Consider the following 56,027-nt stretch of genomic DNA (forward strand, 5'->3'; position numbering starts at 1 on the left):
TGATATACCCCTGAAACTCACGGGCTTGAATCACGCAGCAGAGACGGCTGCAATCAAATTAATGGGTCCAGTGCCTAGGAAAACTTGCGGTATGCCCTGGTAATCGGGAATTTCCTTTGGGTATTTTGCCCAAAAAGGCAGAATGCCAAACTCAATCTCGCCGTGCGTAGGAAGCTCGGGCCGGTAATGTGGCGGCTTAAGGTAAGGTACAATTGCCTTGAGCATGGCGTCGGACTCTTTCAGAAGTTCGTAAAAATCCTCAAGGTCTTTGATGATTTTTTCTGGATCAAGCGCGACGTCAATCTGGTCTGAAGGGGGTCTATTTTCAGGTTTTTGGAGGAGTACAGTAATTTTATCTAAAACGTCTGCTTCGGTCTGGGTCATGGCCGTCATGGCTTGCTCCCTGAAGTTAGATTTAAAATGGTTTTCTGCAATCTTTGGCCCTGGGAAACACCCGATGCTTCCGTTTGACCGATATCGTTAAACCGACGTTCCAAAAACTGAACGCCACTCTATGGATGTTGCCGCTGTTTTAGGTCTGGATCAAGCTTCTTGGACAAGCCGCCAGCGCGGGTCAATGCTCGCAGTTCCGCACCCATATTGGCAGGCGTATAGCCGATGGTCACGTTGTCCGCGACCCGCTAGCTCGACGGGCGTTGCATTTTGCGCTTGCGGCGAATGGCTGCAAAGCGGGCTGCGTCCGCAGAAAATCGGGTGGCCAGCCAAGCGTGCTGCACGATCAGCTTCGTCAGCCCGTCGATCCGAGCATTGAGGCCGTTCAGCGGGTGGCGCATAACGCCAAGAATGCAGTCCGCGATCTCTGGCATTTCCAACTGTTCCTCTGTGCAGTGTTCCCAGGCGAACTTGGACACAGCCTCGATGCCCGTTGGCAATATGTGCCCGAACTCACGCAGGATGCTGCGGATCATGTTCACGACCTGGGTGCGCTGACGGACAACCAGATCCCGGGCGCGGTGTATGGCCAGAACGGCCTGCTGATCTTCGGATTTAATCTCGACGAAGCGCATGGTCGGACGACGCACGGCTTGACAGATCGCTGCACGATCAGCTGCATCCGTCTTCCCGCGCTTCACATAGGGTTTGACATATGCGGCTGGCATGAGGCGAACATCATGACCCAACTTGCGCAACTGACGGCCCCAGTAATGAGCTGAGCCGCCTGCTTCCATGCCAACTACGCAACGCGGAAGCTTCTCAAAGAATGCCAACAGACCTGCGCGCCTGATCTTCTTGTTGATGATCTTGCGCCCAGTTGCGGAAACGCAGTGCACTTGAAAAACGTCCTTGGCCAAATCAAGGCCCACGGTCTTTAATGTCATTGGGTACCGCAGCAACCTCCAAATACTTGAATCGACGGATTCTGCATCGCAATCGCGGCAATCTGCTTGCCAAGTTCAATTGGATCGCCTTCGTCCAGCGCATCTGCTTCGTCAAGTTCCGCATGCGAGCAACTCGAAGCGTTCGCCACCACGCCTCTCAGTCGCGGGTGGTTGCCAAGCGCTCCAGCGAAATGGGTCGGATGAGCGCAGTTGACCATAAAAAACAGTGCCGCCGAGTCGGTTGCCCCGTCGATCTGGTCAATTCCGTCCACAAGTCTGGTTCCGTCCGCCAGGCACCCGTCTGTCTCAACAACCAGAGACATGATGATCGGCAGATCAGCGTCTCGGGCGGCGAGGATGCATCCCGCTGCCTCGCTTGGACGGTTGAATGTATAAGCGGTGACCAGGTCGACGCTTGTGTCTTTCAGGCTTTGCATTTGAGCGGCGTGGTATTGACGTGCTTCTTCGACGGGTACCGGCGGGATGTCGGCGTAAGGATCATAGCGCGGGCCGATGCAGGCCGACACCAGTACATCATCGCGAGCGGACGTTTGGCGTACGTCCTCCATTAGACTGACCGCATCTTTGTTCACTTCAACGAGCCGTTCTGCATCGTACCCCAAGGGCGCTGCCCGGTCGGCGTTCGCCATCCATGTGGGCGCATCAAGGATGCATCCGACACTCATTTCACGGGCAAGATCGACAAGTGCCTGCATTTGACCGGCTAGTAATGCTCTGGTGCCAGGTTCTTCCAGCAATGGAAACGATGCGAAACCGGGTAACTCAACTCCATGATTGAATATCAGGTCGGTGCCAGTCCCGGCATAAACCAGAAAGGTCTTGTCACCTTCGAGTGGGAACTGTCGCGCCATTCTGAACCACGCCTATTGCCGTTACGTTTTCACAAGAAACCTACATTGTCTCTGATCTCCTGTGAACCTTAGGGCGGCGACAGGGTGTCTTCCCGAAGCAAGACCTCATCTTCCCGGGCAACTCTCAACCGCGGCGAAAGTCTCCTTCGGCGGGCTGCACCGCAGCGTCATCAAGCCATAGCCAATGTCCTGTGTGGATGGCTCCTGCATTGCAAGAGATTTCTGAGGCCGTACGAACTCACCCATCACGCGAGAAGTTAGCATTCGCTGCAAGCGCACGGGGGTCTGCTACCGCAAAGCGTCTTGCTTATCTTGCTGGTAATCTATCGCCGCGTGCCACAGGACCGCCGACAGGATCACTGTGCCGCCAATGATCGCAACCACAGGCGGAAACTCACTCAGGATGATCCACGCAAGCAGCGCTGCGAAGGGTATTTCGACCGTCCCCAATAGAGCTGATTGTGCTGAGGGAATGAGACGTGTTCCTTCTGTCCAGAGGATTACGGCGCCAGCAAAAGCTAACCCGAACAGGATCAACAAGACGGTATCTTGTGCAGTGACGTTCAGAGGTGCTCCCATAAATCCGCCTACAATGAAGAGCTGCAAGGCAGATGCTCCACCCGCCCAGACGACTGGCACATCCGCGAACTTTCGGATCAGAACAATGTAAGCTGCGTTTCCAAATGTCATGGCGACCGCAAGCAGGTCACCCATCAGCTTGCCAGTGCCCAGCCCACCAGACACGATGATCGTGACACCGGCCAGTGAAAGAGTACCGGCAACTAGGGTGCGGCCCTTCGCGGTCTCACGCATGGTCAGCCACGCTAAGCCAGCGGCAAAAAAAGGGGCGGTGGCGTAGATCACCGCGACATTTGCGATGTATGTGAGTTTGAACGCATAGATGAACGCGATGCTGGAGACACTGCCGACGCTCGCAAGTATCCATCCGCGTTGTCCGAGCCGAAACGCCTGCCCTCGTGACGTCGTCCCCCGGCGGCGGAACTCAACGTAGGCAATGACAGCCAGTCCACCAATCAAACCGCGCCAACACACGATGGTCCACCCATCCGCTTCAATGATCTTGGTCAGTACGCCAGACATGCTGAAAACGACGGCCGAGAGCGCTACGAGGACGATTCCTTTCATATGCTGCGACTGCTGCACTCTCCCGACCCTCGACTATTTGTTTTGAAGTTCTACCATGCCACTGCTGCCAACTGAGTGTCAGCTGTCTTTGATTGGATCACCAGATCAAAGGTTCAAATGGCAAAAACCAACTTCTTTGTGAGGGCTGCGGAGCTCAGGTGGCATTGGTCGCTTGGCGCGGTTCAAATAGAAGAAGCGGCCACGAATGATTTGGTCGTTCTTCTCTTCCACGGGTTGGCCGCGGTTGGCTTTCATGATCGCCCGATCAAAGACGTTAGGCATCGTTTACGCTTCTGGTGTGGCGTGTTTGCGACTGTTTTTTCTGAAACTTGTAAACTTGAGGTCGCAGATGCAGACCACCACGACAGCCAGCGCAACGATTTGATAGGGTAGAATTGCGTCGCCGAGATTCGGGACGGCAGAAACCATTGTCAGGGCAGGCCAGGGTGTTGTGATCGAGCTAGCCAACACAAAATTGACTTTGCGCTCGAAAACCTCCCTATTGCCAATGCAACAGATTGGGCGCTGAGCGCGGTCCTGGATAGGACAACCGCAGCGCTTCGGCCCTTTCGTGTTTGTGTTGCCAAGATATCTACAGGGTCGATTTCAGGAGCCCTGCTATGAAAACCATCTTTGAGCCCTTCCGCATCAAATCCGTAGAACCCATCCGAATGACCACTCGGGAGGAGCGGTGCGCGTTGCTTGAGAAAGCCAACTACAATCTCGTTGCTTTGCGTTCTGAGGATGTGCTGATCGATCTTTTGACCGATTCAGGCACCGGCGCAATGAGTTCCGCCCAATGGTCCGCAATGATACGAGGCGACGAAAGCTACGCCGGGTCGCCTTCGTTCTATCGGTTCGGAGCTGCCGTCAAAAACCTTGTACGCAAAGCCACGCCGATTACATCATCGAAGTGTTCGCCGATCTCGCTAAAACAAAGGACAAGTCTGCAGGGTACCGCACTAAGAAGCAGCCAAAACCGATGCGGCATTTCACTTGTAGCTTCGAGAAGCTCTCAGCATAGGTCAGTCAGGGAAACCAAGTCAAATATGGCGAAGGCGAATCATCTGCCTTGGCTGTATCTCCAAGAGGGCGCGAAGATACGCCAGCGTGCAATTACGTTCGGGGCCTTCCGCATTCCTGCACAAGGCGAGGGCGGCCCGTACCGGACGTTCAGCACCCAGCCTGGTTGCCGCATCCCGCTTTGCGGACATTCGCTGCACCAGCAAAACATGAACTAGAATTGATCCTAAGATCGGTGACAAAATGGGCATGGCCGGAACTTGTTCAAAAGCACCCTGCCCGCCTCAACCCAACTTCCTCTGAGAAGACCCTCGCAGAAACTGTCATCTACCGGTTATGAATCCTAACCTTAGTTGGCAGGCTTTGGAATGAGACCCGTAAACTCGTTCAACGGAGCGCTGATGGGGTTGGTCTGGAATACCTCCCGGTTCTCCAACAAGCGTGAAAACAGTTGCTGAAGATGGGTTGGCCTGGCAGCAGGGTCTGCAAGCTGTTCCTGAGTACGGGCCAGGAAACCACGGACTCTGGTGTCCAGTTCGGTCACCGGATCTGGGTTTTTCAGCAACGTCAAAAAGTCATCTTCCGCCGCAGAACGATTTGCTTCTGCTTCAAGGCTGGCGATCACCACTGCACGAAGCGTATCCGGCAATTGCGACAGTGATGGAGACCTCACTTCCTGTGGAACATGTCGCAATAGGGAAGCCCGCTCTTGGGAGAAGAGCGGTGTTTCGACATCAATGGCAAGCACGGCGGCAATGAAAGCATCATCGACAACCCCGCGTCTGTTGAGGCGTTCAACCATTCGGCGGTCGAATTCCGAAGGTTCTGGCCCGAACCAAGGGAACAGAGTATCGCGACCCGGCATACAATCTGTGCCGATACTGTTGTCGGAAAGCAGTTCCTCATACTCTTCGAGCGAAAGGCCGAGGTTGCCGGGTGTGAATACGTTGGTGACAAGACCCAACCCGCCAAACACCGGCAGATCAATGTCGCGCATCTGAAAGATGTTCACGAAGAAACTGTCGGGAATGTTTAGTGCGCCCGTCGCACGATCGGTGAGGCCACCTTCGTCCAGCCCGGATGTTTTGTTGGAGCTTCCCAGATTTAGTTCGGTAGGCCTAAACAGGCTATCGATCAAGTTTGGCAGGTCAGAGACGCGCACGCTTCCGTCTGAGGCGGTGTCAATGTGATCGCGTATGTCCGCGTCCGTGAACCGTTGCAGCGAAGACTGTATGGAGACCTCGAGAATTTGCGCACCGGTCAAGCGGTTACCCAAAAAGTTGGTATTGGCAATCGGCCAGCTTTGCCCACCGGGAAACAGGTAGAGAGCTTCAAAGGTGTTGGGCAGGCTGTGCCAGTGGTTCCAGGGGAAAGTGAACTCTTTCATCACTGGCCCACCGTTCACGTGGCAGGATAGGCAGCCCTGCGAAAGGTGACTTGAAGAGGCCGTGTCAAGCTCGCTGGAACTGTTGCGGAAACGCCAGGTTCCTCCTTCAAGTTTGTAGTAGTTATAGGTGCCATGCGTAGCATCCCAGGCGACGACTTCGATATCTCCTACCGGGTTGTTGGGGGTCATGAAGACCGAAAAGAACACATTGTTGTCCAGAACGATGCCGCTCGGTGCGTGGGTGCCGTTAAATGAAATCACCATTCGCCGATTAGATGGCCCGCATTCGGTCGACAAGGCACTGCGGCCAATCTGTTCTCCCACCACAAAACTCTGGAAGTCTGATCTGCCACCCTCCAGCAATGTGTTTATGACTGCAGTAAGTGACCGAGGTTGAGGTGCGGACTGAATGGCGATTCTAAAAAACGGGTCGTCAATCTCGTTAAGCAGCGGTGCTGGAATTGTTGTGGGAGGGCTGGCGTCAGTTGGCTGATGCAACAGTTGTTGGGCCTGCAACGGTGCTGCAATGGCAATGATGAGCGCTGTCAATTTGAGTTTCATCTTCACCTCCATCAACCAATACGCGCATCGGGGCGCTGAAGGTTTTCTTTGCCCGTGCGTGCCCATTCCGGAAGGTTTGCGTCATCCGCAATTGCAACCGTTGCCGCCACGAACAGCTTGTCCGCTACCTGAGAGCCGCTTGTGATCGGATCTCCGTCCAGCTCTAGCTCACCCGCTCCGCTGACCAGCAGGGTCCCTCGCCGCCCGTTTCGGCTCACAACCCAGCGGGGATCTACGGCTGATTGATCGTTTATGTCGATCTGGGTACCATCAATCGTCCAGTTGCCTTCGAGGCGCTGGATAAAGATGCCAATCGGATCGGCCAAAGAAAAAGATCGGGATGCGCGAACTTGCTGCTGGCAAGCAGTACAAATCTGGGGATCGGATTGTCGCCCCGGTACACATGCTCCACCAACATTCGCGCAAACTTCAGACGCCGGAAGCCCCGTTCGCTCGATACCGCAGAAAGCAGCGAGGCCAAAAAGCGCAGGTATGGAATTCACCGGAGTGGTAAGCGCAAGAATACCCTTCTGCCCGTTATTCCATGGGTTATTGCGCAGATGGTTTAGAAACAGAATCTCGCGTTGTCGGACCGTTGTTCCTGCCAGGTTGCTGCGGCCGTACAGCTCCGAGTTGGTCGGGGTTGCGCCTTGATTCATGGACTCAACCGCAGTCTTGATTCCGGTCGGTGACACCCCTGCCAGCACGCCAAAGTACTCACGAAACTCAGTTGTAAAGGATATGCGATCTATGTTTCCGCCCGGAGTACGGAAAACGGACCACTCAACGTACTCCTCCTGAAAGTTGCGGTCGGCATCGATCTGAGCAGCCGTTCCTCCGACACGAATTGGAAAAGCTTTCCATGGAATTGTAGCCTCTGCGCGATCAGCTGTGTCGACGTCAAGAATAGCGTCAATCCAGGTAAACGCGCTGTCAGGTCGCTTGGCCGCGCTTCTATACTCCGCCTCGACAAGACCTCGCCATTCGCTGATTGCGCGAAAACGAGACAGGTGATCTGATCCAGACGGATCTGAATAATTGAACATGGGAAACCCCTAAAATAGAATAACTGAAACAAACCCAGTCTAGCATAGCTGTGACTTCGCTCAAAATAACCGTGGGCTCACAATTCAGATTGCACTGCAGCGCTATGCTACTTGCCAGATCCATGGCAGCCCCTTCGGGGGCAAGCGGTATCGGATAGTTTGTTTACTAACGCGGCATTAGCCTCGATTCCCAAGTCAAGCTGGCACCATGGTCAAAGTTTCCGCCGTCGTTAGGGTACTCTGTCCATTCTTTATATCATTCTTGGCCACAAGTTTCTGAGGGCGGCGCGTTGCGCCGAGTGGAACGTTTGGGTTCGGAAATAACCGAAGAGTTCATTTTCGTCATGCCCGACGCGCTCTTTTCAGGCCTCGAAGCATTTGGTGCGCCTCTTTGGGCTCACCGCCGACCTGGGAAGCGGTACGGAGTCTCGCTGAAGCTGCTACGTCACTCGGCTCGGGACGGCCCACTCCGGACTCTCAGCATTGGTGCAAGATCCTGTATTTGCAACCCATCGCTGCTTACGCGGATCCTGGACCCGCTCGAGCTCACAGTCTGCAGGACGGAGCCGACTTTCATCGACATCGAGTCAACATCCGCTTTGCTCACATCAGCACAGTTCTGGAGCACGTCAAGGCGGAACAAGACGAGGGTCCCCAAAGCCATGGGTGCGGACGAATTCAGAGAAGATGGGCTGTCAGCCAAAAAATCGTCTGCGTCAGGACTGTCCCTCAGGGGCACAAGCCAAGAACACAAATTGCAGCCTGCAGAATGAGCCCAATATAGCACAATGAACAAACGCGACTTTAGGCTGCTATTCCCTAGACCGGCGAGACCTGCCAATCGTGCTTCAAACGCTTGGAAGACGACGGCCATGAACAAACCCCCTCAATCTTCGATCATGGTTGAGCTGCCCTGTGGGAAGGTCACAGCTTCAAATTCGGGGTACGCTAGGCGCAGTGTCTGCAAAGGCGGCCCCTCGGCTACACGCCGATCACGCGTAGCTTCCGTCCAGTCTTGCAACTCATCAGATGCAAGAAGCGCCGCGCCAACTCCAGTCAGAGCGCGCAAGCCGCCTATCGCATCAGTTGGGGCGAGAGCATGGACACAATTTGCCGCGGGTGCAAAATCAGCGAGCACCACATTGCTCTGTACTCCCGGCAAAACAGGTTCGGCATAGCACCGACAATTGTGTGCCTCGCCCGGATGACCGCCTTCTGGGGGATTGTCCCATTGGAAAACATCATCATCATATGCAGCGTGGTTATCACGTATCTTGGCATCATCTTGCGAGCGCCAGAAATATTACTCAATCCCGAGGTTTTCCTCCCGGAGCTGATTGATTAGTCCTGCAAATGCCCGCACGAGACGTTCTTCCATTGCTGTTCGCAATGGCCGAAATCGCTGCGGATGATTTTGGTATTCGTTGAAAATACTCTCTAGATGCGCATCCCACGCGCCAAATGCTTCCGCCCTTGCGTCTGACACATCCTTCAGATCGGATGCAGACACAGTTGGTACTGTGTCAGGCGGTGTAACGGCGTTCAGAAGCATCCGGGTGTTTTCGGAAATACCCGGGTAGCTTGCCCTTAATACGTGTCTTCATACAAACGGCAGCGAGCATCCGTGTCCAATTCTGCAGTTTTTGTAATCTCCGACTGTTTATGTGCGCGATAGACCTGCGCAAAGCCGTCCGGGAACCAGCCTGTCACCACCGGGTTGCTCACGAACCGGTCCAGCGCCTCTTCCAATGTTTGCGGGAGTCTCGCGATGTCCCTTTTGGCCAACTCAGAGGCATCCAACAACGACAAATCATCTTCGGTCGGGGTCGGGGCGGCGAGACCCTCTTCGATCCCTTGCGCTCCCGCGAAAACGACGGCCGCGAGCGCAAGATGGGGCGAGGCCGCCGCGTCTGCCGCGCGGTATTCGATGTTGAATTGCCGAGCGATTGAGGTCGGATCCTTGGCGGTCACGGGACAAATCCGTAAAGAGGCCTCACGGTCACGGAAACCGAGGTTGTTGAACGCCGCCGACCACCGGTGCGGTGTTAGACGTTCATAAGAAATCACCGACGGTGCGGTAAGCGCCAGTATCGCGTCCAGATATTTGAGAACCCCCGCAGCGAAGGAGGCGGTCAGCGCGGACATGCCGCAAGACCCGTTTACGTCATAGGTCAATGGTGTGCCCTCGTCGTCCACGAAACTCATGTGGATATGAACTCCGTTGCCGACGCTCGCGACATCGCGGATGGGGGTATAGGTGGCCTGTTCGCCATAGGCGCGTGCGGTGGCGTAGGTCAATTCGCGCACCATGATGGCAGCGTCGGCGGCCCGCACACCTTGTTCCGGACCGATGACCACTTCGTACTGGTTGGGGCCGTATTCCTTCATGATGGAATCCGGCTTCAAACCGATCTGAGCAATAACGTCGACCAAGGTCTCACAAAAGTCGCGTTGCTGGCTAAAGCCACCATGACCATAGGCCTGGCCGACCGGTTGTGGTGCGCCTTTTAGTTGGAACTCGTGTTCGAACGCGGCCACCAGATGCGCGCCTGCAACCGAGTGCAGCCGGTTTAGCGCCGCGCTGAGCAAACCGCGCGTGCAAAAGTCCCAAGGCTCACCTTCTAGCGTGACGATGTTCCCCATGATGAAATGAAGGCCCGAATCTTCGCCAAATTCAGCCTTCGCCTCAGCCCGCGCATCCGGGATCAGCAGCAGATCGCCCAAGGCGCCAAAGGGGCTTTCGGCGATCTCATCGAAGCAATTGATTTGCACGTTGGTCGGCGTCCACCCAACGCCGCGTTGCAAACGCTTATTGAGCTGCTCGGCTGGAAATGCCTTACCCCGCAGTTTACCGGCAAGGTCGGATGTGGCGACAAAAATCAGTGGCGTCTTAGGTATCGTCATGTCGGATCCTGATTGTGGGATCGCAGGGCATCCCAGGCTTCGATACGGGATTTTGTCTGGTCCCAATTGTCTTCGGCAATACGGGTTACCAGCGCTTCGGTTACGGCCAATGCCGCTGTGTAAGTGTCCCAGAGTGTGCCGCTTTCGATGGGCACTGGCAAGATTTCTGCAGCATGGCGTGATATGGGCGAAAGCCATTTGTCTGTCATCAACACGACACGCACCCCGCGGTCCTGCGCTGCGGAGGCTGCCAGCTGCGCCAGTGCCGGTTGGTAGCGACGAAAATCAATCAAAAACAAGATATCCGCGGACTTCATCCGAAGCAGGTATTCAGGCCAGACCTCATGGTTTGCAGGCAGATGGTACACGCCTCTGCGGGTTTGACGCAGGTGAAAAGACAGATGCTGCGCGATGGTGTCGCTGATCCGCCCACCAAGCGTGTAGACATCGCTTTTGGGCTGGCTCAGCAGGGTGCAGATGCGCTGAAACTGCGCCTCGGTGATGCCTTCTGCGGACAACGCCATCTGGGACGAGGCGCGCGCTATGAAATCCCGCAGAAACCCGCCATCGACGCTGCGCCCCTCACCGTGCAGATCGGTAGGCGAGCGTTCCCCTTCTTTCAGTTCGCACAGCAAGGCGCGCTGGAACTGCTGATAGCCGCTCAATCCTATCTTGATCACAAACCGCGAGATGGATGGGGCCGAAACCTCGGCCCGGCGGGCCAATTCCTGGATCGATACCAGACCCGCATAGGGATAATCGCTCAGCAAGGCAGCGGCCAACTTGCGTTCACTCGCAGTCATGCTTTCAGCCTTCGCCTCAATTCTTTGCCTAATAAGCACACAGACACCTCCTGATCAAAACGGATCGCATGGAAAGAAAATTTCAGTCAATACATTTTTTATTGACTCTGAAAAAACTTGTTCTCTAACGTGGGACGCATGACCACAACACTCGCATTCGAGAACCTGCTGACCACGGCGGACCCTGCCCCGGTGGAATGGGTTAATCGCGACAGCGCCGCGCCGGTCGTGTTGTTGTGCGAGCATGCCGGGCAGGCGATCCCGCAAAAGCTGGGCAATCTGGGTGTATCGAAAGAGGTGCGGGCCAGTCACCGCGGCTGGGACATTGGCGCCGAGGCCGTGGCGCGGCAACTGGCCGACCGGCTGCAGGCCCCGCTGATTTTGCAGCGTTATTCCCGGCTTGTTATTGACTGCAACCGGCCCTTAGCTGCCCCGGATTCTATTCCGCCGCACAGCTTCGGAGAACAGATTCCGGCAAATCTGAACCTGACCGCCCCCGAACGGATCGCACGCCAGAAAGAGATTGTGGCGCCGCTAAACGCCGCCATCGAAAACATGCTCGACCAGGTTCCGCGGAGATTGGCCGTGTCGATCCATTCCTTCACCCCGCAAGTCGCAGAAGACACCCGGCCCTGGCACGCAGGGTTCCTGACACGTGCGGACCAGGCAACGGGTCAGGCGGCCATCGACCATATCTTAACCAACCGCCCGGATCTGCAGCTGGCACTGAACCAGCCCTACCAGATCGAAAGCGACAGCGACTGGTTCATTCCGCATTTCGTCGAACCACGCGGCCTGTCGCATTCTCTGGTCGAGATCCGCAACGACCTGATCCGCAATGAGAAGGGCGCGGCGGACTGGGCACAGCTTCTGGCGGATGCCTTCACCAGGATTTTGGAGACCAAGCCATGACCCTGACTCGCGACGTGCCGCTGATACCATCCCAATCCGCGCTTGTGTTCATCGATGTGCAGAACTTCTCGGCCCACCGGAACGGGGCAGAGTTCAAGGACCTGTCAGAGGCCGAGTTTCAGCAGAAATATGGCTGGTATTTTGATCAGCTGGACACCCGTGTGATCCCCAATATGCAGGCCATTCAGGCCGCCTGCCGCACTGCCGGGATCGAGGTCATGTATACCAATATCGAAAGCCTAACACTGGACGGGCGCGACCGGTCGCTGGACTACAAGATCACAGGCTTTCTTGTTCCCAAAGGCAGTTGGGACGGAAAAGTGATCGATCAGATTGCGCCCGTGGGGGATGAGATCGTACTGCCGAAATCGTCATCCTCGGTCTTTGTGTCCACGCATATCGATTACATCCTGCGCAATCTGGGCGTCCGGCAGGTGGTTCTGGCCGGGTTGATCACCGATCAATGCGTCGAAAGTGCGATCCGGGATGCCTGCGATCTGGGTTATCTCGTGACGCAGGTCACCGATGCGTGCCTGACTTACACTCCGGAGCGCCACGAAAACTCCCTGCGCACAATCAAGGGCTATTGCCGGCAGGTCACCGCAGCCGAACTGGTCGAGGAGCTGTCGCGTGCTTGACCTGAACGGCATCACCAAGACCTTTGGCGGGATTCACGCGGTCGAGGATGTGACGATGTCAGTCGCCTCGGGCGAGGTGCGCGGCCTGATCGGCCCAAACGGGGCGGGCAAGACGACGCTGGTGAACCTGATTTCAGGCTTGCTGGCCCATTCGGCGGGCAACCTGTCGTTGGATGGCGAACCTCTGGACCGGCTGCGCGCGCATCAACGCGCCGCGCTGGGAGTGGCGCGAACCTTTCAGAACCTTCGGGTCTTTCCCAGCCTCAGCGTGGCCCAGAATATCGACGTGGCCCGCTATTCCGGGCGAGGTTCTGCAATGGTAGACGCGGCAATCGCAGAGTTCGGCCTGTCGGACAAACTGAACCAAAGCGCAGGCTCGCTGGCCTACGGGCAGCTGCGGCGTCTTGAGATCGTGCGTGCACTGGCTCTGAATCCGCGCGTCCTGATGCTGGATGAACCCGCCGCCGGAATGAACGAACAGGAAACCGACGCTCTGGGCCGGTCGTTGAGCTGGGTTCGGTCGCATTCGGACTGCGCGATCCTGGTCATCGACCACGACCTGAAATTTATCATGTCGCTGTGCGACAGGATCACAGTTTTGAACATGGGCACCGTTATCGCCGAAGGCGCGCCCAAAGACATAACCAAGAACCAAGAGGTTATTGACGCTTATCTTGGCGAAGCCGATGAACGGGCCGCGTGACGCAGGCGGCTTTCAACAGGAGAGAGAGTATGAAGAAGCTGACCCTTACCACTCTGACCGCCATGAGCCTGGCGCTTCCGGCCGTTGCCGAAGACACGATCAAGATCGGGCTGGGTGTGCCGATGACCGGCGATCTAGCGATTTACTCCGAATATCTGGGCGCGCGCTGCATGGCCGACATCATAAACGCCGAAGGCGGTGCAGGCGGCAAGAAGATCGAAGTGCTGGTGCAGGATTCTGCGGGCGATACGCAAGCGGCAATCTCGCTGGCGCAGAAGTTTCTGGACGAAGGAGTCGTGATGCTGGGCACCACACCGTTCTCGGATACGATGATCCCGGTAGCGCAGATCGCCCAGCCTTACGGCGTGTCGATCTTTCAGCCGCAATCCACGCAGGTCGAGATGCACGCGGGTATCGTCGACAACTTCTTTACCGGCGTATCACCCGATCCGTTCACCGCAACGGCTGCCGCAAACTATGCGCTGAGCCAGGGCGTCAAGAACGTGGTCTTGCTGACTTCGGACGAAGGCGGTTCGTGGTCCGCGCGCACCCCCTTGTGGTTCGGCGATGTGATCGAAGAAGGCGGTGGCAAAGTGCTTGCCAAGATGAATTTCAGCTTCGGAACATCTGACTGGTCTCCGCAGATCGCGGATATGAAAGCGCTGGGAGAAGGAATTGACGCGGTCTATATCTCTTCGATCATGCCGGATATCGGTGTTCTGGTGCGTCAGCTGCGCAGCGCAGGTATTGATGCCTGGGTCGTGGGGTCGGATGGGTTTGATGACCCATCATTGGATGCTGTGGCCGCGGATGATCCATCGATCCTGGACAAGGTGTTTTTCGCAACGCTGGCCCCCAGCCACGACGAAAGCGCGGTGGTAAAGTTTATGTCTGATTGCAAGGAAATCGGCCACGACGTGCCCGGCCTGTTCCCCGCAACCGGCGCTGACACGGTGAAGGCCGTTGCCTGGGCGGTCGAAACCTCAGGCAGCTCGGACCCGGCGGTCATTGCAGAAACGATCCGCAATGCCGAGTCCATCCCGGTCATGACGGTCGATAGTATTTCGTTCAAGGATACCAAGACCTATGCCCAACGCACGATCCCGGTGATTGGCTTCAAGGATGGCAAGCGGGTTCTGATCTCGAACGAGATCCCGGAAAACACGCCGCAGGATTGGAACTGAGCACACAGCCGGGTGCGTTTCCCGCGCCCGGCCCCGAACCGATGCTGAAAGTAGAAAACCTAATCGTCTCACACGGTCCGATCGAGGCCGTGCACGGCATCTCTTTTGCCGTGGACCAGGGCCGCTGTGTGTCCTTGCTGGGCCCGAACGGGGCGGGCAAGACCTCGACCATCTCGGCGCTGATGGGCGTGGCCCGATCGTCGGGGCAGATTGCGTTCGACGGGGCCGACATTTCGGACCTGCCGGTGGAATCACGCGTGCAGGCAGGCATGTCCGTGGCGCCCGAAGGGCGGCGGATCTTCTCAAACCTCAGTGTCGAAGAAAATCTGGTTCTGGGCGGTGCAACCCGCCCTGACCGCGATGGCAAGGACGCCGACATAAGCCGCTGGCTTGAGACCTTTCCGATCCTGGGTGAGCGTCGCGACCAGTTGGCGGGCACCTTGTCAGGCGGTGAACAGCAGATGCTGGCCATTTCCCGTGCGCTGATGACCCGACCCAAGATCCTGCTGCTGGACGAACCCAGCCTCGGGCTGGCCCCCAAGATCGTCACCCAGATCTTTCAGATGATCGAACAACTGAAGGCTGACGGCATGACAATCCTGCTGGTGGAACAGAACGCCACGCAGGCGCTGCGATTGTCGGATTACGCCTATCTTCTGAACAACGGGCGGATCGTGGCAGAAGGAACAAAAGAGACACTGGGCCAAAGCAGCGCGCTGATGGCAGAACTCACGGGGATCGCCTGATATGGAGTATGTGGCCCAGCAGGTTATGAACGCCCTTGCCTTTGGGGCGGAATACGCGCTGATCGCCCTGGGTCTGGCGATTGTCTTTTCGATCATGGGATTGGTGAATTTCGCCCATGGCGAAGTGATCGCGGTTGGCGGCTACACAATGGTGGCCTTTGCCGCGCTGGCGCTGAGCAACCCTTTCATCGTCATCGGCGGCGCGATTGCTGCGGCAGTCCTGATGTCGCTGACGCTGGAACGGGTGGCGTTCAGGCCCGTGCGCTATGCGGACCCAACCACGGGTTTGCTGACCGCCTTCGGCGTTTCGATCATCCTGCAAAACGTGTTTCTTTTGGTAGTGTCGCCCCGGCCGGTGGCTGTCACCTCACTTTATTTTCTGGACTGGCCGGTGCGGCTCATGGGCGTGCAGGTGTCCTCGCTTCAGGTGTTCGAGGCGGTGACGACCGTTCTGGTGATTATCGGCCTAATGCTGTTTCTGAAGCGCACGACGCTGGGTCTGGCAATGCGCGCCGCCTCGCTGGATTTTGAGATGGTCCGCATGGTCGGCGTCAGATCGAACCGGGTCTTTGCCATGGCCTTCATGGTGTCGGGCCTTCTGGCCGGTCTGGCGTGTATCTTTATCATGGCGCGACGTGGGTCGGTTGATCCGCATCTGGGATTCAACCCGGTGCTCAAGGCCTTTGTAGCCTGCGTGGTTGGTGGTTTTGGCAGCCTGCCCGGCGCGGTGCTGGGCGGCTTTCTTCTTGGCGCGATCGAGGTCGCCATGCTGGTCCTGCTGCCTCAGGAATACGGCGGCATGAAAGATGCCTTTGTCTTTGGCATCATCGCTTTAGTTCTTGTCTGGAGACCGGACGGCATCCTGTCCCCCCGAACCGAGAAGGGGGACAAGATATGATCCTGAACCCCAGTCAGAAACGCGGGCTGGTCGGAGCCGCGATCCTTGCCGCCGTGCTGATCGCCATTGGCCTGATCGTGACCTATTTCGGCTCGCGTTATCAGTTGCGGTTGGTCTACAGCGCCTTTGTGAACCTGCTGGTCGTGCTGGCGATGCAGGTCTTCATGGGCAATGCGCGTCTGACCAATCTCAGCCACAGCGCGTTCATGGGCATCGGTGCCTATGTTGCCGCGATCTGTGTGACCCCAGTGACGGTCAAAGCCATTTCCCTGCCCGATGCGCCCTGGGGGCTGAATACCTTTTCACTGGATCCGGTGAGCTCGGCTGTTCTGGCTATCGTGATCACGGCGGTGCTGGCCCTGATCATAGGGTTGTTCGTGGTGCGCTTGACAGGGTCGGGTGTGACCATCTTTTCCCTCGCCGTTCTGGTCATCGTGCATTCGGTTTTTTTGTACCGCACCGATATATTCAAGGGAAATCAGGCGTTTTTCGGCATCCCGCAGGTGTTTTCACTGACCTCCATCGTGGTCCTTTCGGTGATTGTTGTCTTCTTGGTCCGCCTGTTCCGAGAAAGCCGTTGGGGCATCCAGCTGCGCGCCTGCGCCGATGATGAAGTCGGAGCTGCAGCGATGGGCGTGAACATCCGCAGGCTGCGCCTGATCGCCTGGGTCCTGTCGGCGGTCCTGCTGGCGGTAGCCGGGATTGCCTATGCGTTTTTCCTCGGCACGATCAGCGCGCGGCCATTCTATTTCAACCACGTCTTCCTGACCCTCGCCATGCTGATCCTTGGGGGCATGCGGACGGTCACAGGGGCGGTGCTGGGTACTTTGCTGATATCCTTCGGTTTGGAATGCGTACGCTGGCTAGAAACCGGTCCGGTTCTGCTGGGCGTTGACCTGCCCGAGGTGTTGGGCCTGTCGGGCATCGCCCTTGGAGTTGTGATCGTGCTGACAATGGCGCTGCGCCCTGGCGGCATCATGGGCGACTACGAAATCGAAGATTTCTTACTGAAAGGACAGGAGTGAGTCATGGGCTGCAACCACACCATCCACAAACACAGTCACCATTTCGGCTGGGACAATTCGATCGACCCGGTGTTGAGTGTCGATCCCGGCGAAACGGTTGAGGTCGAGACCATCGACAGCTCTGGCGGTCAGCTGAACGCGTCCTCGACTCTGGCTGATCTGGGCAAGCTGTCTTTTGACGAGGTGAATCCAGTCACCGGACCGATCCACATCAAAGGGGCCGAGCCTGGTGACACGGTCGCTGTTTCGTTCCTGGACTTCAAGCCGTCGGGCTGGGGTTGGACCGCCAACATTCCCGGATTTGGCCTGCTAACCGATCAGTTTCCCGATGCCGCGCTTCATATCTGGAAATATGATGCTTTGGCGATGGACCCAGCCCTGTTCGGCCCCGGTGGCAAGGTACCGCTCAAGCCGTTTGTGGGTACAATCGGGTTGGCACTGGCGGAACCTGGCCTGCATTCGGTTGTGCCTCCGCGACGGGTCGGTGGCAATCTGGATATCCGCGACAATAGCGTGGGCACAACGCTTTACCTGCCGGTCGAGGTTGCAGGCGGGATGCTGTCTTTGGGAGATACCCATGCTGCGCAGGGTGATGGAGAGATTTGCGGTACTGCCATCGAAAGCCCAATGGACGTGGCCATCAAGATCGACCTGATCAAAGGTGAAAACCTGCCCTTCCCGAGGTTCGAAACCAACGGCCCGGTCACCCGCCATTTCGACGCCGCCGGGTACAAGGCCACGACCGGCATCGGCGAGGACCTGATGCAGGCTGCCCGCGATGCGGTCTCGGGCATGGTTGATTGGATATCATTGACAACAGGCATGACCGCGCTTGAAGCTTATATGCTATGTTCGGTCTGCGGCGATCTGCGGATCAGTGAAATCGTGGATATGCCGAATTGGACCGTGTCGTTCTACTTTCCGAAATCCGTGCTGGACTAGAGAAAGAAACAGCGGCCGTATCCTGCTCCAGATCCATACTTGTACCAAATAGGTGCATGGAAAAACGGTTTCGGTGAAAGCCTTGGCGTGCATGTTTCGATCGAGGATCGCGGTAACTGTCCTGACCATATGGTTGATGACCTGGCTGAATTTGAGAGATCATAGCGACAATTGGAGTTTTGGGTTTAGAGGTATTGCCCAGAACTGCTGGGGCGAAAATGGTTGTCTTTTTCATCGGACGCTCGGTCACCGAAATTGTCAAAAGATTCCGTCCCACAAACCGCCAACACAACCCAGTCTGATTTTGGCCTCTTTTGTGCGTTCGAATCCGGCAACGTACGAAGCTTCGCATCAGTTGATGATGGGCGCTGAGCGATCTTGCAACGACGCGCCGACATAATCCCAGCCAGCAGATTCTTAAGCCCCGCTTTGGGCAGTGTGTAATTGTAATATCGCTACTGCAGCGAACTTCCGCTTCCCACCCATGTTTTGAAAAACACTAGACGCGATCAAGCTGGTCAGCGCTCCAAATCACAAGCGTGACCTCGCAATCATGAAAGCATGTCGGGCATTCAACGAGAGATCGCTGCACATAACACCCGCACCGCGATGTGCAGAGGCTTTCCGCTATTGTCTTGTTTCCGAGAAATCAAAACCGGCCCCTTGTGCAGCGTGCGGCGAAGGTTTCAAAGGAGCTCAACTCTTCCATGTTCTGCATTGCCGTGAATGTCGGCTTCACAATTCGCCAGTTTAAGCTAAAGCCTCACGAATTCTTGCCGTTGCAAATTCGAAGAAGGCATGAACTCGGGCGTTCCTGCGGATATCAGGATGTGCCAGCATCCAGAGATTTGAATTGAACTTTTCGTCGGGATCGTGGGCGCGAACAAGATCAGGGTGAGCTTCGCCCAAATAGCATGGTAGTGCTCCGAATCCGAGGCCGCCGCGAACCAGATCGAAGACACCCATCAGAGAACTGGATACAGTCATCGGCGCTCCCTCGGCTTGGTGTTGTAAGGTGATCTGGCTCATCGGCGATTGGTTGAGACTGTCATTCAATCTGATCCATCGGTGCTCGTTTGTGGGCTGATCCCGCATTGTATCGAGGTAATCTCTGCTCGCATAAACAGCATAAGCGAGATTGGCTAGATTGCGACCGATCCAGTGTTCCGGCGGGGCGACAGTTGGGCGCAATGCAATGTCTGCGTCACGCTGCATAAGATCGAGTGGGCGCGTGCCAGACAAGAGCCGCAATTCTATGTCGGGGTATTTTCGTTGAAAATCCGAAAATACTGGGGTTAGGCAATGGAGTAGTGTATCCGTTGTCGTCACCGTCAACGCGCCTGCCAATCGCAGGTCCTGACCACCCAACTCCCGTTCGATACTGTTCATACCATCGCGCAGCTGAAGCCCGTTTCGGAAGAAATGTTCCCCTGCCGCTGTCATGACGTAGCCGTGACTCAACCGTTCAAACAGCGTGACGCCTAACCGGGCTTCAACTCCTTCAATCCTGCGAAAGACGGTCGAATGGTTAACCCCCAACTGCCGCGCAGCTCCAGACAGGCTGCCAGCCTCACACACGGCAAGGACAAAAGGGACATCGCTCCAGTCTAGTTTCTGTGCATTCATGCAAGATCTCCTTGCTAAAACTGTGAGTTATTTTGCGTGTTAGAACAAGCTATCTGTTGTTCAAGCGAACAATGGAGACACGAGATGCATACTTCCCTGAACCTGCCTGAGCGTGTTGGTCCCAAGCCGGAAACCACACATGGCCTGCCGCACGCCCAAGTTACTCAGCACGGCCCCGACGACATCGTTGATCAAATGCGCGACTGGGCGTTTTCCTTGCCCGGTGTCGATGAGGCGCACAGCCTTGTGTCGGTTCCCGGCGCTCGCGCGATGGTCATGCACGACGGTGCCGCCTGCAACCATGATGCATTTATGATCGGTCGCGAGTTCGCTCACATACACCCCAAACCCGACAATGGCAGCATGCATGTACAACTGCCCAAAGCTGACGCACTGGAAGTGGTCAAAAAAGGCTGGGGTGAACATCACACTCTGGTCGATCTGGGTCGCCGTCCTGTCGGGTTGGTCATGGTCTATTCGCCACGTGACGAGGTCGAATTGGCCATCATCAAGTCCATACTTGGCCGGTCCTACGAATACGGCACCGGCAAAGAAACCGCAGCGTAGCCCCCCCAACCCATCGAAAGGAGACTCCAATGAAGCACGTGCTCATGAGTGCTGTTGCGGGATTGCTTTTCGCAAGCTCTGCGCTTGCAACAGAAATCGAAACTAAGTCGCTCGAAGAGCTTTATGCGGAAGCCGTAGCCGAGGGTGGCGAGCTTGTCATCCGAGCAGGTGGCGATAAAGACGATCAAGCCGATTATTATCTGGACATGTTCAAAGAACGCTTTCCAGAAATCAAAGTCACACACAGCGTTGATCTGAGCTTTTATCATGCGTCCGCTATGACAATGCGCGGGAAGACGCCAGCAAGGCGAACGTGCCGGATATCATTCAGTTTCAAACCCTTCACGACTACGACTACTATGCCGAGCGCGGGTTGCTGGAGCGATACAAGCCCAAGAACTGGGAGCAGGTCTACCCAGATTATAAAGACCCTCACGGGCGTTGGATCGGCCTGTTCGGCGTGGCTTTCACCAATGTGTTCAATTCCGACCTCATCAATGAAGCTGATGCTCCGCGCGATGCGCTGGACTATCTGGACCCGGCGTTGAAGGGCAAAGCCATCCTGACCTACCCGCACACCGATGACGCCGTACTGTATCAGTTCTGGAATCTGAAAGAGAAATACGGTTGGGAGTATCTGGAAAAACTCGTCGCGACAGAGCCGGTCTGGGCCCGTGGCACGTCAATGCCATATGTTGCGATTGACAACGGATGGTATGGCGCAAGCTTCACGACTTCTTGGGCATTTGTGCCATTTGAAGGCAGCGATACACGGCTCGTTTTGCCTGAAGAAGACTACTTCCTGACCTGGTTTCAGACTGCAGCCATCCCGACCGATGCCAAGAACAAGGCGGCAGCCAAGCTCTACCTGAACTGGATGCTCTCTGAGGAATTCCAGGGTAAGCGGCTGCAATTCCCGGTGCGCATGGATGTTGAATCGCCCGATGGCTACAAATCTCACCTGCACTACAACACCTCTCCTGCAGACTTCCACCGGTTCATGCTGAAACGCGATCAGGTCGAGCGTTTCCGCCTGCAGATCGAACAGCTCGTCGGCCCGGCTGAAGGTCCAGCCCCTCTAGAACTGGACTACAGCGTCAAACCGTAACCCCGCTTACGGCTTCGCGTTGCGACTAAAACGCGGCAACGCGAAGCCCTTCAATATCGGAGATATACCCATGAAAATCCTTATCGTAGGCGCAACCGGCCTCATCGGCGGCGCAGTCGCAAATGCTCTGTCCGCAAACCATGAAATCATCAGCGCCGGATACAGCGACGGTGATATGAAGGTTGATCTCGGTTCCAAAGCCTCCATCGAGGCGATGTTCCAGGCCGTCGGCACCGTTGACGCCGTGATCAGCACCGCCGGGCTTGCCGGTTTTGCGCCCTTCAACGAGCTGGACGACGCGGCTTACGACCTTGCGCTTGGCAACAAGCTGATGGGCCAAATCAACCTTGTCCGCGTTGGACAGAGACATATCAGCGATGGTGGATCGTTCACGCTCACTGCTGGTACACTGTCACGAGAACCGATGCCGGGCTCGGTGGTGATCAGCATCGCCAACGGCGCACTGGAATCCTTTGCCAAGGCAGCAGCACTCGAACTTGACCGCGACCTACGGGTAAACACCGTTAGCCCCGTCTTCGTCAAGGAAACGATGGAGATGATGGACATGGATTCAAGCACGGGCTTGTCGGCGGCAGACACTGCAAAGGCTTACGTCTCTGCCATCGAAGGCGGTATGAACGGCGAAACGTTGGATGCGCCTGATTACGCATAACGCTATGAGCTAAGCAAACTTCCTTGGAAAACAAACCTGCCGTTCGGACCGCGCGGCCGAGTGGCAGAATTGTCCCGTGAAACAGCCATTCGTAATCATCCCACTGAATGGCTCTTACTCAACCAGAGATCGCTTCACATAAAACCGTTTCAGCGATGTTTGTGTTCGGTTATGGCAGTACCAAACTTCCATGGGTTGCAAGAAACCGGGCGCTAGAATCTTCTACTCGCGCCTAGGTTAGCATCGAGTTTTGGTTCCTGTCGCTCCTCGTCACAATCGCTTTTTTACTTAGATGTCGTCAGATCCTCTGAGGGGAGTTGCTCCATACGATTGGGTATCTCGTCGACACCCAAGACCCACCGTGATCTGGCCAAATCTCCTCAGGAAAGCTACTCGATCAAACGATGTAAGGGACGCGGTCAGGTGGATTACACACGGATGCCGTTGATCAATTTACACCTGGAGTAAGACTTCTTGATCTCGTTAGACTTATAAATATCAAGTACTTATGTGGAAATCGAGCCTGTTAGTCCATCTGTATAAGCATTGTTCACAAAACATCTGGACAAATAAAACATCAGATGTTTAGTATCTCCTCATGAGTGAGCTTCTGTACTATGATCTGAAAGATTCCGCGGGTGTGGCGCCCGGTCTTGCTACGCAGGTGTGTCGTGAGCTTGGGCGGCGTATCGTAGCCGGGCATTTCCCGGAAGGCAGTTTGATCGATGACGAAAATAAACTTTGCACCCGTTTCGGGGTCAGTAAATCTGTTGTCCGTGAGGCAATCAAGTTGCTGGTTGGTAAGGGTCTGCTGGAAGTACGCCGCGGCAGTGGAACACGTGTGCGGCGGCGCGCAAGTTGGAACCTTCTGGATGATGATGTGCTGGCTTGGCATCAGGGCATCGAGCCGAAGCCCGAGTTCCTGCGTCAGCTGATGGATGTCAGGCAAATGGTGGAGCCCAATGCTGCCGGCTGGGCGGCTAAAACGGCAACGCCAGAGCAGATCGAAGACATTCGCAATGCACAGCACGACATGGAGCAGGCGGCCTCGATCCAGGACTTTGTAGTTGCGGATGCGCTGTTTCACCGCTCTGTCCTGCGCGCCGCGAATAACGAAGTACTTATCGCTCTGGAGGGTGTGATCTTTTCGGCCCTCCTGAGTTCAATCAAAGTCACAAACAGCGATCCGCGCGAAAACAAGCGATCATTGCCTCTGCATCGGCAGGTTCTGAAGGCTATCGAAGCTCACGATAGTGAAGGGGCCTCATCGGCGATGCGGGAGCATTTGGCCGACACTTATGAGCGACTAGCCGGGGCATTGCCGGATTTCAATGCAAAACGCGGAGCGAAACTACAAGGGGAATGAGATGTCCACTGCCCGGAAAGGTGGCTGGGCTAGTGGTGACGACACGAGACATGCTTCTACCCAGCCTCATGTCGTCAGGTTGGCCCGATAACACGGGAGAACTCCACCAGATAATCCGGCGCAATGCGCCAGAAACATCGACGAGGAGGATATGATGTTTTCAAAGCTTTCGAAAGGCCTGCTGGCTGGAACTGTCGCGGCGTCTGCGTTGCTGGCAGCTGGAACGGTATCGGCGGAGGATATGGTTGCTCTGTTGCTGCCCGAAAACGTGAATCCGCGTTGGGAACAACAAGATGCAGCAGCGTTTGTGCGCACCATGGGCGAGATTGCACCCGACGTGAAAGTTGAGGTGTTCAATGCTAATAACGATACAGCCACCCAGCAACGCCAAGCCGAACAGGCACTGACTCAGGGCGCAAAAGTTCTTGTTGTCATTCCTATTGATGGGGAAAGCTCGGCAATCATTGCCGATACGGCGGCTGAAGAAGGTATCCCAACAATCGCCTATGACCGGATGATCAACTCACCCAACACCACGTTCTGGGTGCAGGCCGATCTAGAAGGCATGGGATTTGATCAGGCGACCCACGTGATTGAGAACACCAAGGATGGCGACACTCTGGTCTTGCTCAAAGGATCGCCGACTGATCCGAATGCGGCAGTCATCCACAATGGTCAGCTTCGTGCACTCACGCCTTTGTTTGAAAGCGGCGCACGCGTCATGGGTTATGAGAACTGGACACAGGGCTGGGACCCCGCCATTGCACGTCGTTCGATGGATCAGGCGCTGACTCAACTGGATAACAACGTTCAGGGTGTTGTGTCTTCCAACGATGGGAACGCCGGTGCCGCGATCGCAGCGATGGAAGAGCAAGGGATGGCGGGAACCGTCCCCGTCTCTGGCTTGGACTGCACGGTGCAAGCACAACAGTTGATGCTTCTTGGCAAGCAGACCCAGTGTGGATGGCGTCCGCTGGAAGACATGGCCGCCGCCGCAGCGCAGGTCACAGTGCGTTTGGTTAATGGAGAGGACTTCTCGGATCTTGCGCCACAAACCGTCACTAACGGTGTCGGAGCAGAAGTGGCCTATGTGCCGGTGGGTTCGTACTCGGCCATCGGGGCAGACGGGGTTGACTATGTGATCGAAAACGATGCCTCGATCACTAAAGACATGGTCTGCCAGGGCGAAGCCGCCTCAACCGACTTCTGCAAGTAACAAGGTCAAGTTATGACGTCTGAAGACAAAATGGTGGGGCAAGCTGCCCCACCAGCGCACCTTGCTGTGCGTGGAATCCAAAAATGGTTTGGCGGCGTGCACGCCCTACGCGGCGTTGATTTTGAGGTCGCGCGTGGCGAGGTGATGGCCCTTGTAGGCGACAACGGCGCAGGCAAATCCACACTGATGAAAGTGCTTGCCGGGGCACATCTTGCGGACGACGGCACGTTTTTGCTCGACGGTAAGCCTGTCGAAGTGACTTCACCCAATGATGCAACCGAGCTGGGTATTCAGATTGTCTATCAGGACCTTGCTTTGTGCGAAAATCTGGACGTTGCGGCCAATCTGTCCTTAGGGGCGGAATCTGTGAAACCCGGCTGGGGGTTCCTTCCACGCCTTCTGCGCCCGCTGGACGATCTGGAAATGGAAGTAAAAGCTAAGAAGGCCATCGACCGGCTTGAAGTGCGCACTTTGCAATCGGTTCGGGCCAAGGTGGGCGGCCTGTCCGGCGGTCAACGTCAGGCCATTGCCATTGCGCGCGCCGTGGGCGCCGAAAGCTCGGTGGTCATGCTGGATGAACCCACCGCCGCACTGGGCGTTGCGCAGACTCGTCAGGTGCTGGAGGTGGTAAAGCGGCTGCGCGAGACGAACCACGCCGTCGTCTACATCTCGCACAACATGCGCGACATATTTGAGGTCTCGGACCGGATCACGGTTCTGCGCCACGGCACCAATGTTGCCACCTACACAACCTCGGAAACGAACCCGGATGAAATTGTGGTCGCTATGACTCGCGGCTTGGACACGGAGAACGGGAATGCAGCCTGAGGCGAAGATGACGTTCCTCGATCGTTTCAGCGCCCTACGCGAGACGCAGTTCGGGGCCTTTGTTCCCGTCCTCCTCGCGCTGGCCGCAATCTGGGGGTATTTTGGGCTCGTATTGCCTCTCATTGATCTGATGAGCGGGGAAGCAGACAGTTTTCGCGCGATCTTTCTAAGCCCGCGCAATATCTACAACCTGTTTATGCAATCTGCGGTGATTGCCACGTTAGCGGTTGGGATAACAATCGTATTGCTGCTGGGTGACATAGACCTGTCTGCAGCCGCGACCGCAGGTGTTTGTGCCGCGCTATTGGGCGTGCTGGTGCTGAGCGGCGTGCCCGGTTGGCTGGCCTGCATCATTGTGATTTTCGTGGGCATCATCATGGGGGCTGCGCAAGGTTTGTTGGTTGCCTATGTCGGCATCCCCTCATTCGTTGTCACGCTGGCCGGACTTTTGGGGTACCAAGGCTTGATGCAAAAGATTCTGCCGACGGGAAACCTGAACGTCGGTGATCCCTTCGTGCGCGGAATAGCTCGGGTTCTTATCCCGGACCTTTGGGGAATTGTTCTGGGGTTGGCAGTTGTCGGCCTGTTCGCATACGCCAACCTGCGCAAGCAAAGCCTGCGCAAGGCGCTTGGCTTGGAACAGGACAGTGCATTCGCTCTTTGGGGGCAGGTCGTCGCGTTTTCTGTCATTGTCGTGGCCGTCGTGCTGACGCTTAACGCTTATCGGTCTCTGCCTTTGTTGCTGGTGCTGCTTATCGCAATCACTGCACTGTTGGGGTGGATCACAACCAGCACACCGTATGGTCGATCACTGTTTGCTGTTGGCGGCAATGCTGAAAGCGCACGCCGCGTGGGAATGAAGGTCAAACGTATTCGGGTCTCGGCCTTCGCAATTGTTGGTCTCATGGCCGCCATAGGTGGAATATTCGGAGCGTCCCGCTACGGATCGGTATCTTATACGGCCTTCGCCGGTGGCTCGTTGCTGCTTGAGGCGATCGGCGCGGCAGTGATCGGCGGCACCTCTCTCTTTGGCGGTCGCGGGTCGGTCTGGAATGCAATCCTCGGCGCTTTGGTCATCGGATCGCTCGGAAACGGGCTGGACCTGACCGGGGCGAGCGCGGCGGATAAGCTGATGGTGTCGGGTGCAATCCTACTTTTGGCCGTCGCGATTGATGCCTTGTCGCGCCCGGGCAACGGAAGTGGCAGGTAGGAGGCGGCGATGACAGAGCATAGAAGTAACACTCCACAGTCGCCGCTCCATGAGATCCTCGATGTCCTAATTCCAGCAAATCGCGATCGACGCATCCCGGCGGCGGGTGAACTGGGTGTAGCGGCATTTGTTACAGAGGCGGCTGCGCGCAATCCCGCTCTCAACAGCGCGCTCGTCACCTTGTTATCCCGCGCCGGCGAACTGGCGGACGGTATTACTCCCCATACCGTCCGCCAGCTGGAATCCGAATTGCCTGATGCGTTCAGATTGCTGCTCAGGGAAACCTACAAAGGCTATTACAGCCGCCCTGACATGCGCGCCAAGGTCGGGGTTGGTTCGCATCCTGCGCATCCAGCCGGGTACGAGGTTCCCAGTGAATCGCCTGCTCTTTTGAATGAACTGACTGCACCTGTGCGCGCCCGCGGGCCGGTTTTTCGTGACCCTACCGGAGATCAGAAATGAACCACGATCCTGTTGATGTTCTGATCATTGGTGCAGGGGCATCGGGCGCTGCGATCGCTTGGTCGTTGTTGGAAACAAGGATGCGCATCTTGTGCCTGGAACAGGGTGACCATCTGCCGGATATAGATTTCCCGTCGCGTCGAGAGGATTATGAGCTTGCACGATATGCTGAGTTTTCTTGCGACCCGAACGTGCGAGGTCTTCGGCAAGACTACCCGATCAACGCGGACGATAGCTGCATCACGCCGGTCAATTGGAATGGCGTGGGTGGGTCGACAATCAACTTTCTGGGCCACTGGCCGCGTATGCGACCGTCAGATTTTCGAACCAGGTCGCTGGATGGCGTGGGTGAGGACTGGCCGGTCGATTATCATGACTTAGTTCCGTTCTATGACATGAACGACCGCAACACGGGCGTCTCTGGTTTGGGGGGCAATCCGGCCTACCCCAACTATACGCCGCCGCATCCACCCATTCCGATGGGCAAACTCGGGCAAACTCTGGCGCGTGGGTTCAATGAAAAGGGTTGGCATTGGTGGCCTTCAGATGTCGCGATCCTGAGTGAGCACGACGATGGTCGCCAAAAGTGCGTGAATGCTGGGACCTGCGATTTGGGTTGCGCAGCAGGAGCCAAGGGTGGAACCAATTTCACCTACTGGCCGATGCTTGAAAACGCAGGCGTAGAGTTGCGCACCAAAGCGCGTGTCCGTGAGATATTGGTGGACGAGGACAGCGGGTTCGCGACCGGCGTGCTCTACCATGGGGCCGACGGGCAAGTTCAGGAGCAGAAGGCAGAACTGGTCATTATGGCCTGCAACGGGGTTGGAACACCGCGCTTACTGCTGAATTCCAAATCCAAATTATTCCCAGAAGGTTTGGCGAACCGTTCCGGCAAGGTCGGTAAGAACTTGATGTTCCATCCACTTACCGGCGTTGCGGGCGTGTTTGATGAGCCAATGAAAGGACACGAAGGGCCGATGGCCTGTTCGATCCTTTCGCAAGAATTTTACGAGAGTGATCCCGGTCGCGGGTTTGTACGTGGCTATGGCCTGCATTCGGGGCGTTCAACCACGCCGATGACCTATGCGCTTGGTGGATATGGCATCGACAATCCTATCCCTTGGGGCGCTGAACACCGCGAGATTATGGACAATGTCTATCCTTATCTGGCCGGTCTCACTGTGGTGACAGAAGATCTACCGGAAGAGCATAATTGTGTGACCCTCGACCCAGATCTGACCGATAGTGATGGCATCCCGGCCCCCAAGATTACTTATCGCCTGGGTGAAAACACGCGGGCGATGCTGAAACACGGCGAGGCCCGCGCCGAAGAGGTTCTGTTGGCCGCCGGCGCCAAGCGTGTTCTGCCCAAGGGTGACAAGGTCTGGTGGCGGGCAGGGTGGCACCAGATGGGCACCTGCCGCATGGGCATCGACCCCGAAACGTCCGTTGTGAACGGGTGGGGGCGTAGCCATGACGTGAAGAACCTGTTCATCGTGGATGGCTCGATTTTCGTTACGGCCGGGGCGGTAAATCCGACCTCCACGATTCAAGCGCTGGCGCTTTATGTCGGCGATCAGATCAAAACCAACATCGCAACGCTGTTTGACTGAGGTGGCCATGGAGTTTCCAACGCAGATCTACATTGACGGCGCACTGACAAATGGCAGCGGGCGCAAAGAGGTCATCAATCCCGCCACGGAAGAACACATCGCCACGGTCACCACGGCGGGTTTCGAGGATGTCGAGCGCACATTGCAGGCGGCAAAATCAGCGTTTCCCGGATGGGCTGCGACATCCATTACAGACAGGCAAATGTGGATGCGGCGGTTGCGCGATGAGGTGATTGCCCATGAGGAATTTCTGCGCGAGTGCGTGCACAATGAGATGGGCAAACCATGGGCTGAAACGCATGAGGATTGGGACAGGCTGGTCGTCTCTTTGGATTTCTATGCGGAGGAAATTGCCCGCATTCTAGACTATGGCCTCATCGACAGGGCTGGAACCCATGCGCATCGCATGGTCTACGAACCCGCCGGTGTGGCGGTGGCCTATCTTGCATGGAATTTCCCGTTGTTGAACTTGGCATTCAAGATTGGCCCGGCGATGGCAGCGGGGTGCCCGATCATCATCCGTCCATCCGAGGCGACGCCGATTTCAGCTTACGCTGTGGGGTCGCTTTGCGAAAAAATCGGTCTGCCTAAAGGTGTGGTGCAAATTCTTTGTACGGATGGGTATGATGTCGCCGATACTCTGACCGCCTCGACCATTCCACAAGTTGTGACCCTGATTGGCTCGACCAGGACCGGGCAGCACATCATGCGCACCGGTGCTACATCCATCAAACGCTATTCGATGGAGCTTGGTGGCAACGCTCCTGCGATCGTGTTTGAAGATGCCGACCTTGATTTGGCCGCTGACATCGTAACCGGTGTAAAGTTCTCCAATGCGGGACAGATTTGCGTCTCGCCCAACCGTGTTTTTGTGGCCGAGACCGTGCGTGAGGCGTTCACCAAAAAGGTGGTGAACCGGGCAAAGGCGGCGACGGTTGGCTTTGACAAAACTGCCGACATCACAACGGGGCCTGTCATTGATGAGCGCGCATGGGCGCGCATCAAGGGTTTGATTGACGATGCAATCGCTGATGGCGCTACTCTGCTCGCGGGTGGGGACCGGCCCCCGAACCTTAACAAAGGCCATTACATCGCGCCAACCGTTTTGGACAACGTGACCGACACGATGGGGATCTACCGACAGGAAACTTTTGGCCCCATCGTCAGCCTGATCCCCTTCGCGGATGAAACGGGGCTCATTGAAATGGCCAATGATTGCGAGGAGGGCGGGCTGACGGCTTATCTGTTTACGCGCGATCTGGAGCGGGCCGAGCATTACGCCGCGCATCTGCGCTATGGCGAAATTCAAATCAACGGGGTGAAGTATGACATCGATCTGCCGCATGGCGGGATCGGGCAGTCGGGCATCGGGCATGATTGCTCGAACCTCGCGCTGCACGATTACCTTATACAAAAGCGGATCACGCGCGCCCTCGACACCACCGGATTTCGAGGGGTTAAGCAATGAAGATTACCCGCATTACCAGCCATGTTCTAAGCTACGACCTGCCAGAGCCACTTGGGTATTCTCAGCAGTATTATCACAAGCGCACGGCGCATCTGGTCGAGGTGGAGACTGACGAAGGTGTCACGGGTTGGGGGGAATGCTTTGGTGCGGGCAACATCGCCTTGGCCAACAAGGGGATCGTCGAGCAAGTGATCCAGCCAATGGTTCTGGGCATGGACCCTCTGGACCGGGATGTGATCTGGCATAAGGTTTACAACCTGATGCGCGATCATGGCCAGAAGGGAATGCCGATGCAGTCACTTTCGGGTGTCGACATCGCGCTGTGGGACATCGCAGGCAAAGTCGCGGGCTTACCGCTGCATAAGCTCATCGGGGGCAACCATCGCGACCGCATTCGGGTTTATGGCTACGGCATGATGCTCCGCCCTGAGAGTACGGACAGTCTGGTCGCCCGCTTCGCAGACGAAGCCGCCGCAATCAAGGATATGGGATTCAGCGCGACAAAGATGAAAGTGGGGCTTGGCCCCAAGGATGACGTACGCCTGATCGAAGCTGTTCGTAAAGGCGTCGGTGATGACTACCGCTTTATGATCGATGCGAACCACGGCTACACGACCCATGACGCGTTTTATATGGGTCGCGCGATGGAAGAATTCGACCCCTACTGGTTCGAAGAACCCGTCGCCCCGGAAGATCTTGACGGATATCGCGAACTGCGTGCCGGTCTGAACGTCAACATCTCGGGGGGTGAGGCTGAATTCAACCGATGGGGCTGGCGCGCGCTGTTGGAAAGCCGGGGTTTGGATATCGCCCAGCCAGAAGTGTGTGCTCTGGGTGGGATCACCGAATATCTGCGAGTTCTGGCTCTATGCCATGCGCACTTTACTCCGGTAGTGAATCACGTCTGGGGATCCGCCGTCGCTGTGGCCACCAACATGCACCTTCTCGCAGCAATGCCGCCCCTGCCAGGCGGGTTGTTTCCTTGGGAACCGATGCTCGAGTTTGATACCACCGACAATAAGTTTCGGGACGAACTGCTTGTGGATCCGCTGAACATTCAACCCCAAGTCGCGGCGACCGGCGGGTTTATTGCCATTCCAAGCGGGCCCGGTCTGGGTGTCGAGCCGGACCGGGACTTCATCCTCCGATACGATATCTGCAATTGAATCGCGCTATGTCTCACCCTTCCTTGATTGCTGTTGACTGGGGAACCACTGGCTTTCGGCTATGGGTGCTGGGCTCTTGCGGGAACACCCTTGCCTCGATCGATGGCCCATTTGGTATGTCAAATCTTGAACCCTGTGACTTTGGTCGCGTACTTGAAGAAAGCCTGAATAACCTGGGCATAGGTCAAGACGTTCCAGCCATTATCTGTGGCATGGCAGGCGCCGCACAAGGTTGGTGTGAGGCCCCATACTTATCGGCACCAACGCGTCTTGATGAGCTTGGGGCGGGCGCAATCAGAGTCAGTAACGCATCGCGTGAGGTACGCATACTTCCAGGTGTTAAGCAGCAATCACCAGCCAATGTCATGCGCGGGGAAGAAACACAGATTGCCGGGCTTCTTCATCTTGTTTCCGATTTTCACGGCATTGTTTGCCTGCCAGGAACACATACGAAATGGGTCCGGGTCACGGATGGTGCCATCATCGAATTTGAAACTTGTATGACTGGCGAGCAATTCGCGTTCTTTTCCAAAGCATCCGTGTTGTCACACTCGATGCCTGACGGTGGGTGGAGCGATTGTGCCTTTAAGGCGGCAATTCGCTTCGCAACCGATGATCCTTCCGCCGTCCCGCGTCGCCTTTTTGCAATCCGTGCGGATATGCTGGTCGGAAAGCAAACCAGCGCGCAAGCTCGTGCCACTCTTTCAGGTCTTTTGATCGGTCAGGAATTGATGGCTGTAAGACAGTACTGGCTGGATCAAACGGTGACTTTGATTGGAGCGCCAGCACTGTGCGAACTCTACCTGACGGCTTTGGGCATTATGGGCGCTAGTGGGAGGGCCGTGGAGGTTTCAGAAATGACTTTGAGCGGGCTCACGGCAGCTTATCAGCACCAATAACAGAGTGTCAGTGCTTAAAGACAACATTGCCAATCGCCTTGAGTTTGTCGGAGAGCAGAGCTGGTGCAAACTTTTTGCGATCTAGAAACGATCTGCACCAATGAGGGCGTTCACAGCCAAAATGGCTTTCCGGTCGTTCCAAGGAAATGGAAGGTTTTTGAGTCGCAAATGGTAAAGCTTGTGCGCCTCAAAAAATCTAAGTCAATTAAAATCAATAGTTTGGCTGTTGTCGAATGGCAAAACTATGTGTTGCCCAGAATCTCGTAACCATTTGATTTTAAATGACTTTGCCTAAGCATGAGTAAGAACTCCCTGAGGAATCCGAACCCATCTCGCAACATTTGTGTGCAATAGCCATTCCTGACTTCGTTCGGAAATCCGTAGCTCCACCTGAGTCCATATGTAATACAGGACGAAAAAGAAGTTTGAGTAGTGAGTACATTTCGAATTGGGTTTGATGGGCCGTCAGTCGATAATGGTGAAATTGACGTAGCAGGCCTAGCACCTTCTCTTCTCGCCCTAGGTGATCCTTTTGAAGCAGCCAATCGCGCGTTGAACAAAGATCGCAGCGAGGTGAAGCAAAAATAAAAATGAGCGAGAAGGGCAACTTTATTGCTCTTCTTTCGCTGGATGTGAGCTTAATAGCTGACATGCTCGACATGGTTGCCGCCCATCCTGATTGCATGACAGCGGCCAATCAGCTTTTTGAAGTGATTATCAAAGGCGGCACTATTGTTGGAGGTACCGTTGGGTTCTTCAAAACTCTCAAATAGCTGAATGGGGGCAAACCGGACAGCGCTGCCAAGTTAAGGTGATTGGATTGATATGTGACATGTCGTCAATCCTTTTTATCGTTCGATACGTTGCGGACCAACAGGTCCGTCACGCAGCCCTCGCCACAGTGTGAACTCAGATGAGTCCGGAACGGTCGGGCCGGACAAGAAAGCTGCCCAGTGGGTACTGCCAAGTCGTTTTTGTTGGGGTTGAAACCTGTGAAATGGGAGAGGATGTGTCGCAGATTTTGGCTCAGATCGACGAGAGCGCCTGTATCTGTGCCTGATTATCATCGACAAAAGCGGGGCGAACACGGCTGGTATTCGGAAGGCAAACAGGATTCTGAGGCGGTTGAGCTGCCTGTTCAAGATTCAGACGATCGGGTCCAAGTTTCCAAACAATATGATCTATAAACAGCAGTTCTCCAGAGCGGCAACCTCGGGCGTTCGGGTGTTTGCTGAATTTGCAGGATAAGTGTAGTCGGTACGGGCCTGACTCTGTTGGTTTAAAAAGTTGCGATACAACCGTACACCTAGGCGATGTGCGGTTTAAGTTCAGCCTGCTCTAGTGCCGTTACTGTGCCCTATCAGTACATTGGTCACGTTGATACCAATTTCATCAACCGCATAGCCGCCCTCCATCATGTAGACCGTTGGCAGGTCCAGCGCACCAATCGCGCGGCCATAGTCAATAAAGTCATCATGCCCCAGTTTGAAGAAACTGATTGGGTCGTTTTCATAAGTGTCCACACCGAGGGAAACGATCAGCAAGTCGGGTTTATAGTTGTCGACGCTGGCCAGCGCGTCGGAAAGGCAGGCTTTCCACGCAGCATAACCAGTGCCCGGCGGCATTGGATAGTTGGCGGTGAACCCTTCTCCCGCACCTGCACCGGTTTCCTCTACATAGCCAAGGAAATGCGGAAAGGCGTCTTTCGGATCACCATGAAGCGACAGGAAGAGCACGTCATCGCGGTCATAGAAGATATTCTGCGTGCCGTTGCCGTGATGGAAATCAACATCCAGGATCGCCACCCGCTCGCATCCCATGTCTCGTGCATGTTGGGCGGCGATGGCGGCGTTGTTCAAAAAGCAATAGCCGCCGAATTGATCGATCGCCGCATGGTGCCCCGGCGGTCGGCACAGGCCAAAGGCCGAACGTGCACCATCCAACACCAGATCCGTTGCTGTTAGGGCGACATCCTTGCTGGCCAGGACCGCCTCCCAGGTGCCAGAGGATATCGTGGTCTCGGCAGCCAGCGCGTAATAGCCAATTTTGCCGTCGATATGTGTTGGGATGTGGGGCGCGGTCATCGTGCGGGTCGGCCAGCAGGTGGCGATGGCTTCGCCTTTGAATCCGGCTGCGCGCCACTCGGCCTCGCAGGTTGAGAGGAACTCAACGAAGCCCCTGTCATGTACCGCAAAGACCGCCTCCATACCGTGAGATGTCGGGGCAATGATCTCGCCGATTTGCGCTGATTTCACCGCCCCAAGAATAATCTCGGCCCGGCGCGGGCATTCAAACGGGGGCACCATTTCCCCGCCATAAAGCTCAGTTTTTGAATCCCGCAGTTTGTGCTGATCGGTATAGACAGTGATCATCTTCGCCTCACACTCGTGGAGTTTGGCGGGGCCTCGGCAACCCCACCTCTTGTCAGTTTATTGAAGCAATGCTGTCCAGACGCGGTTCTGCAGATCGATGGCCTTGGCCGAACAGGTCTCCGAGAAGACCAGAGGCGTGCCCTCGGGCGGCGATAGCTCATGCGCGGATTTCAGCGCCTCGCTCATATGCGCCTCGCTGCCAGAGATCCCGTTGGAATAGCCAGCAAAATTGGACTGCACGGCGATGTTTTCCGGCTTCATCACAAACTCGATGAATTTGATCGCATTGTCATAGTTCGGCGCGCCGACAGGCACCGCAACATTGTCCGCCCAGGTGATCACTCCCTCTTTGGGAAAGGCGTATTTCATTGCCGCATTCTCGTCACGGGCGCGGATCGAATAACCGTTCCAGTTCTGATGCACCGCCGCGTCGCCGGACACCAGACGCTCCAGAATTCCGTCGGAATTGTAGGTCTTCACATGCGGTTTCTGGGCCTGCAGCAACTCCATTACCTTCTGCATGTCCTCGGGGTTTTCATTGCACAGCGGCAACCCGAGTGAGATCAGAGCCATCGAAACGACTTCGTCGGGCGATTTGAACATGCCGATCTTGCCTTGCAGTTCCGCCGGTGGCTGGAACAACACATCATAAGAGTTCACATCGCCACCATAGACATCGGTGTTGACGGTGAATGAGGTCGTCCCCCATTGCCACGGCACGGTGTAGGTGTTGCCCTCGTCCCAGGGTGGGCTGGTGAAATCCGCGCTCAGATTGCCGTAATCTGCCAGTTCCGAGGCGTTGATGGGTTGCAGCAGCCCTTCCGAGACGAAGATCTTGACGAAGTTATGGCTGGGCACCACGATGTCATACCCGGTGGCGCCCGATTGCAGCTTGGCCAGCAGAGTCTCGTTGGAATCGTATGTGTCGAGCGTGACCGAGATACCTGTCTCGGCCTCAAATTTCTCGATGAGTTCCGGAGCAGTGTAGTCGGTCCAGTTATAGAGGAACAACTCGCCCTCGGCGGTGGCCATTCCAGCGCAAAGTGTCAGTCCCAGCGCTGTTACAGTGATCTTCTTCATGTTCTTTCCTCCCGTTTTTGATGTGCCCTATGTTTTCTTTCCGATCAGGTAGGACACCGTGACGATGATGATCGAAATGCCAAGAAGAACGGTTGAGATCGCGTTGACCTCTGGCGTGATGCCGATGCGCACCAGGCTGTAGATATAGATAGGCAGGGTCGTCGATCCCGCCTCGGCCACCATCAGGGTAATGATGAAGTCATCCAGCGAGATGATGAAAGCCAGCATCGCGCCCGAGATGATCCCCGGCATCAAAAGCGGTAGTGTTACCAGCCGCAGAGTTGCCCATTTTCCGGAGTAGAGATCGCGGGCCGCGGCTTCGAGGCTTTCATCCATCCCCTGCAACCGGGCGCGGATCGGCAGATAAGCAAAGGGGATGCAGAACACTGTGTGGGCGATGATGATGTTGCCCAACCCCAGCGACAGGCCGATGGCGGCGAAAAAGGTCAACGTGGCGACAGCGGTGACGATCTCGGGGATCATCAGCGGCAAGATGATCAAACCGCTGAACATCTGCTTGCGTCGCACCCGCCGGTTCCGGCCCAGGGCCAGAGCCGCCATAGTGGCGAGAGTGGTGGCGTTGATCGTGGCGAAGACCGCGATGATCAGGCTGTTTTTGGTAGCGCGCTGAATGTCGTCATTGGCAAAGGCCTTGGCGTACCATTGCAGGCTGAATCCATCCCAGACAGTAGCCGACCGCGAGGCATTGAACGAGAACACAACAAGGATGATCAGCGGCAGGTAGAGAAACAGGAAAAAGAATAGCGTGACCCAGTTGAACCCGGGCAGCCAGCGGATATCGCGATCTGAGTGCCTCAATGCTGAAACCCTCCGCCGCCACGGCGCAGGTTGCGGGCATAGAGCATCAGGCAAAGCAGCACCATCGCCATGATCACCATCGCCAATGCCGACCCAAAGGGCCAGTTGCGCGCGGCCGAAAACTGCAATTGCACAAGAGAGCCCAGCATCAGATTCTTGCCACCACCCAACAAGTCCGGTGCGATGAACGCCCCCAGCGCCGGGATAAACACAAGAATTGATCCAGCGATGATGCCGGGCATGGACAGGGGCACGACGATGAACCACAGCGCGCCCCAGCGGCTGGAATAGAGATCTCGCGCGGCTTCGATCAGGCGCAGGTCAAGCCGCTCCAACGCCGCATAGATCGGCAGCACCATGAAGGGGATATAGGTATAGATCAGCCCAAGGGCGATCGCACCTTCGGTGTACAGCAGGGTCAAAGGCGCGTCGATCACCCCCAGCGCCATCAGGGCAGAGTTGATCAGCCCGGTGTCACGCAGGACCAGGATCCAGCAATAGGTGCGGATCAGCAGGTTGGTCCAGAACGGGATAGTGATCAACAGCAGAAAGACGTTGCGGCGTTCCTCGGGTTGGCCGGCTATGTAATAGGCCACCGGAAACCCCACGATCAGGCAGCCGGTCACCGCGACCGTCGCAATCCAGAGCGACCGGAAAGTGATCTTAAGATAGGCCGGGTCAAATACCAGTTGGTCGAACAAGTCGTTTTGGAATAGCAGCCGCTGGTAGGCATCGGTCGAGAACTCGGGTTTCACCCCGCCATAGTCGCCAGGAGCCAGGAAAGAATAGATCAGGATGATCAGAATCGGCACGATCATGAACACACCAATCACCAATGCGGCGGGCAGGATACCTGCGTGATCCTTGAGATATGCCCGCAGTCCGGTCATGGGATCAGAACCCGAATGGCCCGCGGATCAACTTCGACACACACCCTCGCACCGGTCTCGGCCAGCGCGGTGCCATCCTTATGGTTCTCCGACCGAACCATCACATCGGCGCCTTGATCGAGGCGTATCAGGTAATCGGTGTTGTTCCCCAGATAGAGAATTTCCGTCACCTCACCCGCCAGCCCGGTCTGCGCAAGCCGGGCTTTTTCGGGACGGAAGAAGATGGTGACGGTGGCGCCTTCCGGCGCATGGCCTTGCGGCCCGTGCAGCTTTGAGCCGTCGAAAAGGTGATAGTTGGCCGAACCTTCTTCGTTCGCGCCCACGCGTGCCTCAAAGAAATTCGCATCGCCAATGAATTCGGCCACAAACCGGTTTTCAGGAAACTCGTAGATGCGCGCCGGGTTGTCTACCTGCTGGATCTCACCCTGCGACATCACCGCGATCCGGTCGCTCATCGCTAGCGCTTCCTCCTGATCATGGGTGACAAAAACAAAGGTGATCCCGGTTTCTTTCTGTAACCGCTTCAACTCGGCCCGCATCGACTGGCGCAGCTTAAGGTCAAGCGCCGAGAGCGGCTCGTCCAGCAGCAACACGCGCGGGTGCGGGGCCAAGGCGCGCGCAAGCGCGACCCGCTGCTGTTGACCACCTGACAGCTGGCCGGGACTGCGCGCGGCGAAATCGCTCAAATGTACCAGATCAAGCATCTCTTGCGCGGTCGCGTGCGCCTTTGCTTCGCTTTTGCGCAGCCGTCTAAGCCCAAAGGCCACGTTCTCCAGAACGCTCATATGCGGGAACAGCGAATAGTGTTGAAAGACTGTATTGACCGGGCGGCTTTCCGGGGGAAGCGCCGAAATCTCCTCCCCGAAAAGATGCAAGCTGCCGCCGGTTGGCGCCTCGAACCCCGCGATCAGACGCAAAAGGGTGGTCTTGCCGCATCCCGAGGGCCCCAGAAGAGTAAAAAATTCATTGTCGCGGATGTCCAGCGTCGCATCGCGCAGCGCCTGAACCGGCGGCACACCAGAGTAGATCTTATTCAGATTCTTGATACTGACAGCCGTTTTCATACACGCCTCCGCGCGAATTGTCGGGTAAACCCATCGCCGCTCTGCAGCACTGGTCCGCATCGCCTGTAGCTATCTTTTTCTGATTGCCTGGAAGACAAAATACCCCCAAATAGGTAGGTAAACTAATTTAAGTGGCTAAAATGGGTGTAATTCATTGATCCATGCCCGTGATGCGAAATCCTTGTCCTTGCTGATGCAACGGACATCCCGGTCGGGTTTCGGCCACGACCTCAAGCGGGAACTCGGCGTCAGAGTTTCGTTCTGCACCTTTCTGATCCTGACGTATTACCCTGATCGCGAGCCGGTTTCGCAATACAGCTGGATCGGGGATCCGAAACTACTGAAAACCTATCACTCGCAATATCTGAGCGGCGCGTACCGGCTTGATCCCTACTATCAGATGGCAATGCGTCCCTTTCGGCCGGGTTTCTTTCGCCTCAGAGACATTGCGCCCGATCGGTTCTACACGTCTGAATATTACCACCGCTACTACGCACAGACGCGGCTTTGTGACGAGGTTGGTGTACTGGTCCGCCAGTCCGACGGCTCGGTCAGCGCGATCTCAAGCAGCCGCGACGAGCGTGGCGGACCGTTTTCGAGGTCTGAAGTCAATGGTTGGCGCGCGATTGCACCTGTGATCACTGAGTTGCTGCGCCAGCATGCTGAGAAAGTTCACGTGTCCCGCGCTGCAACAAAACAGACCGGTGGACCAGATACAGCAAAGCTGATCCTCAACTTCAGCAAACGCCTACTGCCAAAGGGGTTGACGCGTCGCGAGGCAGAAATTTCTGCGTTGATCCTGGAGGGCCATTCTAACCTCTCCATCAGTGGCCACCTGAATATCGCTACCGATACCGTAAAGGTTCACCGCAGGAACATTTATCGAAAGCTGCAGATATCATCTCAAGCCGAACTTTTCGCCAAATTGCACGCCGCGCTGATTTCAAGGTAAAGAGCGCACAAATTGTGCCGATGAGAGCCGAGATCAATCGTTGGTGCACCCCTCGGCGGATGGCTGCAATGTCTCTTATGGGCCGTCCTCGAGATCCGTTAGATGTGGGGCAGGCGGCAATACTGGACTGCCTCCGCGGTCGGCTGTGAGCCCAATATGATCGATGCTGCGTTTTGCGCGAATGCCGGCTTCGGTAAGCGCAAAGTTGATAATATTAGTGAGAGGTGATATAAGCTATCGCTAATATATATGTGATCCCCGAAGTGATTATGGATTTCGAAACAGCATTTGGTGCTGACTTTCGCGAAGTCAGCGAAGGTGAGCGCGAAGGTCGCCTCACGCATGTGGTTCGCGCGCAACGCACTTATCGTACCAGTCCTGAAAACTTGTGGAGCGCAATTACAGAAAAACAGCGCATTGAAAGCTGGTTCGGTAAAATCTCGGGCGACTTCAAACGTGGGGGACGGTTCTCTATCGAAGGGAACGCGGACGGCGACATTTTTGCCTGTGAACCGCCGCATTCCGTATCTGTCACGTGGGAATTTGGCGGAAATAAGAGTTGGGTCACGGCCACGATCAAAGATGTGGAAGACGGCGCGTTACTGATGATTGAACATGAACTTCCGACTGACACGGAAAGCGAAGCTCATTGGGAAAAATACGGTCCCGGTGCTACAGACGTTGGTTGGGAAATGGCAATGCTTGGACTGGACGGCCACCTTCAACTAAACGGTCAATCCGTGATAGCAGCAGGCCAGGAATGGGCAGAAGCAGAGGAAGGCAAGAGCCGGTTACGTTCATGGGCGGAGGCATGGGGGAAAGCCCATATCGAAGATGGCACCCCGATGAAGATTGCTATGGAGACCGCCGCTCGAACGGCAGACTTCTACACGGGGGAGGTTTGATGCAAGCTTTCGATGTTTTATCGGACCCCGTCCGGCGGCGAACGCTGGAGCTAATAGCCCAAAAGGAGCTCGCATCGGGCGCAATCGTCAACGTCATCGAAGCTGAGTTTGGCATTTCGCAATCAGCCGTTTCACAGCACCTTCGCATATTGCGCGATGCTGGATTTGCACGCGTACGCAAAGAGGGCGCAAAGAGGTGCTATTCGATTGATCCCACGGGCTTCGAAGATGTGCAGGCATGGCTCGATCAGCTTCGCCGTTATTGGTGCGTAAAGATGGAAGCTCTTATGATCGAGATCGAGCGAGGCAAGCGTTCTGGAAAGAAATCGTAGCTGCGGATGGCTCACAATCAGCCATTCGAAGCAGCATAGCGAAAAGGATCTCTGGGTGGCTCCTGCATTGTAGTCGGCGGCCAATAGCCCAATCTGCCAATTCTGCGGTCCACATCGACGTCCGCCTTGATGCGTGGTTTACTTGTCACCCTGCATGGGTAACAGAAATGAGGGTGCCTAAATGACTGATCCCGGATCCACCAGATCAGGCCCGCGCCTAACAATCCATAGCCACATCAACGCAGTCTCGCTCAGTAGAAGCACTGACATCAGATGAAACTGAAATCAGTCCGGTTCGGCGGGTAGATTATGTTTCAAATCAGCTGACAGTTCTTGCAGTGCTTTCAGCAGTTCTTGTGGGCCAACTGTTTCCGGATTTACCTTGGTGCTACCAAAGTATCTAAGGAATACGCTTCTGGTCGTATCGTCCATGCCTTCATGCAGAGCCATAGACCAATAGGGAAACATTCGCTCATTCACACCGACGCACTCGACTAGAATAATGTTGATGTGGCGTGTATCTGTGGTGATGCGGTGATAGATCGCGCTAACCTCAGCGCGATGGCCCTCGAGAACCTGCAAAAAAGCGTGTTTGTTGTAGTGCAGGATACCCGTGACGTTCATTGCCCTGTTGTTGCGGATAGATGTCTCAATCAGCTTGGGTACATCTGCGCTTACCGATGGATTGCGCAGGCTATAATATATAAGGCGAGTGAGGCTCATTGGTTCTTCCCATCAACGTTCAGCAGACTTGCGAGCAAGTGGTCACAAGGTCAATTCTCTTATTCGCGCGGATCTGGGCAGAACGGTGCTCAAACCATGAAAAAACAGTGTAGGGCTTAGTGGTCACTACTGTTGCCGCACTGCGTGCGCTGACTTAGCACCGCGCTATAATGTACCAGCAGCCAGAAGCAGTTGGGAAAGTATTTCGATGATTGTAGCAATGTTCACTACTATTTGCATACATTTGTTCGCTCGCGACGATTGACAGGTTTGTCCGCGAAGTGTGGCTTCGCCCTGATCCTAACTTTCCGCCTGCGGCCAATGGCGGCTATGCGGACTGCAGGTACAGCACCTGAACGCACCGCCCAACGTCCGGAAAGGGCCGTTTTATGGCGTTATGCAGGCAGTAGCGACTACTGCCGCGGCGCACGCGAGATCCGTTTGATGCCCAAACTACTTGATACTGTGCACACTTGAATGACGGGTTTCTCACGGTCGTAGACCGGGGCTACAGTTGGACATTTGTCGAAATTCCCGGGTAACAAGTTCAGGCAGCGTGAAAAAACATGGAACCCCTTCACACTATCCGCAGCAGTCATCGCCCAATTGAATTGGTGGGCAAGGAACGGTAGCGTATGAGCAGTAGACACAACAGTCGCCTTCCATGGGTTTCAAAACTGTCTTGCATGACCTGCACTCGTAGAACCACTGGCAAGCATCCGTAGGCATTTCTTCCGCTTCGCTGTGCCCACACGCTGGGCACGTCAGTGTGCTTTCAAGCACCACAGTTTGGTCCGTCATTGTCTCACATCTGCATTATTAGGAAATCGTTGATCCGAGCCTCATAGAAAACGACAACCCAAGCCAATCCGGTCATCGCGGTCGTGCCCAAAAGCCACCACTTCAACTTTGGCAGTGAACCGCGCTGATAAGACATCAGCCAAGATACCATGACGAGCGCGGCTGAAATCGCCAATACATACAAGCTTGCCGCTGCTATCTGCCCAAAGATTGCCATCCAACTGCCGCCTACTCCCATCAGCATCATCGTCATGGGCAATATGCAGCACGTCGCGACGCCAAGTGCTGACAGCGATCCTATGTAACTGAGGCTAAGGTACTTCTGCATTTCCGTTTCTTACGGCCCTTTTTGTGAGGAGTTGTCTAAGCGATCCGGTCTTATATAACTTCTGTAGTCACTACAGGATCAAGGTAGGAAATCTCACATGTTTGCGATTGGGGAAGCATCTCGGCAAAGCGGAGTTGGCATTGAAACGATCCGCTACTACGAACGAAGAGATCGTGCCCAAGCCAGAACGGGCATCAAATAATAGACGCATGTACTCCACGCAGGATATTGGAAGGCTTCGCTTCCTAAAAAAGTGCCGTGAACTAGGCTTTCCGTTGGCCGATGCGAAGACGCTCGTCGAACTCTCCGAAGGCGACAGCGAAGATTGCCAATCTGTTAAGGAGTTGGCGGAACACCACGTCTTCAATGTGCGCAAAAAGATAAAGGAGCTTAAGCGGCTGGAAGCGGCATTGACTGAACTCACAGCCAATTGCGACAGTGGGAATGTTGCCTGCCCGATGCTCTCTCAACTCCGCTCCATTTAGTAGAAAATTGGGCGTTGCGCGACCCTCTGGTACGCGCGTTGTGTTGGGTCGGAATCCGGGGTAGGTTCGCCACGTGAAGTACATTCGACCAATAACCACAACAGTGCTTACGGTGTTTCTGATCCTTATTATGGGGTTTGGGAGTGTTGTGCATGCGCTATCTAATGAGTGCGTTGGCGGGCATTGTATTGATCATATGGCCACAAGTGTTGAGGCTCAACACGCTAACCATGGGCTAGTCGCTTCTAGCGAAGACGGGCAGCATGAGCCAGACAGCGCAGCGCACGAAGGATGCAATCCATTTTTGTGTAGTGTTCCCGCGCTCACGACACAGACTTCCGAATCCAAGTTTAACCAGGCGGCGGTCGTGTCGGCATCGCAGGTTACAAACCTCTCGACGCTCAATGAACCGGACAACCCGGACAGACCACCTAACACTTGAAACAGATATCCGACGCTGTTCACGGCAGTGAACACGTTCAAGTGTGCTGCGAACTATTTGCGCACCACTCTGTTACATAAGGTTAGGACCAGTACATGAACCGAAAATATCTCCTGATCAGCGCGTGCACCGTGGCAGCCGTCGCTGCCTATATCACTCTAAGTCCCGCACCGGTTGAGGACGCAGCGCAGTCGGCACCTACCGAGGGCAATGCGATGGTGGCAATTCAAATGCCGCCCATTGAAGGAAATGCGGCAATCGGGCAACGTATATTCGACACCGCCTGCGCTGCATGCCACGGCAGCAACGCGGTCGGCGTTGAAGGCGCAGGGCCGCCGCTGATCCATGTTATTTATGAACCCAATCATCATGCAGACGAATCCTTTCAACGCGCGGTCGCTATGGGCGTCAGAAGCCACCACTGGCAGTTTGGCGACATGCCTCCGATTGAAGGCTTGACCCGTGGCGACGTGGCCATGGTGATCGACTACATTCGCGAAATCCAGCGCGCTAATGGGATAAACTGAGGAACATCCAAATGAAAATGCTCACCATAGTTGCATTGATCTCCGCACTTTCCACAAACGCTTTTGCCCATTCGAGCGTGGACACCACCAAACCCGAAAACGGCGCGACAATTGCCGAAGTACCCTCTGAAATCAGCTTTAATTTCACGGATGATATTCGCCTGACAAAGGTTAACTTGATCCATCAGGAGGCTCATACCGTCACACTCGACCTAGGAGATCAGACAAACTTTGGCCGCGCGTTCGCGCTCCCGCTCAAAAGCATGGGCGAAGGTACCTATCGCATTGAGTGGCGGGGCTTGGGGGCAGACGGGCACGCCATGACGGGCGAGTTCACGTTCACAGTGGACTGACCATGCCCGATATCTGGGGAATAGGCGCAATTTTGTCCAAGCTGATGCTCTATGTCGGCATTGGTGGCTCGACCGGGCTTTTGATCATTCGGGCTGCTTTTGCCGACCTTGTGTCACCTCTCAGCGATCGGATGAGTGTGCAGGTTGCGCTGTTGGCGGCGCTTGCGCTTGCTGGCTCTGTCCTTGGTTTCATGCTGCGCGGTGCCGCCCTTACGGGTGGACCTGATGGTTTGACCGATCCAGAAATGCTCGGTCTGTTGTGGCAGACCCCGGTTGGCGATGTTCTCGTTTCTCGGGTCACCGGGGTCGTATTAATCATCGTAGGCGTGTTTATTCCTTTTGGTGGGCAATGGATCGCGCTTGCCGGTGGATTGCTCGCTTTGTGGTCTTTTGCTCAAATCGGGCATGTTCCTGAATTGGAACTAAAGGGCGTCCGTTTGCTATTGCTCCTGCACCTTCTGGGCGTTGCATTTTGGATCGGCATCCTTGGACCGTTACGCACCCTGTCGCAACGGCCAGAATATCTGAGCAACGCGGCTATGTTGGGGCATCGGTTTGGGCAGGCAGCTTCAGTTATTGTCCCTGCACTGATTGTGGCGGGGCTGCTGATGGCCTGGATGTTGCTGGGCGATCTATGGGCTCTGACGACCACTGGCTACGGGCAAACTCTGCTGATCAAGCTTGCACTTGTAGGTGCGGTCCTGACGTTTGCGGCTGCAAACAAACTCCGCTTCGTTCCTGCTATGCAGGCCGGGGACGAGAAAGCTGCCCGCCACTTGGCCCGCTCTATTGAAATCGAAACTGCGATCATTCTGGTAGTGCTTGCAGCAACCGCGACGCTCACTAGCGTTTTGAGCCTACCGAATTGAGGTATCCCATGAACGAGCGGGATTTTTTGATCATCATATTTTTCAGCTTCGCAACGGTTGCGAGTGCCGGTCACGAAATGGACGACCGGGATTTGACCAGTGGGCAGGCCCTGTACGCCGAACAATGCGCGTCTTGTCATGGCGTCAATCTCGAAGGACAGCCGGATTGGCAGACGCCTGACAACAACGGCATTCTGCCTGCGCCGCCCCATGACGAGACCGGGCATACATGGCACCATGACAACCAGCTTCTATTCGAATACACCCAACTGGGTGGCGAGGCGGCGCTGGCCGCGCGCGGCGTCAACGGCTTTGCCAGCGGTATGCCGGGATTTGGCGACATTCTTACCGATGACGATATTTGGGACATTCTCGCCTACATAAGGTCCATTTGGCCTGAGCGCGTTCAGGAAGTTCAGGCGGGCCGCAATCCATCGCACCAGTGACGCAATGTTTTAGAAGTCGACATAGGGGACTGACTAACAAAAGTCCGCATTTTTTGCGCAATGTGTGATTTCGGCTGAACCCGAATTCGCACATTCAGCGAATGAGCGCAAAGCGGGCTGCTAATGCAGAATGCCAGCCGTCTGCCTGATGTCTCCTATGGACCGGCAGGTTCGAAGGGCGTCATCGAGCTATTAGCAGCTGCGGGATAGCGCAGAATACGATCGACAAGCTGTGGTAAGATCCCTCTATGTTTTGGCGCATGACTAAAGCGGTACTTATCCTTCCGGGTACAGCACTGATCTACATCCCGGTATTGATCCAATGGTTCAGCGACCAATGGCCATTTGGCGCAGGTGTGGGAACGCGTCTGCATTGGGCTGTGGCGGCGATGTTGGCTGTCCCCGCGCTTGCCTTTGCAGCCAAGACGATGAACTTTTTGTTCTTAAGGGATACGGAACTCCTGCGCCGTGGGACCCACCTCAAAGATTTGTGGTCAGTGGACCTTATCGCTATGTGCGCAACCCCATGCTTTCATCGGTCATTCTACTTATACTGGCGGAAGCTGTGGCGTTGAATAGCCCACTCCTGCTGCTTTGGGCGATAGTGTTCTCTCTCCTCAACACACTTTACTTCAAATTTGTAGAGGAGCCGGGGCTGGAACGACGCTTTGGAGGGGACTACTTGCGGTACAAGGCAAAGGTTTCGCGATGGGTTCCCAGGTTTCGGCCGTATGAGCCTCCAGGCACCAACGACAGTTGAATAGCAGGCTTTCTCGCGACGTATGAGTTTGCATAGACTTGATTTCGCTGTTGCCGCGAATTCCTGCCAAGACAAGCTTCACCGAGGCATCAACAGCTTTGCCATGCATGGAATTGTCCTGTGGCCTCAGTCAGGTTTGACATTAAGGGCTTTGCCACCAATCGGCAGGCTTGGCGCGCTCGCCGCGGTTACGGTCAAGCCAGAGAGCAAATCTGCGAAAGGGCGAGAGCGCAAACTTCAACCAAAGACGGTGGCGCCATTGCTTGAAGTCGCGGTTGAATGGGCAGACGCGCATGCAGATGGCACAATCAGAGGACAGTTTGGCCCAGAAACCAAAGCACTTGGCTGCGTCGGAGGTCCACTTGCGCACACCTTTTATGGCCGAGGGGTCCTCGGTGGTCTCAGGCGGGCCGTAGGGAAGCGCTTTGACTGGACAGGCATCAGCGCATTTGGTGCAGATGTTGCAGAAAGCACGCACACCCAAGGACTTGGGTGGATCATGGGCCAACGGAAGGCTGGTAAAAACCTTGGAGAACCGCAAGCGCGGACCGTATTCAGGTGTTATGACCATCTGGTTGCGGGCATACTCGCCCAAGCCCGCCTTGATCGCATAGGGGATCACGAGGCCGGTGTCGTTCATAGAGGCTGTCGCCTCATAGCCCAGATTTCGGATATATGCTGCAAGCTGCATCACGATGCTGGCCTCGTGGGAATATTCGCGCCCTGTGGCGGCCCCCGCGAGAGCGGAGGGATAGGTGGCGACGAGGTCCTCATCCATCTGGTGGCCCATCACAATGACAGATGTCATGCCTTCAGGCAGGTCGTTGGGCGCGTCGGAGAAGTCGCGGGTGTCAACGCGGGTTGCGTAAAGCCAGCGGTCATCCATATCGGTGATGCCGCAGAGATCGGCACCAAAGAACTTCGCGATGCGTTTGACTTCCTTGGTCATAGCGGCGGGATCGTCAATCGGTTGCTGTGTCGGGGCTATGGGTGTGTCGTTGTCGATGGGGGCTTGGAATCCCTCGCGCCTGCCGGTGTCGCCACCTCTTTCGGAGATCAAGTCTGAAATCAGCCAGGCTGCGTTTCTGAGCGCGAAGTCGCGCTGGGTGAACCCGTCACCACGACGAGGGGTGGCCTCCATCCGGTACGAGGCAAAGAATGCGTCGGTCTGTTTGTTGCGGATACGTTCATCCCAGAACGCGCGGGAAAAAATGTCATTGCGCTGGCTGAAACGTTCGAATTCGTCCGTGACATCAATGCCTGCAGCAGCGTCGTCCGCTCGTTGGGGTTGGTTGGAGGGATAGGCCATGACGAGACGATGCGGTGAGGTGAAGCAGTTGTCAAAGGTTAGCGTGCGTGAAAGGTCGACGTTGGCGGTCGACTGAATGTTGATAGGCTCTGCCAACGCCGGTCCGGAACAGCAAAAGCGGTTGCCGAAGGTCGCTTATTTCGAAGCGAACGGGTTTCTGCGTTTTGCTCTGCAACACCAACGCCCGTTTTTTGATCTGACCAGAGGCCATTACCTCAGCGACTTTCATCTTCACCAGATCACAGCCGCATAACTTGTTGTCGATTGCCATGTTGAACAACGCGAGATCGCGTTGGTTTTCGGCCAGTTCAAGTCGAACTCGGATCGCCCAGACATGCTTAGGTTTTAGCGACCGCTTCTGACCGACAATACGTCCTTTGTTCCAAGCTGGGCGAAGCGCGGGAATGGCAGGTATGTTTGGTGTTTCCATGACTGATCCTCCGACCCGCCATACCCTCCCACAACGACAACCCGACGTTGACGATATCATGAGATGCTGCGTCGCCTCCGAGGCCCGCTGTGAGCCCAAGCTGCAAAATACTGCGTGACGCACTGAGGTCGGGACTGGCTCCAGCACTCAGAATTCTGCCTTCGTATGACCGAGTTGCCCTGTCAGTCGCCAGATTCCGCAGGAACCACCTGATTTTTGCTCTTAATCCGTGCGTTTTTGTGGATCATAGTTGCCATCTGATTGGACTATCTGTGCCGCAGCCCTGAGTTCGGAAATCAGTAGATCAACATTGTGAGTATCAGTTTGCCAGGACGAGATGCTTATCCGCATTGCCGGTGCCTGGTTCCAGACAGTCATACCAAACCAGACCTTGGCATTGGCCGCGACAAGAGACTGTATTTGCGCGGCTTCCGCACCAGTCCCGAAAGTGAACAGAACTTGGTTCAGCACGGGCGGTAGCAAGACGTTATATCCTGCTTCAACCAACGCATCTGCTACATATTCAGCCAATGCGCAGTGCCGTTCAATCATAGCCGCAACCCCCGTGCGCCCTAGAGATCGTAAAACGGCCCAGAAAGGAATGCCGCGGGCGCTTCGAGAGAATTCGATGCCGAGATTCTTCTGGCTGTCTGCAGATGCCAAAGAATAGTCTGCGTCGCTATTCATGGCGGCGGTCATTGCATGACGGTCACGGCAAATACCTACAGCTCCATCATACGGTGTGTTCAACCATTTGTGCCCATCAGTTGTCCAGCTATCGGCCATTTCCACCCCGTCCGTCAGATACCGTTTTGTCGGCGCGGCACGCGCCCAAAGACCGAAAGCGCCATCGATATGCACCCAGGCTTTTGCCGCGGTGACCAATGGTAGGAATGGGTCAAAGCTGCCGGTATTCACTTCGCCAGCTTGCAAGCACAGGATGGTCATTTCATCCAATTGGGGCAGCTTTGATGGAATGATGCTTCCCTTTTCATCAACCTGCGCCACAATCAAGTTTTGTTGGCCAAAGCCCAGAACACGCAACGCTTTGCGCACTGTCACATGTATCTTTTCCGATACGACGACCCGGATTTCGGGCGCTCCATCCAGCCCGTGAATGTCCTGGTTCCAATTCTTCCGCAACAGCAACGCCCGACGAGCAGTCGCCAGACAAACAAGGGTAGAGGACGTTGCGGACGTGCCAAAGGCAACTCCGCTGTCGTGAGGGAGGTCCAGAATGTCCAGTATCCAGCGTGCGACAACTTTTTCGATCACATCCGCCGTTGGGGAATTGGTATAAGACGAGGCGCATTGATCCCATGCGAGCATCATTCGCTGAGCCGCTGCAGCGATCGGGATAGTCGCTCCAATGACAAATCCGAAATAATGCGGACCATTGGATGCCACAGTGCCAGGTGATCCAACGTCATCTAGAAACCTCAGGGTTTCCGAAGCATCAAACCCGTTTTCTGGCAGGGTTTCCTCAAAGCGGGACAATGAATTGCGCGCCGAGTCTTTCGGAAAGGCATCCATGTCTGCGATTTCAGTTAGGTACCGATTGGCGCGACGATCCGCTTCCGTTGAGCAAGGCGGTAATTTTTTGCAAGTCATACTGCGCCTCCCATGAATTTGATTCATTAACTTTGGAGTGCGTTCTCGAGACCGAGGAAGGCGTTTTCCAAAAGCGAGCTAGGCAACTCCCTTGGCTTTGGCTTCACAGGTCATCCGACATTCCAAAGATTGCTCACCATTTTTCTCCATAGGGTCGCAGTTCTACGTCAAACGACCAGGTAGACCGGTCTTGATGGGCGATGTGGAACACTTCGTCAGCGATGGCGTTAGGCTTGCTGAAAAACTCTTCGGGCATGTCCGGATTGAAAGGCAAGCGGGTCCATGGTGTGTCGATCGCTGCATCGATCACGACATAAGCCACATGGATGCCCTTTGGCCCCAATTCGCGGGCCAGGGATTGCGCAAGTATCCGTTGCGCGGCCTTTGTTGGGGCAAAGAGCGCGTAATTGGGAACACCGCGGAGTGCTGCGGTGTTGCCCGTAACGATGATCGCACCGCTGCCTCGCTCAACCATTGACGGTGTCAGTTCGCGCGCCATGTGTAACAGGCTCGTGGTGTTGACGCGGAAATTGCGCTCCAGCTCGTTGGGATCTGCCTCCAAAAATGGTTTGAAGGTTGCACGAACGGCGTTGTGCACAATCACTTCCGGCGCTCCAATATCATCCTTCACCTGACGGCAAACATCGATCAGATGCTCAGTGTCCTCCAAATCGAATGCGAAAGACCTTGAACCCGGGAGTTCGTTTTCAAGTTCCGCCAAGCGCTCGCGGTTGCGCGCCAAAAGGGCGACGCGATACCCATCCCGTGCAAACCGGCGGGCGACCGAAGCACCGGTTCCGTCTCCGACACCAGTGATCAAACAGATTTTATGGTCCATGACAATTTCCTCCTTAGATGGCCGACATGTCGAACCGGGCATTGCCGCCGCCAGTTATTGCGACATCATGTGAATCGCGCATTTTTTCGCTCTTAGGTATGATCCTTGTTCGCCGTCACGGCGGGTCGGTATAGATTAACCGGCGGGTCCGAAGGTTTCAGTATGAATGCGCTCCTGGCATATGCCTCGGCCTTCCAGATCGGCCTGTAGCTCACCCATGAATTTCACCGGCCCGCAGATGAAGTAATGAGCGTCGATGTTATCAATCAGTTGCGCCAGTAAAGCGCCGTCAACGCGGCCACGGCTGTTAAAATTATTGGCAAGCTCGTCATCTCCGGTGGGTTGACTATAGGCGACATGCACGTGGACGCCTGACCGAGCGGACGCCATTTCCAGAACCTCTTGAGCCAATGGATGGTGTTTCCCGTCTCTCGCCCCGTGGACAAACCAAACCGGGCGATTGCCGGCCTCTTCAGCGACCGCCTGTAAAATGCTCATCATCGGCGTGACGCCAATACCAGCGCTGACCAGCACTAATGGGCACTTATTGCAGGCCATTACGAAATCCCCGGATGGCTGACGGCTGTTAATGATTGCGCCGGGTTCGAGGTGGTCATGAAGAAACTGCGAAGCGATGCCTTTTGGCTCACGTTTCACGGAAATACGATAGCGATGCTCATTGGGTCCGTTAGAGAGCGAGTATGTTCGACTGACGGGCTCGCTTATCCCTGGAATTTCAAGCTCGATCGGAAGATGCTGGCCGGGTTCAAAATTTACCAGGGTTCCTCCGTCCCGTGCTTCAAAGACGAATGAGGTGACATCAGCGCTTTCGGGCGTTTTCTCGACAAGACGGAGCGAGCGAACCGAATCTGCATCCGAACTCCATCTGAGACTGACCGCAGAGCGCGTCTCGACAACTTCGTCAATCTGCAATGTAACCAGCCGCCGAGCGCCGTGTAACTTTGCAATCTCGCTGCTGTCCCAGTCGATGGAGGCCTTGCCGGTTAGCTGCAGAAAGCTACCGCTTTCGAAATCCACAAATAGAAAGCCGGCCCTCGGATCGAGCAGAATATTGCCAATTGTGTTGAAGTGATTGTTACCGGCGTAATCCGGGAACTGCAGCCGCCCGTCATCCAGAACTTTAACAAAGCCACGGTCGCCGCCACGATGCGACGCATCCATCCCGTATGTCGGGCTCGTACCCTCTCCGCGATAACCGCTTGCGACAAAGAAGGTGTCTGCGGAGGAAATCCACTGTATCTGCCCTTTGGTGAGGCGCTGGCCTCTGGTTGAAAGGCCAGGATCGGAGCCATTCAACCGATGCCATTTTCTTTCCCGAATATATTGCGGACAATTGCCAAAGGTCTGCTCGACGTGAAAGTCAAAGCCGGCGGATGTGACATTGGCCGCACGGCCATTGACGCGGTTGCGACGCCGGGTCGCCAGTTCGATACCGAGAATGCCAATATCGCTTCCCGGTTTAATGGCATCGTGCAATGCATCGCCTTGGCCAGGCAACGCGTCGATAGAGAGTGTTTTGTTGTCAGGCGAACTAACAGTACCTTCCGACCCTTCCAACAGTGTAACCCAAGGCCTTTCCTGCCCGTCCCGGGCCGCGACCACCAGGAACGGAAGGGCGGTATGAAAGTCGCGGTGCTGTTCCGGTAGGTGGTCGCGGACAACTCGCTTTGCCCATTCTTCGATGTCGCGAACACCAAGCCGAGCTTGCGCCAAGTGTTCGCCGCGGTGAAACGGGGACGCGTCGCGATCACGAAGTTCAATGCTGGACATGGGATTTCTCCTCGGGCCGGGATTTTATTCGGGGAAGCTCAGCTAAGTAAAATGGCGCCCGGTCATCTGCCCTAGGCGCCAAGTTTCATCAGGCGGCAAGGCCAACCTTGGTGCTTTGCATAGGCACAAAGCCTGGTAGTGCCTCGATACGACCAAGCAGTCCCCGGATATTGGGAAAATCGTCAAGTGAGACGTTCCCCTCAGGAGCATGTGCCGTGTAGCTGTATATTGCGACATCCGCGATTGTCGGGATGGTACCAACCAGCCAGCTTCGCCCATCCAGATGGGCTTCGAGGCGCGCGAACGCAGCATTGGCCACTGCCTTGGGACGTTCGGCATCCAGTTGGGCGCCAAAGACGGTGACAAGCCGAGCGGTTGCCGGCCCGTGGGCTATATCCCCGGCGGCCAATGACAAGAACTGCTGAACTTCGGCTTCAAGGACGGGATCAGACGGCAGCCAGTCAGGGGCGTATTTGCGAGCGAGATAGACCAGAATGGCGTTCGAATCCGCTACGACGGTATCTCCGTCCTCGATGACCGGCACCTGACCGGCCGGATTGAGTGACAAAAAGGGCTCCTTTTTGTGCTCGCCGGCCAATAGATCGACATCAACCAGTGCATGATTGATGCCGCCAAGCTTGGCGAAAAGCTCGACCCGGTGGGAGTGGCCGGAGAGCGGATGGCGATGAATGCGGATGGCATTGGGCATGATTTATCCTTTCGGAGGAGTTTTCCAGAGCGAGAGCTGATGGGGTGCACCAGCGATCACTGGACAAAACATGACACATGACTGTATCGGTGATAATCACATATTTTATTCAATAACTAGGAACATAATGAGCATAATAAGAATCTTCGAAACACCAAAGGAACGCTAAAATGGACACGGTTGACACGATGCGTGCTTTCCTGGCAGTGGCCCAAGAAGGCTCGTTCACAGCGGCAGGGAAGCGTCTTGGTTTCTCGACCAGGCTTGTCAGCAAATATGTGGCGCAGTTGGAAAGTAGACTTTCAACCCAGCTTTTTAACCGAACAACGAGAAGTGTTTCTCTGACGGATGTTGGCGTCGCCTATCTCAAACGGTGCCAACCAATTGTCGATCAAATCGATGAGCTGGATGATCTGGTGCAGGAAAGGCAGTCTGCCTTGTCGGGTCCGATCCGGATAACTGCACCAACTGGCTTCGGGAGCAACAACTTGACGCAAGTCCTGGCTCCATTCATGCGAGCGCATCCGAACGTCGACATCGAGCTCAAGCTTTCCGATTCCAGAGTTGCTTTGGTTGAGGAAGGGTTCGACCTCGCCGTCAGAGTGGGCATGCTGAGGGATTCAACCCTCATTGCGAAAAAACTAGCGGATATGCCACTTATCGTCTGCGCATCTCCAGATTATCTGACCGCGCGTGGGCGGCCGGGTGACCCCATGGCGCTCGCCACCCATAAATGCCTGATTGACGAAAACCCGGTCAACGCAACCGCCTGGAGGTTCCGTACTGATGCGAGGGATTTTGTCGTTAAAGTCGCTGGTGCCTTCCATGCCAATGCGCCGGCAGCGATCGCTAATATGGCGATTGCGGGCCTCGGCATTGCGCGTTGTCCTCACTACGCCGTGGCGTCATGCTTGGAAAGCGGATCGCTAGAACAACTCTTTGCGGAATACGAAACAGAAAATTTTGGTCTCTACGCACTCTATCCACCTAACCGTCATTTGACTGCTCGGGTTCGCGCCTTGATAGACTATATGGCAAGGCATTTCAGGTCATATTGAGGAAAGTTAAAGTTGCACCGCCTTGAAATATGAACCTACTAGCGACGCCAAACTAATTTCATTGCGATCTCGTTCCCTGCGGTATTCTGCCATTGGGACTCTGCGGGCGAAGGCTCACATTGTTGCGCGATCTGTGAGTTCGCAGACGTCTACATAATGCATGTGCAGCGAATGGCGGCAAGCCGCGCTAAAACCTGGTTATGGTGTTCAGAACTTACTTGGCGGAATCGATGCAATGGACGAGGCAGATTCCAGCAGCAAAAACCTCCGAGAGGAAAGCCAACGAGGCATCGAACATGCTTTGGCCCTTGCGGATCATGTTTTCCGCTTCGATACATTGAGAATGTCACCGCAGATGAGATGAAGCTTTTGAAGCCGATCATTGGCATTCCTAAACACGGTCGCAGTCAAACCATCACAACTCAATCGTGCAGCACTCAGGTCAAGGTTTGTGACAGATCCAGTCCAGACCCTAATCGCTGATATCCATGTCCTTCGATTGCCTGTACGTGCCGGCCATAAACCGCAAACTATCCTCGGTGATCGAGGCAAGGGCTGCCATGCAGACCAAGAACCCGGAGATTGGCACAATGGCGATGGCGTACTTCTTGGGCATGTAGTTGGGTTTGAAGACGATCTCCCCGTCTTCCCACGCGAAGTACCACATCTCCCAGTATTTGCCGCCCATGGTTGATACCGCATCAATCCCCCAGATGATCATGACGATGCCGAGGCAGAAGATAACGGCCGTCCAGAACTGCTGGATGAAGAACGCGGCTTTCTGAGGCAACCAATTGTAGATCAGGTCAAGTGCGATGTGGTCTCTGTCGCGAACGGTCAGCGCAAGGGCGAAGAAGACCAGCCAGATATTGCTGAGAACGGTCAGCAGGTCGCCCCAGATTGGAGGGTCTTTGAAGACATATCGCATGACCACCGAGTACACGGTGAAGGCCACCATCATCAAAAGCAGTGTTGCGCAGAAAGCTGTCAGCGTTTTCCTGACTACTTTGTCGATAAACTTAAGTGCGGAAACCATCTGATGCCCCTCCCTCAGTTCGCAAAGCCAAGAGCACGAGGCAGGAACATGGTGATGTCCGGAACGATGATCAGAACAAACAACAGCGCGAAAAGGGCAATCAGATACGGCAGCATTGCTATGGCGACTTTTTCCAACCTGACCTTGGCGATTGCACCTGCCGTAAAGAAGGCGACGCCGACAGGGGGTGTGACCGACCCGATCAAAAAGCCCACCACCACAACCAGTGCGGCCTGCACATCTGGGTAGCCCGCCTTGACCATGACATCCACCAACACCGGTCCTGCCACAATGATATTGGCCGCACTGTCCATCACCATGCCCAACAAGCAGATGAACAAGACAAGCACGAGTGCAAAGATCAGCGGATTATAGGTGTATCCAAGCAACCATGTTTCCAGCTGGCTGATCGCACCGAGCGATGTCAAAAGCCAGCTGAACGGCCCAGAAGCCGCGATGATGATAAACACCATGGCTGAATTGCGAAAAGCACGGACAAACGCGCTTTTGCAGTTGCCCCAGCTGATGGTGCGGTAGACGAACAAACCAACAAACAAAGCGATGGTGGCGGTCAATGCGCCTGCTTCGACCACACCTGCGATACCAAAGACAACCGATCCAACCAAGACCACTGGGATCAGAAGGGCGAAAGAGGATTTGTATCCGGCAATTGCAATGCCCTTCAGGCTGAAAGGCTCTTCGCTACGTTCAAAATTATTTTTTCGCGCAATGACGTAGTTAACCACCATCAACAGTCCGCCGATC

General features: G+C 55.5%; 58 protein-coding genes and 3 pseudogenes (1 of these 61 running past the window's edge). 35 read left to right on the forward strand and 26 right to left on the reverse strand.

The features are described 5' to 3' along the window. Positions 1-30: 30 nt before the first annotated feature. The 4 genes and pseudogenes from Q1B21_RS19685 to Q1B21_RS19700 all read right to left on the reverse strand — a co-directional run bounded on the left by Q1B21_RS19685 (position 31) and on the right by Q1B21_RS19700 (position 3,358). Positions 31-393 (reverse strand): hypothetical protein, encoded by a 363-nt coding sequence (locus Q1B21_RS19685; RefSeq protein ID WP_299892396.1) that lies wholly within the window; start codon positions 391-393, stop codon positions 31-33. 326 nt (positions 394-719) lie between these two features. Next, a pseudogene (locus tag Q1B21_RS19690) lies at positions 720-1,340 on the reverse strand (IS110 family transposase); the annotation flags it as partial. Then, positions 1,337-2,212, reverse strand: coding sequence for a homocysteine S-methyltransferase family protein (locus Q1B21_RS19695; protein WP_299892398.1), 876 nt, complete (start codon positions 2,210-2,212; stop codon positions 1,337-1,339). The pseudogene Q1B21_RS19690 and the gene Q1B21_RS19695, both read right to left, overlap by 4 nt. A 288-nt stretch (positions 2,213-2,500) precedes the next feature. Beyond that, positions 2,501-3,358, reverse strand: coding sequence for a DMT family transporter (locus Q1B21_RS19700; protein WP_299892401.1), 858 nt, complete (start codon positions 3,356-3,358; stop codon positions 2,501-2,503). Positions 3,359-3,475: 117 nt separating this feature from the next. Between Q1B21_RS19700 and Q1B21_RS19705 the strand changes: the two genes are divergently transcribed. Both Q1B21_RS19705 and Q1B21_RS19710 read left to right on the forward strand, forming a co-directional pair. After that, positions 3,476-3,751 (forward strand): hypothetical protein, encoded by a 276-nt coding sequence (locus Q1B21_RS19705; protein WP_299892404.1) that lies wholly within the window; start codon positions 3,476-3,478, stop codon positions 3,749-3,751. A 227-nt stretch (positions 3,752-3,978) separates the two neighbouring features. Further along, positions 3,979-4,599: a beta-eliminating lyase-related protein gene (locus Q1B21_RS19710; RefSeq protein WP_299892406.1), complete on the forward strand. Its 621-nt coding sequence runs from the start codon at positions 3,979-3,981 to the stop codon at positions 4,597-4,599. Positions 4,600-4,730: 131 nt separating this feature from the next. Here the strand turns inward: Q1B21_RS19710 and Q1B21_RS19715 are convergent, their stop codons facing one another. From Q1B21_RS19715 to Q1B21_RS19730, 5 genes and pseudogenes are all read right to left on the reverse strand, one after another. After that, entirely contained in the window at positions 4,731-6,329 is a 1,599-nt protein-coding gene (locus tag Q1B21_RS19715; protein WP_299892409.1) for a hypothetical protein, read from the reverse strand. Positions 6,330-6,340: 11 nt separating this feature from the next. Next, positions 6,341-7,375, reverse strand: a complete 1,035-nt coding sequence (locus tag Q1B21_RS19720; RefSeq protein ID WP_299892412.1) for a hypothetical protein — start codon at positions 7,373-7,375, stop codon at positions 6,341-6,343. A gap of 886 nt (positions 7,376-8,261) precedes the next feature. Continuing rightward, positions 8,262-8,663: pseudogene (locus Q1B21_RS22380) on the reverse strand (phage minor head protein); the annotation flags it as partial. A gap of 299 nt (positions 8,664-8,962) precedes the next feature. Then, the gene (locus Q1B21_RS19725) at positions 8,963-10,279 is read right to left on the reverse strand and encodes a glutamine synthetase family protein (RefSeq protein ID WP_299892415.1); all 1,317 of its coding nucleotides are present in this window, start codon (positions 10,277-10,279) and stop codon (positions 8,963-8,965) included. Continuing rightward, the gene (locus Q1B21_RS19730; RefSeq protein WP_299892418.1) at positions 10,276-11,121 is read right to left on the reverse strand and encodes a MurR/RpiR family transcriptional regulator; all 846 of its coding nucleotides are present in this window, start codon (positions 11,119-11,121) and stop codon (positions 10,276-10,278) included. The genes Q1B21_RS19725 and Q1B21_RS19730 overlap by 4 nt, the downstream gene beginning before the upstream one ends. Before the next feature lie 99 nt (positions 11,122-11,220). On the opposite strand from Q1B21_RS19730, the gene Q1B21_RS19735 reads away from it, so the two are divergent. Genes Q1B21_RS19735 through Q1B21_RS19770 form a run of 8 tightly spaced genes read left to right on the forward strand, consistent with a single transcriptional unit; the run spans position 11,221 to position 18,130 of the window. Then, a complete protein-coding gene (locus tag Q1B21_RS19735; RefSeq protein ID WP_299892421.1) occupies positions 11,221-11,994 on the forward strand; it encodes an N-formylglutamate amidohydrolase in 774 nt (257 codons plus the stop codon). Beyond that, positions 11,991-12,632 (forward strand): isochorismatase family cysteine hydrolase, encoded by a 642-nt coding sequence (locus Q1B21_RS19740; protein ID WP_299892424.1) that lies wholly within the window; start codon positions 11,991-11,993, stop codon positions 12,630-12,632. The genes Q1B21_RS19735 and Q1B21_RS19740 overlap by 4 nt, the downstream gene beginning before the upstream one ends. Beyond that, positions 12,625-13,335, forward strand: a complete 711-nt coding sequence (locus tag Q1B21_RS19745; RefSeq protein ID WP_299892426.1) for an ABC transporter ATP-binding protein — start codon at positions 12,625-12,627, stop codon at positions 13,333-13,335. Before Q1B21_RS19740 ends, Q1B21_RS19745 begins: the two co-directional genes overlap by 8 nt. 29 nt (positions 13,336-13,364) lie before the next feature. Beyond that, positions 13,365-14,519 (forward strand): ABC transporter substrate-binding protein, encoded by a 1,155-nt coding sequence (locus tag Q1B21_RS19750; protein ID WP_299892429.1) that lies wholly within the window; start codon positions 13,365-13,367, stop codon positions 14,517-14,519. A gap of 41 nt (positions 14,520-14,560) precedes the next feature. Then, positions 14,561-15,265 carry an ABC transporter ATP-binding protein gene (locus tag Q1B21_RS19755; RefSeq protein ID WP_299892577.1) on the forward strand — a complete coding sequence of 235 codons (705 nt, stop codon included), beginning with the start codon at positions 14,561-14,563 and terminating at the stop codon, positions 15,263-15,265. Position 15,266: 1 nt separating this feature from the next. Beyond that, positions 15,267-16,163 (forward strand): branched-chain amino acid ABC transporter permease, encoded by an 897-nt coding sequence (locus Q1B21_RS19760; RefSeq protein WP_299077073.1) that lies wholly within the window; start codon positions 15,267-15,269, stop codon positions 16,161-16,163. After that, positions 16,160-17,188 (forward strand): branched-chain amino acid ABC transporter permease, encoded by a 1,029-nt coding sequence (locus Q1B21_RS19765; protein ID WP_299892432.1) that lies wholly within the window; start codon positions 16,160-16,162, stop codon positions 17,186-17,188. The genes Q1B21_RS19760 and Q1B21_RS19765 overlap by 4 nt, the downstream gene beginning before the upstream one ends. Before the next feature lie 3 nt (positions 17,189-17,191). Beyond that, positions 17,192-18,130 (forward strand): acetamidase/formamidase family protein, encoded by a 939-nt coding sequence (locus Q1B21_RS19770; RefSeq protein ID WP_299892434.1) that lies wholly within the window; start codon positions 17,192-17,194, stop codon positions 18,128-18,130. A 750-nt stretch (positions 18,131-18,880) separates the two neighbouring features. Here the strand turns inward: Q1B21_RS19770 and Q1B21_RS19775 are convergent. Continuing rightward, the gene (locus Q1B21_RS19775; RefSeq protein WP_299892437.1) at positions 18,881-19,756 is read right to left on the reverse strand and encodes a LysR family transcriptional regulator; all 876 of its coding nucleotides are present in this window, start codon (positions 19,754-19,756) and stop codon (positions 18,881-18,883) included. 84 nt (positions 19,757-19,840) lie between these two features. Between Q1B21_RS19775 and Q1B21_RS19780 the strand changes: the two genes are divergently transcribed. The 13 genes from Q1B21_RS19780 (at position 19,841) to Q1B21_RS19840 (ending at position 33,105) form a co-directional block, all read left to right on the forward strand. Next, entirely contained in the window at positions 19,841-20,323 is a 483-nt protein-coding gene (locus Q1B21_RS19780; protein ID WP_299892439.1) for a luciferase family protein, read from the forward strand. A gap of 313 nt (positions 20,324-20,636) precedes the next feature. Beyond that, a complete protein-coding gene (locus Q1B21_RS19785) occupies positions 20,637-21,431 on the forward strand; it encodes an extracellular solute-binding protein (protein WP_299892442.1) in 795 nt (264 codons plus the stop codon). Positions 21,432-21,501: 70 nt separating this feature from the next. Further along, positions 21,502-22,104: a short chain dehydrogenase gene (locus Q1B21_RS19790; protein ID WP_299892445.1), complete on the forward strand. Its 603-nt coding sequence runs from the start codon at positions 21,502-21,504 to the stop codon at positions 22,102-22,104. 598 nt (positions 22,105-22,702) lie between these two features. Continuing rightward, positions 22,703-23,470 (forward strand): FadR/GntR family transcriptional regulator, encoded by a 768-nt coding sequence (locus Q1B21_RS19795; RefSeq protein ID WP_299892448.1) that lies wholly within the window; start codon positions 22,703-22,705, stop codon positions 23,468-23,470. Between the two features lie 154 nt (positions 23,471-23,624). Continuing rightward, positions 23,625-24,686, forward strand: a complete 1,062-nt coding sequence (locus Q1B21_RS19800) for a sugar ABC transporter substrate-binding protein (protein WP_299892451.1) — start codon at positions 23,625-23,627, stop codon at positions 24,684-24,686. A 12-nt stretch (positions 24,687-24,698) separates the two neighbouring features. Further along, positions 24,699-25,514 (forward strand): ATP-binding cassette domain-containing protein, encoded by an 816-nt coding sequence (locus Q1B21_RS19805; RefSeq protein WP_299892453.1) that lies wholly within the window; start codon positions 24,699-24,701, stop codon positions 25,512-25,514. 7 nt (positions 25,515-25,521) lie between these two features. Then, entirely contained in the window at positions 25,522-26,724 is a 1,203-nt protein-coding gene (locus Q1B21_RS19810; RefSeq protein WP_299892456.1) for an ABC transporter permease, read from the forward strand. Positions 26,725-26,733: 9 nt separating this feature from the next. Beyond that, on the forward strand, positions 26,734-27,186 hold the full coding sequence (locus tag Q1B21_RS19815) for a hypothetical protein (RefSeq protein ID WP_299892459.1): 453 nt from the start codon (positions 26,734-26,736) through the stop codon (positions 27,184-27,186). Then, a complete protein-coding gene (locus tag Q1B21_RS19820) occupies positions 27,183-28,799 on the forward strand; it encodes a GMC family oxidoreductase (protein ID WP_299892462.1) in 1,617 nt (538 codons plus the stop codon). Before Q1B21_RS19815 ends, Q1B21_RS19820 begins: the two co-directional genes overlap by 4 nt. A gap of 7 nt (positions 28,800-28,806) precedes the next feature. After that, positions 28,807-30,267: an NAD-dependent succinate-semialdehyde dehydrogenase gene (locus Q1B21_RS19825; RefSeq protein WP_299892465.1), complete on the forward strand. Its 1,461-nt coding sequence runs from the start codon at positions 28,807-28,809 to the stop codon at positions 30,265-30,267. Next, positions 30,264-31,433, forward strand: coding sequence for a mandelate racemase/muconate lactonizing enzyme family protein (locus Q1B21_RS19830; protein WP_299892468.1), 1,170 nt, complete (start codon positions 30,264-30,266; stop codon positions 31,431-31,433). Before Q1B21_RS19825 ends, Q1B21_RS19830 begins: the two co-directional genes overlap by 4 nt. Positions 31,434-31,441: 8 nt before the next feature. Continuing rightward, a complete protein-coding gene (locus Q1B21_RS19835; RefSeq protein ID WP_299892470.1) occupies positions 31,442-32,332 on the forward strand; it encodes a 2-dehydro-3-deoxygalactonokinase in 891 nt (296 codons plus the stop codon). Positions 32,333-32,922: 590 nt separating this feature from the next. After that, positions 32,923-33,105, forward strand: a complete 183-nt coding sequence (locus Q1B21_RS19840; protein WP_299892473.1) for a hypothetical protein — start codon at positions 32,923-32,925, stop codon at positions 33,103-33,105. A 555-nt stretch (positions 33,106-33,660) separates the two neighbouring features. Here the strand turns inward: Q1B21_RS19840 and Q1B21_RS19845 are convergent. The 5 genes from Q1B21_RS19845 to Q1B21_RS19865 are packed head-to-tail and all read right to left on the reverse strand — an operon-like array spanning position 33,661 to position 38,557. Next, entirely contained in the window at positions 33,661-34,704 is a 1,044-nt protein-coding gene (locus Q1B21_RS19845) for a histone deacetylase family protein (protein ID WP_299892476.1), read from the reverse strand. Between the two features lie 57 nt (positions 34,705-34,761). Then, entirely contained in the window at positions 34,762-35,784 is a 1,023-nt protein-coding gene (locus tag Q1B21_RS19850; RefSeq protein WP_299892478.1) for an extracellular solute-binding protein, read from the reverse strand. 27 nt (positions 35,785-35,811) lie between these two features. Next, positions 35,812-36,603, reverse strand: a complete 792-nt coding sequence (locus Q1B21_RS19855; RefSeq protein WP_299892479.1) for an ABC transporter permease — start codon at positions 36,601-36,603, stop codon at positions 35,812-35,814. Further along, positions 36,600-37,493 (reverse strand): ABC transporter permease, encoded by an 894-nt coding sequence (locus Q1B21_RS19860; protein WP_299892481.1) that lies wholly within the window; start codon positions 37,491-37,493, stop codon positions 36,600-36,602. The genes Q1B21_RS19855 and Q1B21_RS19860 overlap by 4 nt, the downstream gene beginning before the upstream one ends. Next, on the reverse strand, positions 37,490-38,557 hold the full coding sequence (locus Q1B21_RS19865; RefSeq protein WP_299892484.1) for an ABC transporter ATP-binding protein: 1,068 nt from the start codon (positions 38,555-38,557) through the stop codon (positions 37,490-37,492). Before Q1B21_RS19865 ends, Q1B21_RS19860 begins: the two co-directional genes overlap by 4 nt. 154 nt (positions 38,558-38,711) lie before the next feature. Between Q1B21_RS19865 and Q1B21_RS19870 the strand changes: the two genes are divergently transcribed. From Q1B21_RS19870 to Q1B21_RS19880, 3 genes are all read left to right on the forward strand, one after another. Further along, positions 38,712-39,509, forward strand: coding sequence for a helix-turn-helix transcriptional regulator (locus Q1B21_RS19870; protein WP_299892487.1), 798 nt, complete (start codon positions 38,712-38,714; stop codon positions 39,507-39,509). Positions 39,510-39,778: 269 nt separating this feature from the next. Further along, the gene (locus tag Q1B21_RS19875; protein WP_299892580.1) at positions 39,779-40,414 is read left to right on the forward strand and encodes an SRPBCC domain-containing protein; all 636 of its coding nucleotides are present in this window, start codon (positions 39,779-39,781) and stop codon (positions 40,412-40,414) included. After that, positions 40,414-40,746, forward strand: a complete 333-nt coding sequence (locus tag Q1B21_RS19880; protein WP_299892490.1) for a helix-turn-helix transcriptional regulator — start codon at positions 40,414-40,416, stop codon at positions 40,744-40,746. The genes Q1B21_RS19875 and Q1B21_RS19880 overlap by 1 nt, the downstream gene beginning before the upstream one ends. A 285-nt stretch (positions 40,747-41,031) precedes the next feature. On the opposite strand, the gene Q1B21_RS19885 is transcribed toward Q1B21_RS19880, so the two are convergent. The 3 genes from Q1B21_RS19885 to Q1B21_RS19895 form a co-directional block, all read right to left on the reverse strand. Continuing rightward, a complete protein-coding gene (locus Q1B21_RS19885; RefSeq protein WP_299892492.1) occupies positions 41,032-41,469 on the reverse strand; it encodes a BLUF domain-containing protein in 438 nt (145 codons plus the stop codon). Between the two features lie 582 nt (positions 41,470-42,051). After that, the gene (locus tag Q1B21_RS19890; RefSeq protein ID WP_299892494.1) at positions 42,052-42,270 is read right to left on the reverse strand and encodes a GDCCVxC domain-containing (seleno)protein; all 219 of its coding nucleotides are present in this window, start codon (positions 42,268-42,270) and stop codon (positions 42,052-42,054) included. A gap of 4 nt (positions 42,271-42,274) precedes the next feature. Further along, a complete protein-coding gene (locus Q1B21_RS19895) occupies positions 42,275-42,598 on the reverse strand; it encodes a hypothetical protein (RefSeq protein WP_299892496.1) in 324 nt (107 codons plus the stop codon). 97 nt (positions 42,599-42,695) lie between these two features. Between Q1B21_RS19895 and Q1B21_RS22385 the strand changes: the two genes are divergently transcribed. From Q1B21_RS22385 to Q1B21_RS22390, 8 genes are all read left to right on the forward strand, one after another. After that, positions 42,696-42,800 (forward strand): MerR family DNA-binding transcriptional regulator, encoded by a 105-nt coding sequence (locus Q1B21_RS22385; RefSeq protein WP_366525419.1) that lies wholly within the window; start codon positions 42,696-42,698, stop codon positions 42,798-42,800. A 7-nt stretch (positions 42,801-42,807) separates the two neighbouring features. Beyond that, entirely contained in the window at positions 42,808-43,083 is a 276-nt protein-coding gene (locus tag Q1B21_RS19905) for a MerR family DNA-binding protein (protein ID WP_366525420.1), read from the forward strand. 537 nt (positions 43,084-43,620) lie between these two features. Continuing rightward, positions 43,621-44,052 (forward strand): cytochrome c, encoded by a 432-nt coding sequence (locus Q1B21_RS19910; RefSeq protein WP_299892500.1) that lies wholly within the window; start codon positions 43,621-43,623, stop codon positions 44,050-44,052. A gap of 11 nt (positions 44,053-44,063) precedes the next feature. Beyond that, positions 44,064-44,405, forward strand: a complete 342-nt coding sequence (locus Q1B21_RS19915) for a copper resistance CopC family protein (RefSeq protein ID WP_299892502.1) — start codon at positions 44,064-44,066, stop codon at positions 44,403-44,405. Between the two features lie 2 nt (positions 44,406-44,407). Beyond that, positions 44,408-45,274 carry a CopD family protein gene (locus Q1B21_RS19920; RefSeq protein WP_299892504.1) on the forward strand — a complete coding sequence of 289 codons (867 nt, stop codon included), beginning with the start codon at positions 44,408-44,410 and terminating at the stop codon, positions 45,272-45,274. A gap of 77 nt (positions 45,275-45,351) precedes the next feature. After that, positions 45,352-45,720: a cytochrome c gene (locus Q1B21_RS19925; RefSeq protein ID WP_299892584.1), complete on the forward strand. Its 369-nt coding sequence runs from the start codon at positions 45,352-45,354 to the stop codon at positions 45,718-45,720. 260 nt (positions 45,721-45,980) lie between these two features. Then, the gene (locus Q1B21_RS19930; RefSeq protein WP_299892506.1) at positions 45,981-46,295 is read left to right on the forward strand and encodes a hypothetical protein; all 315 of its coding nucleotides are present in this window, start codon (positions 45,981-45,983) and stop codon (positions 46,293-46,295) included. Then, the gene (locus Q1B21_RS22390) at positions 46,247-46,480 is read left to right on the forward strand and encodes a hypothetical protein (protein ID WP_366525421.1); all 234 of its coding nucleotides are present in this window, start codon (positions 46,247-46,249) and stop codon (positions 46,478-46,480) included. Before Q1B21_RS19930 ends, Q1B21_RS22390 begins: the two co-directional genes overlap by 49 nt. A gap of 142 nt (positions 46,481-46,622) precedes the next feature. On the opposite strand, the gene Q1B21_RS19935 is transcribed toward Q1B21_RS22390, so the two are convergent. The 6 genes and pseudogenes from Q1B21_RS19935 to Q1B21_RS19960 form a co-directional block, all read right to left on the reverse strand. Next, positions 46,623-47,789: a reductive dehalogenase gene (locus tag Q1B21_RS19935; RefSeq protein ID WP_299892508.1), complete on the reverse strand. Its 1,167-nt coding sequence runs from the start codon at positions 47,787-47,789 to the stop codon at positions 46,623-46,625. A gap of 130 nt (positions 47,790-47,919) precedes the next feature. Continuing rightward, positions 47,920-48,219, reverse strand: a pseudogene (locus Q1B21_RS19940) (integrase); the annotation flags it as partial. 222 nt (positions 48,220-48,441) lie between these two features. Then, positions 48,442-49,830: a pyridoxal-dependent decarboxylase gene (locus Q1B21_RS19945; RefSeq protein ID WP_299892510.1), complete on the reverse strand. Its 1,389-nt coding sequence runs from the start codon at positions 49,828-49,830 to the stop codon at positions 48,442-48,444. Positions 49,831-49,963: 133 nt separating this feature from the next. Continuing rightward, positions 49,964-50,668: an SDR family NAD(P)-dependent oxidoreductase gene (locus tag Q1B21_RS19950; protein WP_299892512.1), complete on the reverse strand. Its 705-nt coding sequence runs from the start codon at positions 50,666-50,668 to the stop codon at positions 49,964-49,966. Positions 50,669-50,803: 135 nt separating this feature from the next. Continuing rightward, complete coding sequence (locus Q1B21_RS19955; RefSeq protein ID WP_299892515.1) at positions 50,804-52,402, reverse strand: pyridoxamine 5'-phosphate oxidase family protein; 1,599 nt, start codon at positions 52,400-52,402, stop codon at positions 50,804-50,806. A 145-nt stretch (positions 52,403-52,547) separates the two neighbouring features. Further along, positions 52,548-53,168: a glutathione S-transferase family protein gene (locus Q1B21_RS19960; RefSeq protein WP_299892518.1), complete on the reverse strand. Its 621-nt coding sequence runs from the start codon at positions 53,166-53,168 to the stop codon at positions 52,548-52,550. A 170-nt stretch (positions 53,169-53,338) separates the two neighbouring features. Here Q1B21_RS19960 and Q1B21_RS19965 point away from each other — a divergent pair, with 170 nt between their 5' ends. Then, complete coding sequence (locus Q1B21_RS19965) at positions 53,339-54,226, forward strand: LysR family transcriptional regulator (RefSeq protein WP_299892520.1); 888 nt, start codon at positions 53,339-53,341, stop codon at positions 54,224-54,226. Between the two features lie 472 nt (positions 54,227-54,698). Here the strand turns inward: Q1B21_RS19965 and Q1B21_RS19970 are convergent, their stop codons facing one another. Then, entirely contained in the window at positions 54,699-55,262 is a 564-nt protein-coding gene (locus Q1B21_RS19970; RefSeq protein ID WP_299892523.1) for a TRAP transporter small permease, read from the reverse strand. 14 nt (positions 55,263-55,276) lie between these two features. Continuing rightward, positions 55,277-56,027, reverse strand: the 3' portion of a protein-coding gene (locus tag Q1B21_RS19975) for a TRAP transporter large permease (protein ID WP_299892526.1). The gene runs 539 nt beyond the window's last position; only the last 751 of its 1,290 coding nucleotides appear in the window; its start codon lies off the right edge, out of view — the gene reads right to left on this strand; the stop codon is at positions 55,277-55,279.

Origin of the sequence: uncultured Ruegeria sp. (assembly GCF_947504215.1) — a bacterium.
Lineage (GTDB): Bacteria > Pseudomonadota > Alphaproteobacteria > Rhodobacterales > Rhodobacteraceae > Ruegeria.

Excerpts from the sequence above, each read along its gene's own strand:
- Q1B21_RS19865 (WP_299892484.1), bottom strand. The coding sequence starts at position 38,557 with ATGAAAACGGCTGTCAGTATCAAGAATCTGAATAAGATCTACTCTGGT.
- Q1B21_RS19965 (WP_299892520.1), top strand. The coding sequence starts at position 53,339 with ATGGACACGGTTGACACGATGCGTGCTTTCCTGGCAGTGGCCCAAGAA.
- Q1B21_RS19885 (WP_299892492.1), bottom strand. The coding sequence starts at position 41,469 with ATGAGCCTCACTCGCCTTATATATTATAGCCTGCGCAATCCATCGGTA.
- Q1B21_RS19890 (WP_299892494.1), bottom strand. The coding sequence starts at position 42,270 with ATGACGGACCAAACTGTGGTGCTTGAAAGCACACTGACGTGCCCAGCG.
- Q1B21_RS19930 (WP_299892506.1), top strand. The coding sequence starts at position 45,981 with ATGACTAAAGCGGTACTTATCCTTCCGGGTACAGCACTGATCTACATC.
- Q1B21_RS19935 (WP_299892508.1), bottom strand. The coding sequence starts at position 47,789 with ATGGCCTATCCCTCCAACCAACCCCAACGAGCGGACGACGCTGCTGCA.
- Q1B21_RS19905 (WP_366525420.1), top strand. The coding sequence starts at position 42,808 with ATGTACTCCACGCAGGATATTGGAAGGCTTCGCTTCCTAAAAAAGTGC.
- Q1B21_RS19780 (WP_299892439.1), top strand. The coding sequence starts at position 19,841 with ATGCATACTTCCCTGAACCTGCCTGAGCGTGTTGGTCCCAAGCCGGAA.
- Q1B21_RS19815 (WP_299892459.1), top strand. The coding sequence starts at position 26,734 with ATGACAGAGCATAGAAGTAACACTCCACAGTCGCCGCTCCATGAGATC.
- Q1B21_RS19920 (WP_299892504.1), top strand. The coding sequence starts at position 44,408 with ATGCCCGATATCTGGGGAATAGGCGCAATTTTGTCCAAGCTGATGCTC.
- Q1B21_RS19875 (WP_299892580.1), top strand. The coding sequence starts at position 39,779 with ATGGATTTCGAAACAGCATTTGGTGCTGACTTTCGCGAAGTCAGCGAA.
- Q1B21_RS19695 (WP_299892398.1), bottom strand. The coding sequence starts at position 2,212 with ATGGCGCGACAGTTCCCACTCGAAGGTGACAAGACCTTTCTGGTTTAT.
- Q1B21_RS19755 (WP_299892577.1), top strand. The coding sequence starts at position 14,561 with ATGCTGAAAGTAGAAAACCTAATCGTCTCACACGGTCCGATCGAGGCC.
- Q1B21_RS19750 (WP_299892429.1), top strand. The coding sequence starts at position 13,365 with ATGAAGAAGCTGACCCTTACCACTCTGACCGCCATGAGCCTGGCGCTT.
- Q1B21_RS19830 (WP_299892468.1), top strand. The coding sequence starts at position 30,264 with ATGAAGATTACCCGCATTACCAGCCATGTTCTAAGCTACGACCTGCCA.
- Q1B21_RS19910 (WP_299892500.1), top strand. The coding sequence starts at position 43,621 with ATGAACCGAAAATATCTCCTGATCAGCGCGTGCACCGTGGCAGCCGTC.
- Q1B21_RS19880 (WP_299892490.1), top strand. The coding sequence starts at position 40,414 with ATGCAAGCTTTCGATGTTTTATCGGACCCCGTCCGGCGGCGAACGCTG.
- Q1B21_RS19835 (WP_299892470.1), top strand. The coding sequence starts at position 31,442 with ATGTCTCACCCTTCCTTGATTGCTGTTGACTGGGGAACCACTGGCTTT.
- Q1B21_RS19840 (WP_299892473.1), top strand. The coding sequence starts at position 32,923 with ATGAGCGAGAAGGGCAACTTTATTGCTCTTCTTTCGCTGGATGTGAGC.
- Q1B21_RS19770 (WP_299892434.1), top strand. The coding sequence starts at position 17,192 with ATGGGCTGCAACCACACCATCCACAAACACAGTCACCATTTCGGCTGG.
- Q1B21_RS19850 (WP_299892478.1), bottom strand. The coding sequence starts at position 35,784 with ATGAAGAAGATCACTGTAACAGCGCTGGGACTGACACTTTGCGCTGGA.
- Q1B21_RS19945 (WP_299892510.1), bottom strand. The coding sequence starts at position 49,830 with ATGACTTGCAAAAAATTACCGCCTTGCTCAACGGAAGCGGATCGTCGC.
- Q1B21_RS19895 (WP_299892496.1), bottom strand. The coding sequence starts at position 42,598 with ATGCAGAAGTACCTTAGCCTCAGTTACATAGGATCGCTGTCAGCACTT.
- Q1B21_RS19765 (WP_299892432.1), top strand. The coding sequence starts at position 16,160 with ATGATCCTGAACCCCAGTCAGAAACGCGGGCTGGTCGGAGCCGCGATC.
- Q1B21_RS19760 (WP_299077073.1), top strand. The coding sequence starts at position 15,267 with ATGGAGTATGTGGCCCAGCAGGTTATGAACGCCCTTGCCTTTGGGGCG.
- Q1B21_RS19925 (WP_299892584.1), top strand. The coding sequence starts at position 45,352 with ATGGACGACCGGGATTTGACCAGTGGGCAGGCCCTGTACGCCGAACAA.
- Q1B21_RS19970 (WP_299892523.1), bottom strand. The coding sequence starts at position 55,262 with ATGGTTTCCGCACTTAAGTTTATCGACAAAGTAGTCAGGAAAACGCTG.
- Q1B21_RS19960 (WP_299892518.1), bottom strand. The coding sequence starts at position 53,168 with ATGCCCAATGCCATCCGCATTCATCGCCATCCGCTCTCCGGCCACTCC.
- Q1B21_RS19800 (WP_299892451.1), top strand. The coding sequence starts at position 23,625 with ATGTTTTCAAAGCTTTCGAAAGGCCTGCTGGCTGGAACTGTCGCGGCG.
- Q1B21_RS19775 (WP_299892437.1), bottom strand. The coding sequence starts at position 19,756 with ATGAATGCACAGAAACTAGACTGGAGCGATGTCCCTTTTGTCCTTGCC.
- Q1B21_RS19820 (WP_299892462.1), top strand. The coding sequence starts at position 27,183 with ATGAACCACGATCCTGTTGATGTTCTGATCATTGGTGCAGGGGCATCG.
- Q1B21_RS19705 (WP_299892404.1), top strand. The coding sequence starts at position 3,476 with ATGGCAAAAACCAACTTCTTTGTGAGGGCTGCGGAGCTCAGGTGGCAT.
- Q1B21_RS19720 (WP_299892412.1), bottom strand. The coding sequence starts at position 7,375 with ATGTTCAATTATTCAGATCCGTCTGGATCAGATCACCTGTCTCGTTTT.
- Q1B21_RS19715 (WP_299892409.1), bottom strand. The coding sequence starts at position 6,329 with ATGAAACTCAAATTGACAGCGCTCATCATTGCCATTGCAGCACCGTTG.
- Q1B21_RS22390 (WP_366525421.1), top strand. The coding sequence starts at position 46,247 with ATGCTTTCATCGGTCATTCTACTTATACTGGCGGAAGCTGTGGCGTTG.
- Q1B21_RS19845 (WP_299892476.1), bottom strand. The coding sequence starts at position 34,704 with ATGATCACTGTCTATACCGATCAGCACAAACTGCGGGATTCAAAAACT.
- Q1B21_RS22385 (WP_366525419.1), top strand. The coding sequence starts at position 42,696 with ATGTTTGCGATTGGGGAAGCATCTCGGCAAAGCGGAGTTGGCATTGAA.
- Q1B21_RS19710 (WP_299892406.1), top strand. The coding sequence starts at position 3,979 with ATGAAAACCATCTTTGAGCCCTTCCGCATCAAATCCGTAGAACCCATC.
- Q1B21_RS19810 (WP_299892456.1), top strand. The coding sequence starts at position 25,522 with ATGACGTTCCTCGATCGTTTCAGCGCCCTACGCGAGACGCAGTTCGGG.
- Q1B21_RS19735 (WP_299892421.1), top strand. The coding sequence starts at position 11,221 with ATGACCACAACACTCGCATTCGAGAACCTGCTGACCACGGCGGACCCT.
- Q1B21_RS19915 (WP_299892502.1), top strand. The coding sequence starts at position 44,064 with ATGAAAATGCTCACCATAGTTGCATTGATCTCCGCACTTTCCACAAAC.
- Q1B21_RS19685 (WP_299892396.1), bottom strand. The coding sequence starts at position 393 with ATGACGGCCATGACCCAGACCGAAGCAGACGTTTTAGATAAAATTACT.
- Q1B21_RS19740 (WP_299892424.1), top strand. The coding sequence starts at position 11,991 with ATGACCCTGACTCGCGACGTGCCGCTGATACCATCCCAATCCGCGCTT.
- Q1B21_RS19825 (WP_299892465.1), top strand. The coding sequence starts at position 28,807 with ATGGAGTTTCCAACGCAGATCTACATTGACGGCGCACTGACAAATGGC.
- Q1B21_RS19805 (WP_299892453.1), top strand. The coding sequence starts at position 24,699 with ATGACGTCTGAAGACAAAATGGTGGGGCAAGCTGCCCCACCAGCGCAC.
- Q1B21_RS19700 (WP_299892401.1), bottom strand. The coding sequence starts at position 3,358 with ATGAAAGGAATCGTCCTCGTAGCGCTCTCGGCCGTCGTTTTCAGCATG.
- Q1B21_RS19950 (WP_299892512.1), bottom strand. The coding sequence starts at position 50,668 with ATGGACCATAAAATCTGTTTGATCACTGGTGTCGGAGACGGAACCGGT.
- Q1B21_RS19860 (WP_299892481.1), bottom strand. The coding sequence starts at position 37,493 with ATGACCGGACTGCGGGCATATCTCAAGGATCACGCAGGTATCCTGCCC.
- Q1B21_RS19795 (WP_299892448.1), top strand. The coding sequence starts at position 22,703 with ATGAGTGAGCTTCTGTACTATGATCTGAAAGATTCCGCGGGTGTGGCG.
- Q1B21_RS19790 (WP_299892445.1), top strand. The coding sequence starts at position 21,502 with ATGAAAATCCTTATCGTAGGCGCAACCGGCCTCATCGGCGGCGCAGTC.
- Q1B21_RS19725 (WP_299892415.1), bottom strand. The coding sequence starts at position 10,279 with ATGACGATACCTAAGACGCCACTGATTTTTGTCGCCACATCCGACCTT.